This window comes from Pseudomonas sp. R3-57 (genome assembly GCF_051132065.1).
Classification (GTDB): Bacteria; Pseudomonadota; Gammaproteobacteria; order Pseudomonadales; family Pseudomonadaceae; genus Aquipseudomonas.
The window spans coordinates 683,382-739,004 of the sequence record NZ_CP071655.1; the positions used below are offsets into that span (position 1 = coordinate 683,382).

Annotated in this window: 61 protein-coding genes, 6 tRNA genes and 3 rRNA genes (2 of these 70 running past the window's edge); 60 read left to right on the top strand and 10 right to left on the bottom strand. The window is 55.5% G+C overall.

Features of this window, described 5'->3' with window-relative positions; genetic code table 11:
- A protein-coding gene (gene crp / locus J3P93_RS03095) for a cAMP-activated global transcriptional regulator CRP (RefSeq protein WP_093097824.1) crosses the window boundary here: on the bottom strand, positions 1-564 show its 5' portion. Its footprint begins 81 nt before the window's first position; 564 of the gene's 645 nt are visible here — the first part of the coding sequence; its start codon is at positions 562-564; the stop codon falls past the left edge of the window.
- Positions 565-812: 248 nt separating this feature from the next.
- Here crp and J3P93_RS03100 point away from each other — a divergent pair, with 248 nt between their 5' ends.
- Both J3P93_RS03100 and speD read left to right on the top strand, forming a co-directional pair.
- The gene (locus J3P93_RS03100; RefSeq protein WP_186620984.1) at positions 813-1,235 is read left to right on the top strand and encodes an OsmC family protein; all 423 of its coding nucleotides are present in this window, start codon (positions 813-815) and stop codon (positions 1,233-1,235) included.
- A gap of 237 nt (positions 1,236-1,472) precedes the next feature.
- Complete coding sequence (gene speD / locus J3P93_RS03105) at positions 1,473-2,267, top strand: adenosylmethionine decarboxylase (protein WP_090286802.1); 795 nt, start codon at positions 1,473-1,475, stop codon at positions 2,265-2,267.
- Positions 2,268-2,384: 117 nt separating this feature from the next.
- On the opposite strand, the gene coq7 is transcribed toward speD, so the two are convergent.
- From coq7 to hemJ, 6 genes are all read right to left on the bottom strand, one after another.
- Positions 2,385-3,032: a 2-polyprenyl-3-methyl-6-methoxy-1,4-benzoquinone monooxygenase gene (coq7, locus tag J3P93_RS03110; RefSeq protein WP_434595050.1), complete on the bottom strand. Its 648-nt coding sequence runs from the start codon at positions 3,030-3,032 to the stop codon at positions 2,385-2,387.
- Between the two features lie 179 nt (positions 3,033-3,211).
- Complete coding sequence (locus J3P93_RS03115) at positions 3,212-3,550, bottom strand: histidine triad nucleotide-binding protein (RefSeq protein ID WP_017128660.1); 339 nt, start codon at positions 3,548-3,550, stop codon at positions 3,212-3,214.
- Positions 3,551-3,606: 56 nt separating this feature from the next.
- Entirely contained in the window at positions 3,607-4,395 is a 789-nt protein-coding gene (locus tag J3P93_RS03120) for an SDR family NAD(P)-dependent oxidoreductase (RefSeq protein ID WP_434595051.1), read from the bottom strand.
- Positions 4,396-4,456: 61 nt separating this feature from the next.
- Positions 4,457-5,407, bottom strand: a complete 951-nt coding sequence (locus tag J3P93_RS03125; protein ID WP_434595053.1) for a DUF805 domain-containing protein — start codon at positions 5,405-5,407, stop codon at positions 4,457-4,459.
- 79 nt (positions 5,408-5,486) lie between these two features.
- On the bottom strand, positions 5,487-6,455 hold the full coding sequence (locus J3P93_RS03130) for an NAD(P)H-dependent flavin oxidoreductase (RefSeq protein ID WP_434595054.1): 969 nt from the start codon (positions 6,453-6,455) through the stop codon (positions 5,487-5,489).
- A gap of 32 nt (positions 6,456-6,487) precedes the next feature.
- Positions 6,488-6,916: a protoporphyrinogen oxidase HemJ gene (gene hemJ / locus J3P93_RS03135; protein ID WP_434595056.1), complete on the bottom strand. Its 429-nt coding sequence runs from the start codon at positions 6,914-6,916 to the stop codon at positions 6,488-6,490.
- 134 nt (positions 6,917-7,050) lie between these two features.
- On the opposite strand from hemJ, the gene argC reads away from it, so the two are divergent.
- Positions 7,051-8,085, top strand: coding sequence for an N-acetyl-gamma-glutamyl-phosphate reductase (gene argC / locus J3P93_RS03140; protein WP_434595058.1), 1,035 nt, complete (start codon positions 7,051-7,053; stop codon positions 8,083-8,085).
- Positions 8,086-8,254: 169 nt separating this feature from the next.
- The gene (erpA, locus tag J3P93_RS03145; RefSeq protein ID WP_007918905.1) at positions 8,255-8,605 is read left to right on the top strand and encodes an iron-sulfur cluster insertion protein ErpA; all 351 of its coding nucleotides are present in this window, start codon (positions 8,255-8,257) and stop codon (positions 8,603-8,605) included.
- A 91-nt stretch (positions 8,606-8,696) separates the two neighbouring features.
- Here erpA and J3P93_RS03150 read toward each other — a convergent pair whose 3' ends face one another.
- Positions 8,697-9,788, bottom strand: coding sequence for an anhydro-N-acetylmuramic acid kinase (locus J3P93_RS03150; protein ID WP_434595061.1), 1,092 nt, complete (start codon positions 9,786-9,788; stop codon positions 8,697-8,699).
- Between the two features lie 3 nt (positions 9,789-9,791).
- A complete protein-coding gene (locus J3P93_RS03155) occupies positions 9,792-11,219 on the bottom strand; it encodes a peptidoglycan DD-metalloendopeptidase family protein (protein ID WP_434595063.1) in 1,428 nt (475 codons plus the stop codon).
- Between the two features lie 213 nt (positions 11,220-11,432).
- Between J3P93_RS03155 and tyrS the strand changes: the two genes are divergently transcribed.
- The 56 genes from tyrS (at position 11,433) to bfr (ending at position 55,049) form a co-directional block, all read left to right on the top strand.
- The gene (gene tyrS / locus J3P93_RS03160) at positions 11,433-12,632 is read left to right on the top strand and encodes a tyrosine--tRNA ligase (RefSeq protein WP_434595065.1); all 1,200 of its coding nucleotides are present in this window, start codon (positions 11,433-11,435) and stop codon (positions 12,630-12,632) included.
- A gap of 496 nt (positions 12,633-13,128) precedes the next feature.
- A 16S ribosomal RNA gene (locus J3P93_RS03165) occupies positions 13,129-14,665 on the top strand.
- Positions 14,666-14,788: 123 nt separating this feature from the next.
- Positions 14,789-14,865 (top strand) — tRNA-Ile (locus J3P93_RS03170).
- Between the two features lie 10 nt (positions 14,866-14,875).
- A tRNA-Ala gene (locus tag J3P93_RS03175) sits at positions 14,876-14,951 on the top strand.
- Positions 14,952-15,185: 234 nt separating this feature from the next.
- A 23S ribosomal RNA gene (locus J3P93_RS03180) occupies positions 15,186-18,079 on the top strand.
- Positions 18,080-18,234: 155 nt separating this feature from the next.
- Positions 18,235-18,350, top strand: a 5S ribosomal RNA gene (rrf, locus tag J3P93_RS03185).
- The 16S, 23S and 5S rRNA genes sit together here with 2 tRNA genes alongside, the layout of an rRNA operon.
- A gap of 132 nt (positions 18,351-18,482) precedes the next feature.
- Entirely contained in the window at positions 18,483-19,436 is a 954-nt protein-coding gene (gene birA / locus J3P93_RS03190; protein ID WP_434595067.1) for a bifunctional biotin--[acetyl-CoA-carboxylase] ligase/biotin operon repressor BirA, read from the top strand.
- A complete protein-coding gene (locus J3P93_RS03195) occupies positions 19,426-20,178 on the top strand; it encodes a pantothenate kinase (protein ID WP_434595069.1) in 753 nt (250 codons plus the stop codon). The genes birA and J3P93_RS03195 overlap by 11 nt, the downstream gene beginning before the upstream one ends.
- 7 nt (positions 20,179-20,185) lie before the next feature.
- Positions 20,186-20,617 (top strand): hypothetical protein, encoded by a 432-nt coding sequence (locus J3P93_RS03200; RefSeq protein WP_434595071.1) that lies wholly within the window; start codon positions 20,186-20,188, stop codon positions 20,615-20,617.
- Positions 20,618-20,760: 143 nt separating this feature from the next.
- Positions 20,761-20,845: transfer RNA gene (locus J3P93_RS03205), tRNA-Tyr, on the top strand.
- Positions 20,846-20,870: 25 nt separating this feature from the next.
- Positions 20,871-20,944 (top strand) — tRNA-Gly (locus J3P93_RS03210).
- Positions 20,945-20,970: 26 nt separating this feature from the next.
- Positions 20,971-21,046 (top strand) — tRNA-Thr (locus J3P93_RS03215).
- A gap of 85 nt (positions 21,047-21,131) precedes the next feature.
- Complete coding sequence (gene tuf / locus J3P93_RS03220; protein WP_103303766.1) at positions 21,132-22,325, top strand: elongation factor Tu; 1,194 nt, start codon at positions 21,132-21,134, stop codon at positions 22,323-22,325.
- A 53-nt stretch (positions 22,326-22,378) separates the two neighbouring features.
- Positions 22,379-22,454, top strand: a tRNA-Trp gene (locus tag J3P93_RS03225).
- Positions 22,455-22,499: 45 nt separating this feature from the next.
- On the top strand, positions 22,500-22,868 hold the full coding sequence (secE, locus tag J3P93_RS03230) for a preprotein translocase subunit SecE (RefSeq protein WP_007916493.1): 369 nt from the start codon (positions 22,500-22,502) through the stop codon (positions 22,866-22,868).
- Positions 22,869-22,877: 9 nt separating this feature from the next.
- Positions 22,878-23,411 carry a transcription termination/antitermination protein NusG gene (nusG, locus tag J3P93_RS03235; RefSeq protein WP_007957598.1) on the top strand — a complete coding sequence of 178 codons (534 nt, stop codon included), beginning with the start codon at positions 22,878-22,880 and terminating at the stop codon, positions 23,409-23,411.
- 118 nt (positions 23,412-23,529) lie between these two features.
- Positions 23,530-23,961, top strand: a complete 432-nt coding sequence (gene rplK, locus J3P93_RS03240; RefSeq protein WP_003176435.1) for a 50S ribosomal protein L11 — start codon at positions 23,530-23,532, stop codon at positions 23,959-23,961.
- On the top strand, positions 23,961-24,656 hold the full coding sequence (gene rplA, locus J3P93_RS03245) for a 50S ribosomal protein L1 (RefSeq protein WP_003228754.1): 696 nt from the start codon (positions 23,961-23,963) through the stop codon (positions 24,654-24,656). Before rplK ends, rplA begins: the two co-directional genes overlap by 1 nt.
- Positions 24,657-24,852: 196 nt before the next feature.
- Entirely contained in the window at positions 24,853-25,353 is a 501-nt protein-coding gene (gene rplJ, locus J3P93_RS03250) for a 50S ribosomal protein L10 (protein WP_008081912.1), read from the top strand.
- A gap of 74 nt (positions 25,354-25,427) precedes the next feature.
- Positions 25,428-25,793, top strand: coding sequence for a 50S ribosomal protein L7/L12 (gene rplL / locus J3P93_RS03255; protein WP_003228750.1), 366 nt, complete (start codon positions 25,428-25,430; stop codon positions 25,791-25,793).
- Between the two features lie 221 nt (positions 25,794-26,014).
- Positions 26,015-30,088: a DNA-directed RNA polymerase subunit beta gene (gene rpoB / locus J3P93_RS03260; protein WP_090286776.1), complete on the top strand. Its 4,074-nt coding sequence runs from the start codon at positions 26,015-26,017 to the stop codon at positions 30,086-30,088.
- Positions 30,089-30,152: 64 nt separating this feature from the next.
- Positions 30,153-34,352: a DNA-directed RNA polymerase subunit beta' gene (rpoC, locus tag J3P93_RS03265; protein ID WP_203419692.1), complete on the top strand. Its 4,200-nt coding sequence runs from the start codon at positions 30,153-30,155 to the stop codon at positions 34,350-34,352.
- A 216-nt stretch (positions 34,353-34,568) separates the two neighbouring features.
- On the top strand, positions 34,569-34,940 hold the full coding sequence (gene rpsL, locus J3P93_RS03270; protein ID WP_003186084.1) for a 30S ribosomal protein S12: 372 nt from the start codon (positions 34,569-34,571) through the stop codon (positions 34,938-34,940).
- 108 nt (positions 34,941-35,048) lie between these two features.
- Entirely contained in the window at positions 35,049-35,522 is a 474-nt protein-coding gene (gene rpsG / locus J3P93_RS03275; RefSeq protein ID WP_016772941.1) for a 30S ribosomal protein S7, read from the top strand.
- A gap of 30 nt (positions 35,523-35,552) precedes the next feature.
- Complete coding sequence (gene fusA / locus J3P93_RS03280; RefSeq protein ID WP_064589462.1) at positions 35,553-37,658, top strand: elongation factor G; 2,106 nt, start codon at positions 35,553-35,555, stop codon at positions 37,656-37,658.
- A 31-nt stretch (positions 37,659-37,689) separates the two neighbouring features.
- A complete protein-coding gene (tuf, locus tag J3P93_RS03285; RefSeq protein ID WP_103303766.1) occupies positions 37,690-38,883 on the top strand; it encodes an elongation factor Tu in 1,194 nt (397 codons plus the stop codon).
- A 156-nt stretch (positions 38,884-39,039) separates the two neighbouring features.
- Positions 39,040-39,351: a 30S ribosomal protein S10 gene (gene rpsJ, locus J3P93_RS03290; RefSeq protein WP_003186070.1), complete on the top strand. Its 312-nt coding sequence runs from the start codon at positions 39,040-39,042 to the stop codon at positions 39,349-39,351.
- A gap of 80 nt (positions 39,352-39,431) precedes the next feature.
- Positions 39,432-40,067: a 50S ribosomal protein L3 gene (rplC, locus tag J3P93_RS03295; RefSeq protein WP_003228738.1), complete on the top strand. Its 636-nt coding sequence runs from the start codon at positions 39,432-39,434 to the stop codon at positions 40,065-40,067.
- Positions 40,068-40,079: 12 nt separating this feature from the next.
- Positions 40,080-40,682 carry a 50S ribosomal protein L4 gene (rplD, locus tag J3P93_RS03300; protein WP_003228735.1) on the top strand — a complete coding sequence of 201 codons (603 nt, stop codon included), beginning with the start codon at positions 40,080-40,082 and terminating at the stop codon, positions 40,680-40,682.
- Entirely contained in the window at positions 40,679-40,978 is a 300-nt protein-coding gene (gene rplW / locus J3P93_RS03305; RefSeq protein WP_002555488.1) for a 50S ribosomal protein L23, read from the top strand. Before rplD ends, rplW begins: the two co-directional genes overlap by 4 nt.
- Positions 40,979-40,992: 14 nt before the next feature.
- Entirely contained in the window at positions 40,993-41,817 is an 825-nt protein-coding gene (gene rplB / locus J3P93_RS03310) for a 50S ribosomal protein L2 (RefSeq protein ID WP_003228734.1), read from the top strand.
- A gap of 16 nt (positions 41,818-41,833) precedes the next feature.
- A complete protein-coding gene (gene rpsS / locus J3P93_RS03315) occupies positions 41,834-42,109 on the top strand; it encodes a 30S ribosomal protein S19 (RefSeq protein WP_011336172.1) in 276 nt (91 codons plus the stop codon).
- A gap of 11 nt (positions 42,110-42,120) precedes the next feature.
- The gene (gene rplV, locus J3P93_RS03320) at positions 42,121-42,453 is read left to right on the top strand and encodes a 50S ribosomal protein L22 (RefSeq protein WP_003103908.1); all 333 of its coding nucleotides are present in this window, start codon (positions 42,121-42,123) and stop codon (positions 42,451-42,453) included.
- A gap of 13 nt (positions 42,454-42,466) precedes the next feature.
- The gene (gene rpsC, locus J3P93_RS03325) at positions 42,467-43,153 is read left to right on the top strand and encodes a 30S ribosomal protein S3 (protein ID WP_003176422.1); all 687 of its coding nucleotides are present in this window, start codon (positions 42,467-42,469) and stop codon (positions 43,151-43,153) included.
- 12 nt (positions 43,154-43,165) lie between these two features.
- Positions 43,166-43,579, top strand: a complete 414-nt coding sequence (gene rplP / locus J3P93_RS03330) for a 50S ribosomal protein L16 (RefSeq protein ID WP_003228729.1) — start codon at positions 43,166-43,168, stop codon at positions 43,577-43,579.
- The gene (gene rpmC / locus J3P93_RS03335) at positions 43,579-43,770 is read left to right on the top strand and encodes a 50S ribosomal protein L29 (RefSeq protein WP_002555481.1); all 192 of its coding nucleotides are present in this window, start codon (positions 43,579-43,581) and stop codon (positions 43,768-43,770) included. The genes rplP and rpmC overlap by 1 nt, the downstream gene beginning before the upstream one ends.
- 2 nt (positions 43,771-43,772) lie before the next feature.
- Positions 43,773-44,039, top strand: a complete 267-nt coding sequence (gene rpsQ / locus J3P93_RS03340) for a 30S ribosomal protein S17 (protein WP_003194644.1) — start codon at positions 43,773-43,775, stop codon at positions 44,037-44,039.
- Positions 44,040-44,062: 23 nt separating this feature from the next.
- Complete coding sequence (rplN, locus tag J3P93_RS03345; protein ID WP_002555479.1) at positions 44,063-44,431, top strand: 50S ribosomal protein L14; 369 nt, start codon at positions 44,063-44,065, stop codon at positions 44,429-44,431.
- An 11-nt stretch (positions 44,432-44,442) separates the two neighbouring features.
- On the top strand, positions 44,443-44,757 hold the full coding sequence (rplX, locus tag J3P93_RS03350; protein ID WP_003186046.1) for a 50S ribosomal protein L24: 315 nt from the start codon (positions 44,443-44,445) through the stop codon (positions 44,755-44,757).
- Between the two features lie 20 nt (positions 44,758-44,777).
- Positions 44,778-45,317, top strand: a complete 540-nt coding sequence (gene rplE, locus J3P93_RS03355) for a 50S ribosomal protein L5 (protein ID WP_003210069.1) — start codon at positions 44,778-44,780, stop codon at positions 45,315-45,317.
- 13 nt (positions 45,318-45,330) lie between these two features.
- Positions 45,331-45,636 carry a 30S ribosomal protein S14 gene (rpsN, locus tag J3P93_RS03360; protein WP_003228726.1) on the top strand — a complete coding sequence of 102 codons (306 nt, stop codon included), beginning with the start codon at positions 45,331-45,333 and terminating at the stop codon, positions 45,634-45,636.
- Positions 45,637-45,845: 209 nt separating this feature from the next.
- The gene (gene rpsH / locus J3P93_RS03365) at positions 45,846-46,238 is read left to right on the top strand and encodes a 30S ribosomal protein S8 (RefSeq protein ID WP_016772944.1); all 393 of its coding nucleotides are present in this window, start codon (positions 45,846-45,848) and stop codon (positions 46,236-46,238) included.
- Positions 46,239-46,250: 12 nt separating this feature from the next.
- Entirely contained in the window at positions 46,251-46,784 is a 534-nt protein-coding gene (gene rplF, locus J3P93_RS03370) for a 50S ribosomal protein L6 (RefSeq protein WP_007966176.1), read from the top strand.
- A gap of 10 nt (positions 46,785-46,794) precedes the next feature.
- Entirely contained in the window at positions 46,795-47,145 is a 351-nt protein-coding gene (gene rplR, locus J3P93_RS03375) for a 50S ribosomal protein L18 (protein ID WP_003186037.1), read from the top strand.
- Between the two features lie 3 nt (positions 47,146-47,148).
- Entirely contained in the window at positions 47,149-47,649 is a 501-nt protein-coding gene (rpsE, locus tag J3P93_RS03380) for a 30S ribosomal protein S5 (protein WP_007955637.1), read from the top strand.
- 2 nt (positions 47,650-47,651) lie between these two features.
- A complete protein-coding gene (gene rpmD, locus J3P93_RS03385; RefSeq protein ID WP_003176408.1) occupies positions 47,652-47,828 on the top strand; it encodes a 50S ribosomal protein L30 in 177 nt (58 codons plus the stop codon).
- Positions 47,829-47,831: 3 nt separating this feature from the next.
- Complete coding sequence (gene rplO, locus J3P93_RS03390; protein WP_003228720.1) at positions 47,832-48,269, top strand: 50S ribosomal protein L15; 438 nt, start codon at positions 47,832-47,834, stop codon at positions 48,267-48,269.
- Positions 48,270-49,598, top strand: a complete 1,329-nt coding sequence (gene secY, locus J3P93_RS03395; RefSeq protein ID WP_090286770.1) for a preprotein translocase subunit SecY — start codon at positions 48,270-48,272, stop codon at positions 49,596-49,598. It begins immediately after the preceding gene.
- A gap of 27 nt (positions 49,599-49,625) precedes the next feature.
- Positions 49,626-49,742, top strand: coding sequence for a 50S ribosomal protein L36 (gene rpmJ / locus J3P93_RS03400; protein ID WP_002555468.1), 117 nt, complete (start codon positions 49,626-49,628; stop codon positions 49,740-49,742).
- Positions 49,743-49,872: 130 nt separating this feature from the next.
- On the top strand, positions 49,873-50,229 hold the full coding sequence (gene rpsM, locus J3P93_RS03405) for a 30S ribosomal protein S13 (protein ID WP_003186020.1): 357 nt from the start codon (positions 49,873-49,875) through the stop codon (positions 50,227-50,229).
- A gap of 30 nt (positions 50,230-50,259) precedes the next feature.
- A complete protein-coding gene (gene rpsK / locus J3P93_RS03410) occupies positions 50,260-50,649 on the top strand; it encodes a 30S ribosomal protein S11 (RefSeq protein ID WP_002555466.1) in 390 nt (129 codons plus the stop codon).
- A gap of 18 nt (positions 50,650-50,667) precedes the next feature.
- Positions 50,668-51,288, top strand: coding sequence for a 30S ribosomal protein S4 (gene rpsD / locus J3P93_RS03415; protein ID WP_003176404.1), 621 nt, complete (start codon positions 50,668-50,670; stop codon positions 51,286-51,288).
- A 22-nt stretch (positions 51,289-51,310) separates the two neighbouring features.
- Positions 51,311-52,312, top strand: a complete 1,002-nt coding sequence (locus tag J3P93_RS03420) for a DNA-directed RNA polymerase subunit alpha (RefSeq protein WP_003186012.1) — start codon at positions 51,311-51,313, stop codon at positions 52,310-52,312.
- 42 nt (positions 52,313-52,354) lie between these two features.
- On the top strand, positions 52,355-52,741 hold the full coding sequence (rplQ, locus tag J3P93_RS03425; RefSeq protein ID WP_003176402.1) for a 50S ribosomal protein L17: 387 nt from the start codon (positions 52,355-52,357) through the stop codon (positions 52,739-52,741).
- A gap of 236 nt (positions 52,742-52,977) precedes the next feature.
- A complete protein-coding gene (locus J3P93_RS03430; protein ID WP_434595085.1) occupies positions 52,978-54,432 on the top strand; it encodes a catalase in 1,455 nt (484 codons plus the stop codon).
- A gap of 149 nt (positions 54,433-54,581) precedes the next feature.
- Positions 54,582-55,049 carry a bacterioferritin gene (gene bfr, locus J3P93_RS03435; RefSeq protein ID WP_203419690.1) on the top strand — a complete coding sequence of 156 codons (468 nt, stop codon included), beginning with the start codon at positions 54,582-54,584 and terminating at the stop codon, positions 55,047-55,049.
- Between the two features lie 65 nt (positions 55,050-55,114).
- Here the strand turns inward: bfr and uvrA are convergent, their stop codons facing one another.
- Positions 55,115-55,623 carry the final stretch of an excinuclease ABC subunit UvrA gene (uvrA, locus tag J3P93_RS03440; protein ID WP_203419689.1) on the bottom strand. The gene runs 2,326 nt beyond the window's last position, so only the last 509 of its 2,835 coding nucleotides appear in the window; the start codon falls outside the window, past its right edge; the stop codon is at positions 55,115-55,117.

Consider the following 55,623-nt stretch of genomic DNA (forward strand, 5'->3'; position numbering starts at 1 on the left):
GACCATCTCCCGCGAACAACCGACAATCCGCCCGATTTCCTGACGCGTCACCTTGATCTGCATGCCGTCCGGGTGGGTCATGGCGTCCGGTTGCTTGCACAGCTCGAGCAGGCAGCGGGCCACGCGACCGGTGACGTCGAAGAACGCCAGATCGCCGACCTTGCGCGTGGTATTGCGCAGGCGTTGTGCGATTTGTCCGCTGAGTACGTAAAGAATGTCCGGGTCCTGCTGGGACAACTCGCGAAACTTGGCGTAGCTGATTTCCGCTGTTTCGCATTCGACCTTGGCCCGTACCCAGGCGCTGCGCTCCTGCTCCTGGCCGGCCTGTTCGAACAGACCCAGCTCACCAAAGAAATCCCCGGCGTTGAGGTACGCGATGATCATTTCGCGGCCGTCATCATCCTCGATCAGAATCGTCACCGAGCCCTTGATGATGAAATACAGCGTGTCCGAGCGGTCGCCGGCACAGATGATATTGCTCTTGGCTGCATGGCGACGGCGCTGACAATGCATCAACAACTTGTCGAGATTCTTGATTCTGGATGTGGGGGTAATAGCAACCATGGTTGTATCCCGAAAAGACTGCACGGTGATGTTTGGTTTTTTTATGAGGCGCTGAAGAGGGTCGCTGCAACAGCTGACGACACGGGCTGACATGGGCGCCAGCGAATTGGCGCCAGCTTAACAGACACTTCGTCGCAAATTCGAGAAATTACCTACAGTCCCGAGGTACACGTCCTAGGACGTCGTTCCTGTCGGGGTAAATCGCTGTGCTAAGCTGGCGACCCTTTTTTTACAGTGGAGTCTGGGCGATGAAGGCACGCATCCAATGGGCTGGCGAAGCCATGTTCCTCGGTGAATCCGGCAGCGGTCATGTCGTGGTGATGGACGGTCCGCCGGACGCCGGTGGCCGTAATCTGGGTGTTCGGCCAATGGAAATGCTCCTGCTGGGCGTCGGCGGTTGCAGCAACTTCGACGTGGTCAGCATCCTCAAGAAATCGCGGCAGGCGGTTGAAAGCTGCGAAGCGTTCCTGGAAGCCGAGCGCGCCACCGAAGATCCCAAGGTCTTCACCAGGATCCACATGCATTTCGTCGTCAAGGGACGTGGCCTGAAAGAAGCCCAGGTCAAACGTGCCATCGAGCTGTCCGCCGAGAAGTATTGCTCGGCCTCGATCATGCTCGGCGCGGCTGGCGTGGCGATTACCCACGATTACGAAATCGTCGAACTCGGCTGAACCGACATTCAACTATCATAAAAGCAGTGCAGACTCTGGCGATCCCCCGCTGACGTCTGCATAATGCGCCACTTTTTTCAGGGCAGTGATCGGTCAGCCGACGGATCATCCGCCTGAACAGACAACCAAAATCGCCATCGCGAAGAGGTGTTAACCGTCCTACGCAGGTGCGTCGTTCGCACTTGACGGGCATGCTTGATCACGCGGCCGGGCCGCATACATAGAGAGTTTTTAACGGTGAAAAGCAAACTCAAGCTCCACGGGTTCAATAACCTGACAAAGACCTTGAGCTTCAACATCTATGACATCTGCTACGCGGAGACCCCGCAAGACCAGCAGGCGTACGTCGAGTACATCAATCAAGAGTACAACGCGAAACGCCTGACGCAGATTCTCACAGAAGTTGTCGAGATCATTGGTGCCAACATCCTGAACATTGCCAGTCAGGACTACGAACCTCAGGGCGCCAGCGTCACGATTCTGATTTCTGAAGAGCCGGTGACCCCGACTGACAGTCAGATCGAAGAATCGCCGGGCCCGTTGCCCGAAATTATCCTGGCCCACCTCGACAAGAGTCACATCACGGTGCACACCTATCCGGAGATTCATCCGGACGACGGTATTGCAACTTTCCGTGTGGACATCGACGTGTCGACCTGTGGTGTCATTTCACCGCTTAAAGCGCTCAATTTCCTCATTCACCAGTTCGATTCGGACATCGTGACCGTGGATTACCGTGTGCGCGGTTTCACCCGTGACGTTGAAGGCAACAAGCACTTCATCGATCACGAGATCAACTCGATCCAGAACTACTTGTCCGAAGACACTCGCGACGCGTACCAGATGACCGACGTGAACGTGTATCAGGAAAACCTGTTCCACACCAAGATGCTGCTGAAGAACTTCGAACTGGACAACTACCTGTTCGGCGACGCCACCAGCAATCTGTCCCCCGAGCAGCGTGCTCAAGTGACCGACCGGGTGAAACACGAAATGCTCGAGATCTTCTACGCACGCAACATGCCTGCGTAAGATTCCGGGCACAAAAAAGGCGACTCCCTCACGGCAGTCGCCTTTTTTATTGCCGGGATGCAGAACCCTGTGGGAGCTGGCTCGCCAGCGATGAGGACCTTCCAGTCACCACAACGATCAAATCCGATAAGTACTCTTGGTCATCACCTTGGCCAAAATACTCATCCCGAACTTCACCGGCGCCGGAAAGCGAAAACCACCTGCATCCAGTGCACTCTCCGCATGATGTTCTTCGTCGATGCGCATCTGCTCCAGAATCGCCCGGGATTTCTCATCCTCGGCCGGCAGTTGCTCGAGGTGTTCATTCAGATGCTTGCACACCTGATGCTCGGTCGCCGCGACAAAACCGAGGCTGACCTTGTCGCTGATCAGCCCGGCCACTGCACCGATCCCGAACGACATGCCATAGAACAACGGATTCAGCACGCTGGTATGGCTGCCCAACTGATGAATGCGCTGTTCGCACCAGACCAGATGATCGATCTCTTCTTCGGCCGCATGCTCCATGGCCTCGCGCACCTGTGGCAGTTTGGCGGTGAGCGCCTGCCCTTGGTACAACGCCTGAGCGCAGACTTCGCCGGTATGGTTGATGCGCATCAGGCCGGCGACGTGGCGGGTGTCTTCGTCGCTCATTTGCGTGTCCGGCTGCAGGATGGCGGGTGACGGACGGTATGGCTGACCGCTGAAGGGCAGCAAAGTCCGCATCGCGGCATCGGCTTGCAGCAGAAGACGGTCAATCGGCGAGTAGTGACGTTGGGTAGTCATGCTGACCTCCGGGAAAAATCTCGACGGCCAGTTTAACCGAATCAGCCGGCGAAGGTTTGCGTTGGGTCATTGGTCGCGCGAGCAGGCTTATGTGGGAGCGAGCCTGCTTGCGAATGTGTTGGGTCAGGCACTGTTGTGCTGGATATGCCGACGTCTTCGCGAGCAGGTTTTGCCGTGGATCAGCCCGGCGGCCAGTTCATCTGGCGCTGACCGAGTACATGCATATGAATGTGATAGACAGTCTGCCCACCGAGTTCATTGCAGTTCATCACTACGCGGAAACCTTCCTCGCAGCCCAGCTCCAGCGCCAGGCGTTGCGCGGTGAACAGAATGTGCCCGGCCAGTGCCTTGTCGTCTTCGGTCAGGTCGTTGAGGGTGCGCACCGGTTTCTTCGGGATCACCAGGAAATGCACAGGTGCCTGCGGGGCGATGTCGTGGAACGCCAGAACCTGGTCGTCCTCGTAAATGATCTTCGCCGGAATCTCCCGGTTGATGATCTTGGTGAACAGAGTATCCACTGCTGTTTCTCCGTTATAGGGGCTGAGTCGAGTGTACCGCGTTGAATTCGGAATTTTCAGCGCGGGCAATAGGCTTTGTTGACCATGCCGACGATGGTCCGGTTGAGCCAGCGCGAGCCGAACCTGGGCAAAAAGGCCAGCCAGCGGTTACGCCGTCCCGGAATGATGATCGCGCGGTTCTTTTCCAGGGCGCGCACGGTGTACAGCGCAACTTCCTCGGGGCTCATCAGCTTTGCGCGTTCATCGAGTTTTTCGCTGTTGAGCTGTGCCGTCCGGAAAAATGCCGTGCGTGTCGGGCCAGGGCAGAGCACCGAAACCTTCACCGCGCTTTGTTTGAGTTCAACGCGCAAGGCTTCGGAGAAGTTCAGGACGTAAGCCTTGCTTGCGTAGTAAGTGCTCATCCACGGACCGGGGCTGAAAGCCGCCACCGAGGCTACATTGAGGATCTGCCCGCCACCCTGCAGCGCCATGCTGTTGCCGATGGCGTGGCAGAGGCGGGTGAGGGCGAGGATGTTCACCTCGATCAGATCCTGCTCAGTCATCCAGTCCTGCGCGAGAAACGGGCCGCAGGTGCCGATGCCGGCGCAGTTCACCAGCAAATCGATCTGTCGGTCGCCTTCTTCCAGTTCCAGCAGGAAACCGGACAGGCGCAGCGGTTCGCCCAGGTCGCAGGCGCGAAACAGCACTTCGACGCCGAAGCGTTGGGTCAGTTCCAGGGCAATACTTTCCAGCTGATCACGCTGTCGAGCCACCAGAATCAGGCTGCGGCCGCGGCGGGCCAGTGCTTCGGCCATGGCCAGGCCGATGCCGCTGGACGCGCCAGTGATCAGAGCGTAACGGGTCATGCAATTCTCCATCGCAACAGCTCCGCGCCAGCGACGCGGGTGTCACGGCGGGGAGCGCTGTTCATTCTTGCGCAGAGTCTACAGGGGGCTGCGCCGCTTCGGCTGCATCGTCGCTGGAAATCACGGGCGGTTCGACCTCCACGTCTATTTCATCGGTGGTCACCGAACCACTGTCATAACTGCTTTCGACGTTGCTTTCGTATTCCTGCTGAATGGCCGAAATGCCACCCAGCATCCCGCCGACGAAAATCAGTGCGAAGAACACGATCCACAGCGAACACAGGACTTTGACGGCGGTGCTGTTGGGCGGCGGCGGTGGACCGTAACGGTTGGCACCGGCGTTGCCCGGCACGACCATGATCACCAGCGGAAAGAAGCTGCCCACGAACGGAACGAGATTCAGCAGCCAGAGCCAGCCCGACCAGCCGATGTCATGCAGACGCTGGACGCTGAACAGGATACTGACGATCAGGAATGCGACGAACAGGAAGAAAGCGAGGATCCCGCCAATGATCAGGCCGGTGGTGGAGTCGCCAGTGACCAGCCCCAGAGCCATCAGGGCAAACACGCCGACAATCGGCAGCGTCACCAGGCTCAGGACCATCGTCCAGGCCAGAAAACGCAGGCGGCCTATTCGTCCTTCGACGCTGAACGGCTTGAGCGTGGCGAACGCCGGCATATTTTCGCCGACGCTGGCGCGCGGCGGTGCGTAAGGGGAGTCGGGTTCCGCCATGGCTGCGGATTGCTCGTGGACATCAGAAAGGTTCAGGTCGATGACGGTTTCGCTTTCGATTCGCGCATCGATGCCGGTCTTGTTCAGCGGCTGCAGATAGGTCTGCGCATCACTGTGCGACAGATCCCGCTTGAGGGTGACGGTGCGGCCATTGAACAGACGCTCAATGCCGGCAACATCGCTTTTGAACAGGTCCGCCAGATTGAGTTTGGCGGTGGTGAGATCGACACCGGGCTGCAGAGCGCCGTCGAAGACGATCTTGTAACGGGGTTCGCTCATGGTCGAGGCATCCTTGTCGCGAGTTGTTGGAAAGGTCAGCAGTGTAAGGCCAGTCCATCGGCGCTGGCCGGTTTTTTCCTCAACGTGGCCAGCGGCTCGGTAGCTGTGCTGCGCGAATTTGCGCCTGGCGGTACTCGGCGTCCAGTCGTGCGATCAATTGATCGACTGTCGGCAAGTCATCGATTTGTCCCACACCCTGACCGGCCGACCACACGGTTTTCCAGGCTTTGGCTTCGTCGCTGATCGGCTTGAGCTTGTCGCCGAAATTCACCTCGCCTTTACCTTGCAGGGCGGCCATATCGAAACCGGCGGCTTCCAGGCTTTGGCGTATGAAACTGGCCGGTACTCCTGACACCGCTGGAGTATGGATGATGTCCGCGGCCTTGGCTGTCAGCAGCATCTGCTTGTATGCGTCAGGCGCATGACTTTCGCTGGTGCCGATAAATCGCGTACCGAAGTAGGCCAAATCCGCACCGAGCAACTGAGCAGCGAGAATCTCATGGCCGTGGTTCAAACATCCTGCAAGCAGCAGCGTCTTGTCGAAGAACTGGCGGATCTCGGCGATCAGCGCAAACGGGCTCCAGGTCCCGGCATGCCCGCCAGCGCCAGCTGCGACCGCAATCAAACCATCGACCCCGGCTTCGGCGGCTTTCTCGGCATGCCGGCGTGTCGTCACGTCGTGGAATACCAGGCCGCCATAGCTATGCACTGCGTCGACCAACTCCTTCACCGCACCGAGGCTGGTGATCACGATCGGCACTTTGTGCTCGACGCAGATCTCCAGGTCAGCCTGCAAGCGTGGGTTGCTGTTGTGCACGATCAGGTTCACCGCATACGGCGCGGGGTTTTCCAGTGCGGCCAGTCCTGCCTCGATCTCTTCCAGCCAGGCCTTGAAACCACTGCTTTCGCGCTGGTTCAACGCGGGAAAGCTACCCACAACGCCATTGCGACAGCAGGCGAGTACCAGTTGCGGGTTGGATATCAGGAACATCGGCGCAGCCACCACAGGCAGACGCAGACGTTGTTCGAGCAAAACGGGCAGCGACATTGGAGTACCCCGAAATGATGTAGTTATCGAAACTAGAACGGCCGGACCACGACCAGAATGACGATAGCCAGCAATAACAGAACCGGCACTTCATTGAACCAGCGATAAAAGACATGACTGCGGGTGTTTTCGCCACGGGCGAAGCGTTTGACCTGCGCGCCACACATGTGGTGGTAACCGATCAGCAACACGACCAGGGTCAGCTTGGCGTGGATCCAGCCGCCCTGAGTGAAGATCGTCGGGTTGAGGTAAATCAGCCAGCCGCCAAAGATCAGGGTGGCGATCATCGCCGGGCCCATGATGCCGCGATACAACTTGCGCTCCATGACGCTGAAGCGCTCCTTGCTGATCGTGTCTTCGCTTTGCGCGTGATAAACGAACAATCGCGGCAGGTAGAACAGCCCGGCGAACCAGCAGACGACACTGACGATATGCAACGCTTTGATCCACAGATAGAGCATTTTGGTTATTCCCTCATTCACGGTAAGCCAGATAGTAGAGGCTTGAGCGTCCGCACGTCACCTTGACGGTTGTCGCAGGGGCGTGCGGCCCCTATCATCGACGGCTTTCCAGTGGTTTCGTTGAGGGCAGGTTTATGGTCAAGGTCGGTATCGTCGGCGGCACGGGTTACACCGGTGTCGAACTGCTGCGTCTGTTGGCACAGCATCCGCAGGCAGAAGTGGTCGTCATCACTTCCCGATCCGAGGCCGGTCTGGCCGTGGCTGACATGTACCCGAACCTGCGCGGTCATTACGATGGCCTGGCGTTCAGCGTGCCGGACGTGAAAACCCTCGGTGCTTGCGATGTGGTGTTCTTCGCCACCCCGCACGGTGTTGCGCACGCGTTGGCAGGTGAGTTGCTGGCAGCGGGCACCAAAGTCATCGACCTGTCGGCGGACTTCCGCCTGCAGGACGCCGACGAATGGGCGAAGTGGTACGGCCATCCTCACGGCGCACCGGAACTGCTGGATGAAGCGGTCTACGGTCTGCCGGAAGTCAATCGCGAGCAGATCAAAAAGGCACGTCTGATTGCAGTGCCGGGTTGCTATCCAACCGCGACGCAACTGGGTTTCCTGCCATTGCTGGAGGCCGGGCTGGCTGATGCTTCCCGCCTGATCGCCGACTGCAAATCCGGTGTCAGCGGTGCCGGCCGGGGTGCAGCTGTAGGCTCGCTGTACTCCGAAACGTCGGAAAGCATGAAGGCGTATGCGGTGAAAGGTCACCGCCACCTGCCGGAAATTCGCCAGGGCCTGCGTCGTGCGGCGGGCAAGGACGTCGGTCTGACATTCGTCCCGCACCTGACTCCGATGATCCGTGGCATTCACTCCACGCTTTACGCGACCGTGGTCGATCGTTCAGTGGATCTGCAAGCGCTGTTTGAAAAACGCTATGCCAGCGAACCGTTCGTCGACGTGATGCCGGCCGGCAGCCATCCCGAAACCCGTAGCGTGCGTGGCGCCAACGTCTGCCGCATCGCGGTGCACCGTCCTCAGGATGGCGACCTGGTGGTAGTGCTGTCGGTCATCGACAACCTGGTCAAAGGCGCGTCGGGGCAGGCAGTGCAGAACATGAACATCCTGTTTGGCCTGGACGAACGCTTCGGTTTGTCTCACGCCGGCATGCTGCCTTAAAAAGCAGCTGCGAGCTTCAAGCGTCAAGCTACAAGTCGTCAGCCGCAAGCTTGAAGCTCAGTGCTTGAAGCTTGCCGCTGCTCCTCTAATAGTTGACCAATTTTCTAGGACAAGCGGATAATGCGCGTCATCACGCATTATGGCGGCGTAACGCCGGGAGATAGTCAGCATGAGCGTCGAATCCTTCACCCCCACGGCTTTGCAATTCACTCAAGGTGCTGCGCACAAGGTGAAGAGCCTGGTCGATGAAGAGGGGAATGATCGCTTGAAGCTGCGCGTATTCGTTACGGGCGGCGGTTGTTCAGGGTTTCAATACGGTTTCACCTTCGATGAAGATGTGGCCGATGATGACACCATTGTCGAGCGCGAAGGCGTGAGTCTGGTGGTCGATCCGATGAGCTTCCAGTACCTGGCCGGTGCGGAAGTGGATTATCAGGAAGGTCTGGAAGGTTCGCGGTTCGTGATCAAGAACCCGAACGCCACCACCACGTGTGGTTGCGGGTCGTCGTTCTCGATCTGATAGCAGCGTCTTTACAGCGTTTTCGCTTCGCATACAGAAACGCCGCAGAGCCTCACGGTTTTGCGGCGTTTTTTGTTGTCTCGCGATTCACTCAGGCCGGATAGATCGCGCCAAGCACTCGGAGGCCGCGGGCACCGGTGACGCTCGGACGATTGGCGGCGATACCTTCGAGGCAGCAATGAGCCAGCCAGGCGAAGGCCATCGCTTCGACCCAGTCAGGATCAACGCCGTGGCTGGCGGTACTGGCGACGGTGGTGTCGGGTAGCAGCGCTGCCAATCGTGTCATTAAAGCCGAGTTATGTGCACCGCCGCCGCAGACCAGCAATTGTCGAGTGTCGGTTTGCGCGCTTTGCAGCGCAGTGACGATGGTCAGTGCGGTCAGTTCGAGCAATGTGGCTTGCACGTTCTCCGCAGCAAGCGCGGGAAAACGCGAAAGATGTTGTTCCAGCCAGGGCAGGTTGAACACTTCGCGCCCGGTACTTTTCGGCCCTTGCGTGATGAAGAACGGATCGCTGAGCAGTGTTTCGAGCAGATCAGGCTCAACAGTGCCGGTCTTCGCCCAATCGCCATTACGGTCGTAGTTCTCGCCGCGTTGCTGCTGAATCCAGGCGTCCATCAGAACATTCCCCGGGCCGCAGTCGAAACCGGCTACAGGCTTTGTCGGCTCGATCAGACTTAAATTGCTGAAGCCGCCGACATTCAAGACTGCCTGGTTGCCAGTTCGCTCTTCGAACAAAGCCTCATGGAAGGCCGGCACCAGCGGTGCACCCTGGCCGCCGGCCGCGACGTCGCGGCTACGGAAGTCACTGACGACCGTAATGCCGGTCAGTTCGGTGAGCAGGGCCGGGTTGCCGATCTGCACGGTAAAACCGCGCGCCGGTTCATGGCGAATGGTCTGGCCGTGACTGCCGATCGCACGAATAGCTTCAGGTTTGAGGTGCTGGTTGCTCAGTAGCGCGTGTACACCCTGCGCGGCGAGCTTCACCCAGTGTTGCTGGGCGATGGCCGAGCGGGCAATTTCGTCAGGGCCGCTGGCGCACAAGCCAAGCAGCTCGGCGCGCAGGGAATCAGGCATGGGAATGTAATGGGTGGCGACCAGTCTGATCGCCGAGGTCTGCTCGATCAGGGCAATGTCCAGCCCGTCGAGGCTGGTTCCGGACATTACCCCGATATACAAGGCCATGACTTAACGCTTGCTCGAGGCCAGCATGGTGGCCTTTTCCTGGTCCATACGCGCCATCAATGGCTGACTCTGAGCCAGGAAGCGCGCTCGTTCCGACTTGGCAATCGGGTCCGCCATTGGCAGTTTCTGGCCCAGTGGATCGACGTGCACTCCGTTGACCTGGAACTCGTAGTGCAAGTGCGGGCCGGTCGACAGGCCTGTGGTGCCGATGTAGCCAATCACCTGGCCTTGCTTGACGGTACCGCCGGTTTTCACGCCCTTGGCAAAACCTTGCATGTGACCGTACAGCGTACGGTAGGTGTTGCCGTGCTGAATGATCACGGTGTTGCCGTAACCGCCGCGGCGGCCGGCGAGCAGCACTTTACCGTCACCGGCAGCCTTGATTGGCGTACCGCGTGGTGCAGCGTAGTCAACGCCTTTGTGGGCGCGGATCTTGTTGAGGATCGGGTGCTTGCGGCCCATCGAAAACTTCGAGCTGATACGAGCGAAGTCCACCGGCGTGCGGATAAAGGCCTTGCGCATGCTGTTGCCATCGGCGGTGTAATAGCTGCTGTTGCCTTGCTTGTTCGTATAACGCACGGCGGTGTAGGTCTTGCCGCGGTTAGTGAAGCGCGCCGAGAGAATCGGACCGTTTCCGACTGCTTTGCCGTTGACCACTTTCTGCTCGTAGATCACATCGAATTCGTCGCCCTGACGGATGTCCTGGGCGAAGTCGACGTCATAGCCGAAAACACTGGCCATATCCATGGTCAGGCTGTGCGACAGGCCCGCGCGAGCTGCGGATTGCGACAGCGAGCTGTTGATCACGCCGTGAACATAAGCGGTGCGAACGGTCGGCTTTGCGGTGACGCGATTGAACGCATAGCCCTTGTCATTGCGGGTCAGGGTAATGGTTTCGACGTCGCTGACCTTGCTGTGCAGGCTGGTCAACTGGCCTTCCGGGCTCAATTCGAATTCAAGCTTCTGGCCGCGCTTGAGCTGGGTGAATTGTTTGGCTTGTTTGTCGCTGGCCAATACTTCATGTACAGAAGTGCCTGGCAAACCGACCTTTTCGAACAGTGTGGACAGCGTGTCGCCCTTGGCTACAACGACTTCGCGATGGCCTGGGGCCTTGGTTTTTTCTTCAACTGGAGGTGCAGGAGCAGGGGCGACATCCGCGGTTTGTGCGGTGCTGTCGTCGGTGTTTTCGATTTGCGCAAACGGCGATGCGACGGGTTCATTTGTGGCTTGAGCCGCGTCAGCAGCGTCTTGATCTTGTGTCAGTTGTTCAGCAGGACTTTCCAGTTCAAGGCTCAGGGTCGTCTTTTTGGCTTCTACATCACTGGAAGGGAATACCAGGAGCGCCAGGCTGAGAAGGGCGGCGATTCCACTTGCGGCAAGCAGGTGGGTCTTCGGGTAAAGCGGGGGCGCTTTAGACGGTTCTGTGGTCATAGGTAATTTTGACTTTGAAAAAATGATGAATTGGAAAAGATGAATGACATGATGAAGATGAAATAACTGTATAAAATATAACCAAATCATCTCTGAAGCAAGTCTACAGACAGTGAGTCTGTGGATTGGTGTTCGTGCGCCGGGCAAAACTTGTAATTGGTGCGCGATATTGTATGGTTGGTTCCCTTTGAATCTGAGCCTTGCGGGTCTGTTATGAAGTCGGTTGAAGAGCAGCTAGCGCTGATAAAACGTGGTGCGGAAGAACTACTGGTCGAGTCCGAGCTGATCGAGAAGCTCAAGCGCGGCCAGCCGCTGCGTATCAAGGCTGGTTTCGATCCGACCGCGCCGGATCTGCATCTGGGCCACACCGTGCTTATTAATAAGCTGCGCCAGTTCCAGGAGCTGGGGCATCAGGTGATCTTCCTTATCGGTGATTTCACCGGGATGATCGGTGATCCGAGTGGCAAGAGCGCTACGCGCCCACCGTTGACTCGCGAGCAGGTTCTGGAAAATGCCGAGACTTACAAGACTCAGGTGTTCAAGATTCTCGATCCGGCGAAAACCGAAGTCGCGTTCAACTCCACCTGGATGGATCAGATGGGGCCGGCGGACTTCATTCGTCTGACTTCGCAGTACACGGTAGCTCGCATGCTCGAGCGCGACGACTTCGACAAGCGCTACACCACCAATCAGCCCATCGCCATTCACGAATTCCTTTATCCGCTGGTTCAAGGGTACGACTCGGTGGCTCTGCGTGCGGATGTCGAGTTGGGCGGTACCGATCAGAAATTCAATCTGCTGATGGGGCGCGAGCTGCAACGTGGTTATGGTCAGGAAGCCCAGTGCATTCTGACTATGCCGTTGCTCGAAGGTCTGGATGGCGTGAAGAAGATGTCCAAATCGTTGGGCAACTATGTCGGTATCCAGGAAGCGCCGGGTGTCATGTACGGCAAGCTGGTTTCGATTCCGGATGCGCTGATGTGGCGCTACTTCGAGCTGCTCAGCTTCCGTTCGATGGATGAAATCAATGCATTGCGAGCTGATGTCGAGGCGGGTGCCAATCCGCGTGACGTCAAAATCAAGCTGGCTGAAGAAATCGTCGCGCGTTTCCATGGTGAAGAGGCTGCGGCCAATGCTCACCGTGCAGCAGGTAACCGCATGAAGGATGGCGAGCTGCCGGATGATCTGCCGGAGATCGAATTGGCTTCCGCTGAGGATATGCCGATTGCCGCTGTCCTTAATAAGGCAGGGCTGGTGAAGAACTCGGCGGCTGCGCGTGACCTGCTGGCGTCTGGCGGTGTTCGTGTTGATGGTGAAGTGGTTGATCGCTCCTTTATATATGTACTGGGTGCGACCCACGTTTGCCAGGCCGGAAAAAAGGCATTTGCCCGGATCACATTGAAATCCGAGTAATCTTTCAAATAAGTGTTGACGGCGAATTTCAGATGTCTATAATTCGCCCACTTCCGGCGCAGTCGAAACGGAAAACTCCTTGAGATTCAACGAGTTAAGTAGGTTTCGGCGGCAAGCGGCTTCAGTTAATCGAAGCCCGAAAGGAAGTTGAAAAAGAGGTGTTGACAGCAGCGTGTAACGCTGTAGAATTCGCCTCCCGCTGACGAGAGATCGGAAGCGCAAGTGGTTGAAGTTGTTGAAGAAATCTTCGAAAGCTTCTGAAAATAATCACTTGACAGTAAATGAGGCTGCTGTAGAATGCGCGCCTCGGTTGAGACGAAAGATCTTAACCAATCGCTCTTTAACAACTGAATCAAGCAATTCGTGTGGGTGCTTGTGGAGTCAGACTGATAGTCAACAAGATTATCAGCATCACAAGTTACTCCGCGAGAAATCAAAGATGTAACCAACGATTGCTGAGCCAAGTTTAGGGTTTCTTAAAAACCCAAAGATGTTTGAACTGAAGAGTTTGATCATGGCTCAGATTGAACGCTGGCGGCAGGCCTAACACATGCAAGTCAAGCGGATGAAAGGAGCTTGCTCCTGGATTCAGCGGCGGACGGGTGAGTAATGCCTAGGAATCTGCCTGGTAGTGGGGGACAACGTTTCGAAAGGAACGCTAATACCGCATACGTCCTACGGGAGAAAGCAGGGGACCTTCGGGCCTTGCGCTATCAGATGAGCCTAGGTCGGATTAGCTAGTTGGTGAGGTAATGGCTCACCAAGGCGACGATCCGTAACTGGTCTGAGAGGATGATCAGTCACACTGGAACTGAGACACGGTCCAGACTCCTACGGGAGGCAGCAGTGGGGAATATTGGACAATGGGCGAAAGCCTGATCCAGCCATGCCGCGTGTGTGAAGAAGGTCTTCGGATTGTAAAGCACTTTAAGTTGGGAGGAAGGGTTGTAGATTAATACTCTGCAATTTTGACGTTACCGACAGAATAAGCACCGGCTAACTCTGTGCCAGCAGCCGCGGTAATACAGAGGGTGCAAGCGTTAATCGGAATTACTGGGCGTAAAGCGCGCGTAGGTGGTTCGTTAAGTTGGATGTGAAATCCCCGGGCTCAACCTGGGAACTGCATTCAAAACTGTCGAGCTAGAGTATGGTAGAGGGTGGTGGAATTTCCTGTGTAGCGGTGAAATGCGTAGATATAGGAAGGAACACCAGTGGCGAAGGCGACCACCTGGACTGATACTGACACTGAGGTGCGAAAGCGTGGGGAGCAAACAGGATTAGATACCCTGGTAGTCCACGCCGTAAACGATGTCAACTAGCCGTTGGGAGCCTTGAGCTCTTAGTGGCGCAGCTAACGCATTAAGTTGACCGCCTGGGGAGTACGGCCGCAAGGTTAAAACTCAAATGAATTGACGGGGGCCCGCACAAGCGGTGGAGCATGTGGTTTAATTCGAAGCAACGCGAAGAACCTTACCAGGCCTTGACATCCAATGAACTTTCCAGAGATGGATGGGTGCCTTCGGGAACATTGAGACAGGTGCTGCATGGCTGTCGTCAGCTCGTGTCGTGAGATGTTGGGTTAAGTCCCGTAACGAGCGCAACCCTTGTCCTTAGTTACCAGCACGTTATGGTGGGCACTCTAAGGAGACTGCCGGTGACAAACCGGAGGAAGGTGGGGATGACGTCAAGTCATCATGGCCCTTACGGCCTGGGCTACACACGTGCTACAATGGTCGGTACAAAGGGTTGCCAAGCCGCGAGGTGGAGCTAATCCCATAAAACCGATCGTAGTCCGGATCGCAGTCTGCAACTCGACTGCGTGAAGTCGGAATCGCTAGTAATCGTGAATCAGAATGTCACGGTGAATACGTTCCCGGGCCTTGTACACACCGCCCGTCACACCATGGGAGTGGGTTGCACCAGAAGTAGCTAGTCTAACCTTCGGGAGGACGGTTACCACGGTGTGATTCATGACTGGGGTGAAGTCGTAACAAGGTAGCCGTAGGGGAACCTGCGGCTGGATCACCTCCTTAATCGACGACATCAGCTGCTCCATGAGCTCCCACACGAATTGCTTGATTCATTGAAGAAGACGATAGAAGCAGCTTTAAGCTCCAAGCTGATAGCTCCAGGCTAACAGTTACGCGCTCGAAATTGGGTCTGTAGCTCAGTTGGTTAGAGCGCACCCCTGATAAGGGTGAGGTCGGCAGTTCGAATCTGCCCAGACCCACCAATTTTGTTATGGGGCCATAGCTCAGCTGGGAGAGCGCCTGCCTTGCACGCAGGAGGTCAGCGGTTCGATCCCGCTTGGCTCCACCATATAAACTGCTTCTGAAAGCTTAGAAATGAATATTCGGTGCGAATATTGATTTCTAGTCTTTTGATTAGATCGTTCTTTAAAAATTTGGGTATGTGATAGAAAGATAGGCTGGACGTTACTTTCACTGGTAACGGATCAGGCTAAGGTAAAATTTGTGAGTTCTCTTAGTTGAGAAATTCGAATTTTCGGCGAATGTCGTCTTCACAGTATAACCAGATTGCTTGGGGTTATATGGTCAAGTGAAGAAGCGCATACGGTGGATGCCTTGGCAGTCAGAGGCGATGAAAGACGTGGTAGCCTGCGAAAAGCTTCGGGGAGTCGGCAAACAGACTTTGATCCGGAGATGTCTGAATGGGGGAACCCAGCCATCACAAGATGGTTATCTTGTACTGAATACATAGGTGCAAGAGGCGAACCAGGGGAACTGAAACATCTAAGTACCCTGAGGAAAAGAAATCAACCGAGATTCCCTTAGTAGTGGCGAGCGAACGGGGACTAGCCCTTAAGTGGCTTTGAGATTAGCGGAACGCTCTGGAAAGTGCGGCCATAGTGGGTGATAGCCCTGTACGCGAAAATCTCTTGGTCATGAAATCGAGTAGGACGGAGCACGAGAAACTTTGTCTGAATATGGGGGGACCATCCTCCAAGGCTAAATACTACTGACTGACCGATAGTGAACTAGTACCGTGAGGGAAAGGCGAAAAGAACCCCGGAGAGGGGAGTGAAATAGATCCTGAAACCGTATGCGTACAAGCAGTGGGAGCCCACTTTGTTGGGTGACTGCGTACCTTTTGTATAATGGGTCAGCGACTTATTTTCAGTGGCGAGCTTAACCGAATAGGGGAGGCGTAGCGAAAGCGAGTCTTAATAGGGCGTCTAGTCGCTGGGAATAGACCCGAAACCGGGCGATCTATCCATGGGCAGGTTGAAGGTTAGGTAACACTGACTGGAGGACCGAACCGACTACCGTTGAAAAGTTAGCGGATGACCTGTGGATCGGAGTGAAAGGCTAATCAAGCTCGGAGATAGCTGGTTCTCCTCGAAAGCTATTTAGGTAGCGCCTCATGTATCACTGTAGGGGGTAGAGCACTGTTTCGGCTAGGGGGTCATCCCGACTTACCAAACCGATGCAAACTCCGAATACCTACAAGTGCCGAGCATGGGAGACACACGGCGGGTGCTAACGTCCGTCGTGAAAAGGGAAACAACCCAGACCGTCAGCTAAGGTCCCAAAGTTATGGTTAAGTGGGAAACGATGTGGGAAGGCTTAGACAGCTAGGAGGTTGGCTTAGAAGCAGCCACCCTTTAAAGAAAGCGTAATAGCTCACTAGTCGAGTCGGCCTGCGCGGAAGATGTAACGGGGCTCAAACCATACACCGAAGCTACGGGTATCACCTTCGGGTGATGCGGTAGAGGAGCGTTCTGTAAGCCTGTGAAGGTGAGTTGAGAAGCTTGCTGGAGGTATCAGAAGTGCGAATGCTGACATGAGTAACGACAATGGGTGTGAAAAACACCCACGCCGAAAGACCAAGGTTTCCTGCGCAACGTTAATCGACGCAGGGTTAGTCGGTCCCTAAGGCGAGGCTGAAAAGCGTAGTCGATGGAAAACAGGTTAATATTCCTGTACTTCTGGTTATTGCGATGGAGGGACGGAGAAGGCTAGGCCAGCTTGGCGTTGGTTGTCCAAGTTTAAGGTGGTAGGCTGAGATCTTAGGTAAATCCGGGATCTCAAGGCCGAGAGCTGATGACGAGTTACCCTTTGGGTGACAAAGTGGTTGATGCCATGCTTCCAAGAAAAGCTTCTAAGCTTCAGGTAACCAGGAACCGTACCCCAAACCGACACAGGTGGTTGGGTAGAGAATACCAAGGCGCTTGAGAGAACTCGGGTGAAGGAACTAGGCAAAATGGCACCGTAACTTCGGGAGAAGGTGCGCCGGTGAGGGTGAAGGACTTGCTCCGTAAGCTCATGCCGGTCGAAGATACCAGGCCGCTGCGACTGTTTATTAAAAACACAGCACTCTGCAAACACGAAAGTGGACGTATAGGGTGTGACGCCTGCCCGGTGCCGGAAGGTTAATTGATGGGGTTAGCTAACGCGAAGCTCTTGATCGAAGCCCCGGTAAACGGCGGCCGTAACTATAACGGTCCTAAGGTAGCGAAATTCCTTGTCGGGTAAGTTCCGACCTGCACGAATGGCGTAACGATGGCGGCGCTGTCTCCACCCGAGACTCAGTGAAATTGAAATCGCTGTGAAGATGCAGTGTATCCGCGGCTAGACGGAAAGACCCCGTGAACCTTTACTATAGCTTTGCACTGGACTTTGAATTTGCTTGTGTAGGATAGGTGGGAGGCTTTGAAGCGTGGACGCCAGTTCGCGTGGAGCCATCCTTGAAATACCACCCTGGCAACTTTGAGGTTCTAACTCAGGTCCGTTATCCGGATCGAGGACAGTGTATGGTGGGTAGTTTGACTGGGGCGGTCTCCTCCTAAAGAGTAACGGAGGAGTACGAAGGTGCGCTCAGACCGGTCGGAAATCGGTCGTAGAGTATAAAGGCAAAAGCGCGCTTGACTGCGAGACAGACACGTCGAGCAGGTACGAAAGTAGGTCTTAGTGATCCGGTGGTTCTGTATGGAAGGGCCATCGCTCAACGGATAAAAGGTACTCCGGGGATAACAGGCTGATACCGCCCAAGAGTTCATATCGACGGCGGTGTTTGGCACCTCGATGTCGGCTCATCACATCCTGGGGCTGAAGCCGGTCCCAAGGGTATGGCTGTTCGCCATTTAAAGTGGTACGCGAGCTGGGTTTAGAACGTCGTGAGACAGTTCGGTCCCTATCTGCCGTGGACGTTTGAGATTTGAGAGGGGCTGCTCCTAGTACGAGAGGACCGGAGTGGACGAACCTCTGGTGTTCCGGTTGTCACGCCAGTGGCATTGCCGGGTAGCTATGTTCGGGAAAGATAACCGCTGAAAGCATCTAAGCGGGAAACTTGCCTCAAGATGAGATCTCACTGGAACCTTGAGTTCCCTGAAGGGCCGTCGAAGACTACGACGTTGATAGGTTGGGTGTGTAAGCGCTGTGAGGCGTTGAGCTAACCAATACTAATTGCCCGTGAGGCTTGACCATATAACACCCAAGCAATTTGCGAACTCGAAAGAGACCAGATTGCGGTGTGTGAAGACGAAACGAACCGAAAGTTCGAAACGCACAAACACCGACAGCTGTCACATACCCGATTTGCTGAAGCGAGGCCATCTGGTCACGACTCAGTACCCGAATTTCTTGACGACCATAGAGCGTTGGAACCACCTGATCCCATCCCGAACTCAGCAGTGAAACGATGCATCGCCGATGGTAGTGTGGGGTTTCCCCATGTGAGAGTAGGTCATCGTCAAGATTAAATTCCGAAACCCCAATTGCGAAAGCAGTTGGGGTTTTGTTTTGCCTGCGAGAAATCTATGCGCTTGATTTCTATGCAATGGCCCGGTGCATGGCTATTATTCGGGCCTCATTGTGAGGCGAGACCTGCATGCTGACGTTGTTAAATCTCTTGAAGGATGGTCGATTCCATTCTGGTCAGGATCTGGGCGCTGCTCTGGGAATAAGTCGGAGCGCAGTATGGAAGCAGCTTCAGCACCTTGAGGCTGAACTTGGATTGTCCATCCATAAGGTTCGAGGGCGGGGCTATCAATTGGCTGCGCCATTGACTCTGCTCGATGCGGTGGAAATCTCGGCAACAGTGCCGAAGTGGCCGGTGACTGTGCTGGACTCAGTCGACTCGACAAACGCTGAAGCGTTGCGCGCCATTGGCCAAGGTGCTTCTGCACCGTTTTTGGTTCTCGCTGAGCGGCAGGTCTCTGGCCGTGGGCGTAGAGGTCGTAAATGGGTCAGTCCGTTTGCAGAAAATCTTTATTACAGCCTCGTCCTGCGTATAGATGGTGGGATGCGCCAGCTTGAGGGCTTGAGTCTCGTCGTGGGTTTGGCTGTTATGCAGGCTCTGCGAAATTTCGGTGTCTCGTCTGCCGGGTTGAAGTGGCCCAACGATGTTCTGGTCGCAAACAAGAAAGTCGCGGGCATCCTCCTTGAGCTCGTCGGCGATCCAGCGGATGTTTGTCATGTTGTGTTGGGCATTGGCATCAACGTGAACATGCAAAAGGCTGACGAAGTCGACCAGCAATGGACTTCGATACGGCTCGAATCCGGCAATAGTATTGATCGTAATGCTTTGGTGGGTGAGTTGAGCGCACAGTTGAATTCCTATATCCAGCGCCATCAGTTGAAAGGCTTTTCTACGCTTCGGGTGGAATGGGAAGCCAATCATTTGTGGCAGGATCGTTCGGTATCATTGATTGCAGGTTCAAGCCAGATAGACGGCGTGGTAGTTGGAATCGATAGCCAGGGTGCGCTGCGGCTGAAGGTGGATGGGGTGGAAAAAGTCTTTAGTGGTGGTGAGCTCAGCCTGAGGTTGCGTGATGATTCTTGAGCTCGATTGTGGAAACAGTTTCATCAAGTGGCGAGTATTGAAATCTGCGTCGGGAGTCTTGTTTGCCGAGGGTGTTGTCGACTCTGATCTGGCATTGCTGGAGAGTTTGAAGGCTCTGGATGGGCTTGCCCTGCGCAGATGTCGCGTGGTCAGTGTCAGGACAGCAGAGGAAACAGATTCTCTGGTTGATGTTCTTGAGCGCGCGTTCGCTATTTCGGTAGTGCGCGCCACGTCCGCTCGGCAAATGTCCGGCGTCAGGAACGGTTACGAAGATTATCAGCGCCTGGGGCTCGATCGCTGGCTGGCCATGCTGGGCGGTTTTCACTTGGCATCGGGCAAGGCGTGCCTGGTACTCGATTTTGGTACAGCGGTAACGGCTGATTTCGTAGCTGCTGACGGGGAGCATCTGGGAGGCTTCATTTGTCCTGGAATGCCATTGATGCGAGATCAGTTGCGCACGCATACCCGAAAGATCCGCTATGGAGACTTGGCGGCTGAGCGCGCGCTGTCCAGTACAGCTCCAGGGCGGACAACCGTAGAGGCGGTGGAGCGCGGGTGTTCTTTGATGTTGCGAGGATTTGTGTTGACCCAGCTAGAAATGGCGCGCGCGTATTGGGGTGAGAATTTCGCAGTTTTCATCACTGGCGGTGACGCTCAACTGGTAGCAGATGTTGCGCCTGAAGCTCGGGTCGTCCCGGATTTGGTGTTTGTAGGATTGGCTATGGCGTGTCCTTTTTCCTGAGGTTTGTATGCGTTGGTTGTTTCTCCTGCTTGTCGTTCTGAACGTTTTTTACTATGTCTGGCATCAGCAGGAGGCGCCTTTGCGCGCGAAGGATGTTACGCCTCTGAGTTTGTATCGCGGTTCCCAGCAAGACATTCGTTTGCTTAGTGAAACGAATGGTGATCGGCGGGGCGGGCAGGACGGGGGGAGGCACGACTGCCTGTTCCTCGGCGGCCTTGCCCGGCAGGAGTCGATTGCACGCCTTCAACAACGTTTAGCAGGAATGGGTGTGGAGGTACGGTCTTCGTCAAAAGATGTTTCGGAAGAGGGGTATTGGTTGTCTGTCGCGCCTCAGAGCCAGCGTTTGCTGGGCGATGTCCAGCTGCAAAACCTTTCCAATGAATTCAATGAGTTAAAACATAAAATAATGCTGTGCGAGGGGGTTGCACCTGCTCAATAGTTTGCATAGAATGGCGCCCGCTCCACAGCGAAGACCTGAAGAGGTAGTTGAAGTGGGGTGATGTCAATGCAGCTAACCTCAGGTTTTTAAATGAGAAAATGCTTGACAGGGGTTTGGCATAGTATAGAATGCCGGCCTGATTAGGAGGGGTTCCCGAGCGGCCAAAGGGATCAGACTGTAAATCTGACGTCTACGACTTCGAAGGTTCGAATCCTTCTCCCTCCACCAGATTTAAGCGTGAGCTGCAGGCTCCGCGGGTATAGTTTAGTGGTAGAACCTCAGCCTTCCAAGCTGATGATGCGGGTTCGATTCCCGCTACCCGCTCCAAGTTTGCAGGTTGTGCAAAGTGTTTCGCTCTTGTAGCTCAGTTGGTAGAGCACACCCTTGGTAAGGGTGAGGTCAGCGGTTCAAATCCGCTCAAGAGCTCCATCTAACAAGGCAGATATGAAAATATCTGCCTTTGTTTTAATGGTTGATATTGTTTTTCTAATTCTTCTGTTTGAGGGTGATATCGATGGCTAAGGAAAAATTTGATCGTTCCCTGCCCCACGTCAACGTTGGGACCATTGGTCACGTTGACCACGGTAAAACCACTCTGACCGCTGCTCTGACTCGCGTCTGCTCCGAAGTTTTCGGTTCGGCCGTCGTTGAGTTCGACAAGATCGACAGCGCTCCAGAAGAAAAAGCTCGCGGTATCACCATCAACACCGCTCACGTTGAGTACAACTCGACTATTCGTCACTACGCTCACGTTGACTGCCCAGGTCACGCTGACTACGTGAAGAACATGATCACTGGTGCTGCCCAGATGGACGGCGCGATCCTGGTTTGCTCGGCCGCTGATGGTCCGATGCCACAAACCCGTGAGCACATCCTGTTGTCCCGTCAGGTAGGCGTTCCGTACATCGTGGTTTTCCTGAACAAGGCTGACCTGGTAGACGACGCTGAGCTGCTGGAACTGGTTGAGATGGAAGTTCGTGACCTGCTGTCGACCTACGACTTCCCAGGCGACGACACTCCGATCATCATCGGTTCTGCTCGTATGGCGCTGGAAGGCAAAGACGACAACGAAATGGGCACCACTGCCGTTCGTAAGCTGGTTGAGACTCTGGATACTTACATCCCAGAACCAGTTCGTATGATCGACAAGCCATTCCTGATGCCAATCGAAGACGTATTCTCGATCTCGGGTCGCGGTACTGTTGTGACTGGTCGTATCGAGCGCGGTATCGTTCGCGTTCAGGATCCACTGGAAATCGTTGGTCTGCGTGACACCACCGTTACTACTTGCACCGGTGTTGAAATGTTCCGCAAACTGCTCGATGAAGGTCGTGCTGGCGAGAACTGCGGCGTTCTGCTGCGTGGTACCAAGCGTGACGACGTTGAGCGTGGCCAGGTTCTGGTCAAGCCAGGTTCGGTCAAGCCGCACACCAAGTTCACCGCAGAAGTTTACGTTCTGAGCAAGGAAGAAGGCGGTCGTCACACTCCGTTCTTCAAAGGCTACCGTCCACAGTTCTACTTCCGTACTACTGACGTGACTGGTAACTGCGAGCTGCCAGAAGGCGTTGAAATGGTAATGCCAGGTGACAACATTCAGATGACTGTTACCCTGATCAAAACCATCGCGATGGAAGACGGTCTGCGTTTCGCTATCCGTGAAGGCGGTCGTACCGTCGGCGCCGGCGTCGTAGCCAAAATCATCGAGTAAGTGGTTGTAATGTATTTTTCGGGCCGGCATAATGGTCGGCCTGATTTTGTTTTAGGTCAGTAGCTCAATTGGCAGAGCGACGGTCTCCAAAACCGTAGGTTGGGGGTTCGATTCCCTCCTGACCTGCCAGATTCACTCAGTGTGTCTGGCTTTCTTTTCACAGGATCTTGATAGATGACTCCTAAAGCTGAAGCTCAAGGCTCTCGCTTCGATCTGCTCAAGTGGCTTGTAGTTGTCGCTTTGGTGGTTGTTGGCGTTGTTGGCAATCAGTATTACTCTGCTTCGCCGATCCTGTACCGTGTACTCGCTTTGCTTGTCATTGCTGCTGTAGCTGCCTTTGTAGGCCTGCAGACTGCGAAGGGCAAGTCTTTCTTTGTACTGGTTAAGGAAGCTCGCACTGAGATTCGTAAAGTCGTGTGGCCAACTCGCCAAGAAACCACGCAGACCACCCTCATTGTGGTGGCTGTTGTTCTGGTTATGGCGTTGCTGTTGTGGGGTCTTGATTCCCTGCTCGGCTGGCTTGTTTCCTTGATTGTCGGCTAAGGGTGTCCCGTGGCTAAGCGTTGGTATGTTGTGCATGCTTACTCGGGTTACGAGAAGCATGTGATGCGCTCGCTGATCGAGCGCGTAAAGCTGGCTGGCATGGAAGATGGCTTCGGCGAGATTCTGGTTCCCACTGAAGAAGTGGTTGAAATGCGTAATGGCCAGAAGCGCAAAAGCGAACGCAAGTTCTTCCCTGGCTATGTGCTGGTCCAGATGGATATGAACGAGGGGACTTGGCACTTGGTCAAGGATACTCCTCGAGTGATGGGTTTTATCGGCGGTACTGCTGACAAGCCTGCACCAATCACCGATAAAGAGGCGGAAGCAATTCTGCGTCGTGTCGCTGATGGTAGCGACAAGCCGAAGCCGAAGACTCTGTTTGAGCCGGGTGAGACGGTACGCGTCAATGACGGTCCATTTGCTGATTTCAATGGCGTCGTCGAAGAAGTTAACTACGAAAAGAGCCGGATCCAGGTCGCGGTACTCATTTTCGGTCGCTCTACTCCGGTGGAGCTCGAGTTCAGTCAGGTCGAAAAGGTCTAACTGGACAAGCAATCCCAACCCCGCAGCCCTAGGCTGTGGGGTTTTGTCGTCACTGGGATAAACGCGCAAGTAACCGGGGAGCCTTTCGAGGCGTTCGAACCCGTAATTGGAGTGCCTCATGGCCAAGAAGATTACCGCTTACATCAAGCTGCAAGTGAAGGCCGCTCAGGCTAACCCAAGCCCACCTGTTGGTCCTGCTCTGGGTCAGCACGGCGTGAACATCATGGAATTCTGCAAGGCCTTCAACGCCCGTACTCAGGGTCTTGAGCCAGGTCTGCCGACTCCAGTGATCATCACTGTCTACAGCGACCGTAGCTTCACTTTCGAAACCAAATCCACCCCTGCTTCGGTTCTGCTGAAGAAGGCGGCCGGTCTGACCAGCGGTTCCGCTCGTCCGAACACCGTTAAGGTTGGCACTGTTACCCGTGCTCAGCTGGAAGAAATCGCGAAAACCAAAAACGCGGATCTGACTGCAGCTGATATGGATGCAGCCGTGCGTACTATCGCCGGTTCTGCTCGTAGCATGGGCCTTAATGTGGAGGGTGTGTAATGGCTAAGCTGACCAAGCGTCAAAAGGCTATCGCCGGCAAAATCGAAGCAGGCAAGGCCTACAACATTGTAGACGCCGCTGCTCTGCTGGCTGAGCTGTCGACTGTCAAGTTCAGCGAGTCGTTCGACGTTGCTGTAAACCTGGGTGTAGACCCGCGTAAATCCGACCAGGTTGTTCGTAGCGCTACCGTGCTGCCACACGGCACTGGCAAGACTGTTCGCGTTGCTGTGTTCACCCAGGGTCCAGCTGCTGAGGCCGCTCTGGCTGCCGGCGCTGACCGTGTAGGTATGGACGACCTGGCTGCCGAAATGAAAGGCGGCGACCTGAACTACGACGTAGTGATCGCATCCCCGGATGCCATGCGCGTCGTTGGTCAGTTGGGTCAGATCCTCGGTCCACGTGGTCTGATGCCTAACCCTAAGGTTGGTACCGTGACTCCGGACGTAGCTACTGCGGTTAAAAACGCCAAGGCTGGTCAGGTTCGTTATCGCACCGACAAAAACGGCATCATCCACACCTCCGTTGGCAAGATCGGTTTCGACGCCGTCAAGCTGAAGGAAAACGTTGAAGCCCTGATCGCTGATCTGAAGCGTATCAAGCCAGCTTCTTCGAAAGGTATCTACGTCAAGCGCGTTACCCTGAGCACCACTATGGGCCCAGGTCTGGTTATCGACCAGAGCTCGCTGGACGCGTAAGACACAGATTGGCGAGAGATCGCGTCAATTGAAAAATTGGGGTCCCTGCCTGGCGGGGGCTATCCAAGACCGTAGGCGACGCAAGTCTTAAACCATCAGCCTACGCAGATGGTGCTCCCGGTTCCTTACCGAATCAGACACCAAAACGACATTCGGTTTCGATCGAATGAAACGGTAACAAGCAGGAGTTAAACCCGTGGCAATTAATCTCGAAGACAAGAAGGCCATCGTCGCTGAAGTCAACGAGGCTGCCAAAGTCGCTCTGTCCGCTGTCGTGGTTGATGCACGTGGCGTAACAGTAGGCGCAATGACCGGACTCCGTAAAGAGGCTCGTGAAGCTGGCGTTTACGTACGTGTTGTACGTAACACCCTGCTCAAGCGCGCAGTTGCTGACACTCAATACAGTGTCCTCAACGACGTGTTCACCGGCCCGACCCTGATTGCATTCTCCAACGAACATCCGGGCGCTGCTGCCCGTATCTTCAAAGAGTTTGCCAAGGGTCAGGACAAGTTCGAGATCAAGGCAGCTGCGTTCGAGGGCAAGTTCCTCGCAGCTAATCAGATCGACGTACTGGCAACTCTGCCGACCCGTGACGAAGCAATTTCTCAGCTGATGAGCGTGATTCAAGGCGCTACCAGCAAATTGGCTCGTACTCTGGCGGCAATTCGCGACCAGAAAGAAGCTGCCGCAGCCTAAGGCTCGTCAACTTCTCGCGTTTTTTGTTTATTTCGATGGTCGCGTAGGCCGTCCCCCAATTCAGGAATTGAGTCATGTCTCTGACTAACGAACAAATCATCGAAGCAATCGGCCAGAAATCCGTAGTGGAAATCGTTGAGCTGATCAAAGCGATGGAAGAAACCTTCGGTGTTACCGCTGCTGCCGCTTCGGCTGGCCCAGCTGCTGCTGCCGCTGTTGTTGAAGAGCAAACCGAGTTCAACGTTGTTCTGCTGGAAGCTGGCGAGAAGAAGGTTAACGTGATCAAGGCAGTTCGTGAACTGACTGGTCTGGGCCTGAAAGAAGCCAAAGAGAAAGTAGACGGCGCTCCTCAGGTTGTAGCTGAAGGCGTTTCGAAAGAAGCGGCTGAAGACGCCAAGAAGAAGCTGGAAGAAGCAGGCGCTAAAGTCGAGCTGAAGTAAGCATCGACTTTGCTCCTCCAGCCCGAGCGTCAAGCGACAGGCTGATGGCTGGTGGCTCTTGCCACCGGCCTTTTTCCGTTATTGGCAGCCGACTGGGTCGGTGCTGATAAAGGCGCTGTAACCACCCGATGCGGTGGCGCAAACCATGGGGTTTGCACGATTTTCTGGCTGCTCCCGTCGGGAGGGGCCAAACAAGCAGGTGACCAAGCTGGGGAACGCTGATGGCTTACTCATATACTGAGAAAAAACGTATCCGCAAGGACTTTAGCAAGTTGCCGGACGTCATGGATGTGCCTTACCTCCTGGCCATCCAGCTGGATTCGTATCGTGAATTCTTGCAAGCGGGAGCGACTAAAGATCAGTTCCGCGACGTGGGCCTGCATGCGGCCTTCAAATCCGTTTTCCCGATCATCAGCTACTCCGGCAATGCTGCGCTGGAGTACGTCGGTTATCGTCTGGGCGAACCGGCATTTGATGTCAAAGAATGCGTATTGCGCGGTGTAACTTTCGCCGTACCTTTGCGGGTAAAAGTGCGCCTGATCATTTTCGACAAAGAATCGTCGAACAAAGCGATCAAGGACATCAAAGAGCAAGAAGTCTACATGGGTGAAATCCCCCTGATGACTGAGAACGGTACCTTCGTAATCAACGGTACCGAGCGTGTAATCGTTTCCCAGCTGCACCGTTCCCCGGGCGTGTTCTTCGACCACGACCGCGGCAAGACGCATAGCTCCGGCAAACTGCTGTACTCCGCGCGCATCATTCCTTACCGCGGTTCGTGGCTGGACTTCGAGTTCGACCCGAAAGACTGCGTGTTCGTGCGTATCGACCGTCGTCGCAAACTGCCGGCATCCGTGCTGCTGCGCGCGCTCGGCTATACCACTGAAGAAGTGCTCGACGCGTTCTACACCACCAACGTTTTCCACCTGAGCGGCGAAACCCTCAGCCTGGAACTGGTGCCGTCGCGCCTGCGTGGCGAGATCGCAGTTCTGGACATCCAGGACGAAAAGGGCAAGGTCATCGTTGAAGCAGGCCGCCGTATTACCGCGCGCCACATCAACCAGATCGAAAAAGCCGGCATCAAGACACTGGAAGTGCCTCTGGACTACGTCCTGGGTCGCACCACCGCCAAGGTCATCGTGCACCCGGCTACCGGCGAAATCCTGGCTGAGTGCAACACCGAGCTGAACACCGAAGTCCTGGCAAAAATTGCCAAGGCCGGCGTTGTACGCATCGAGACTCTGTACACCAACGATATCGACTGCGGTCCGTTCGTCTCCGACACGCTTAAGATCGACTCCACCAGCAACCAATTGGAAGCGCTGGTCGAGATCTATCGCATGATGCGTCCAGGCGAGCCGCCAACCAAAGACGCTGCCGAGACCCTGTTCAACAACCTGTTCTTCAGCCCTGAGCGCTATGACCTGTCTGCGGTCGGCCGGATGAAGTTCAACCGTCGTATCGGTCGTACCGAGATCGAAGGTTCGGGCGTGCTGTGCAAGGAAGACATCGTCGCGGTACTGAAGACTCTGGTCGACATCCGTAACGGTAAAGGCATCGTCGATGACATCGACCACCTGGGTAACCGTCGTGTTCGCTGCGTAGGCGAAATGGCCGAGAACCAGTTCCGCGTTGGCCTGGTGCGTGTTGAGCGTGCGGTCAAAGAGCGTCTGTCGATGGCTGAAAGCGAAGGCCTGATGCCGCAAGACCTGATCAATGCCAAGCCAGTGGCTGCGGCGGTGAAAGAGTTCTTCGGTTCCAGCCAGCTCTCGCAGTTCATGGACCAGAACAACCCGCTGTCCGAGATCACCCACAAGCGTCGTGTCTCTGCACTCGGCCCTGGCGGTCTGACTCGTGAGCGCGCTGGCTTTGAAGTCCGTGACGTACACCCGACTCACTACGGTCGTGTCTGCCCGATTGAAACACCGGAAGGTCCGAACATCGGTCTGATCAACTCCCTGGCTGCGTACGCTCGCACCAACCAGTACGGCTTCCTGGAAAGCCCGTACCGCGTGGTGAAAGAGGGTGTGGTCACCGACGAGATCGTGTTCCTGTCCGCCATTGAAGAAGCCGATCACGTGATCGCGCAGGCTTCGGCGACCATGAACGAGCAGAAAGTCCTGATCGACGAACTGGTTGCCGTACGTCACCTGAACGAATTCACCGTCAAGGCGCCTGAAGAAGTCACCCTGATGGACGTTTCGCCGAAACAGGTAGTTTCGGTTGCAGCGTCGCTGATTCCGTTCCTCGAGCACGACGACGCCAACCGTGCGTTGATGGGTTCGAACATGCAGCGTCAAGCTGTACCAACCCTGCGCGCCGACAAGCCGCTGGTAGGTACCGGCATGGAGCGTAACGTAGCTCGTGACTCCGGCGTTTGCGTCGTGGCTCGTCGTGGCGGCGTGATCGATTCCGTTGATGCCAGCCGTATCGTGGTTCGTGTTGCTGATGACGAAGTTGAAACCGGCGAAGCGGGTGTCGACATCTACAACCTGACCAAATACACCCGCTCGAACCAGAACACCTGCATCAATCAGCGTCCGCTGGTGAGCAAGGGCGATCGCGTTCAGCGTAGCGACATCATGGCCGACGGCCCGTCCACCGACATGGGTGAACTGGCTCTGGGTCAGAACATGCGCATCGCGTTCATGGCATGGAACGGCTTCAACTTCGAAGACTCCATCTGCCTGTCCGAGCGTGTGGTTCAGGAAGACCGCTTCACCACGATCCACATTCAGGAACTGACCTGTGTGGCCCGTGACACCAAGCTTGGCCCAGAGGAAATCACTGCGGACATCCCGAACGTGGGTGAAGCTGCACTGAACAAGCTGGACGAAGCCGGTATCGTTTACGTAGGTGCTGAAGTAGGCGCAGGCGACATCCTGGTTGGTAAGGTCACTCCGAAAGGCGAGACCCAGCTGACTCCGGAAGAAAAACTGCTGCGTGCAATCTTTGGTGAAAAAGCCAGTGACGTTAAAGACACCTCCCTGCGCGTGCCAACCGGCACCAAAGGTACTGTCATTGACGTACAGGTCTTCACCCGCGACGGCGTTGAGCGTGATGCTCGTGCACTGTCGATCGAGAAGTCCCAGCTGGACGAGATTCGCAAGGATCTGAACGAAGAGTTCCGCATCGTTGAAGGCGCGACTTTCGAACGTCTGCGTTCCGCTCTGGTAGGCCACAAGGCTGAAGGCGGCGCCGGTCTGAAGAAAGGTCAGGACATCACCGACGAAGTACTCGACGGTCTTGAGCACGGCCAGTGGTTCAAACTGCGCATGGCTGAAGATGCTCTGAACGAGCAGCTCGAGAAGGCTCAGGCCTACATCGTTGATCGTCGCCGTCTGCTGGACGACAAGTTCGAAGACAAGAAGCGCAAACTGCAGCAGGGCGATGACCTGGCTCCAGGCGTGCTGAAAATCGTCAAGGTTTACCTGGCAATCCGTCGTCGCATCCAGCCGGGCGACAAGATGGCCGGTCGTCACGGTAACAAGGGTGTGGTCTCCGTGATCATGCCGGTTGAAGACATGCCGCACGATGCCAATGGCACCCCGGTCGACGTGGTCCTCAACCCGCTGGGCGTACCTTCGCGTATGAACGTTGGTCAGATCCTTGAAACCCACCTGGGCCTCGCGGCCAAAGGTCTGGGCGAGAAGATCAACCGGATGGTCGAAGAGCAGCGTAAAGTCGCTGAACTGCGTACCTTCCTGGACGAGATCTACAACCAGATCGGCGGTCGTAACGAAGATCTGGACAGCTTCTCCGATCAGGAAATCCTGGATCTGGCGAAGAACCTGCGTGGCGGCGTTCCAATGGCCACTCCAGTGTTCGACGGCGCCAAGGAAAGCGAAATCAAGGCCATGCTGAAACTGGCAGACCTGCCGGAAAGCGGCCAGATGCAGCTGACCGACGGCCGTACCGGCAACAAGTTCGAGCGTCCAGTTACCGTTGGCTACATGTACATGCTGAAGCTGAACCACTTGGTAGACGACAAGATGCACGCGCGTTCTACCGGTTCGTACAGCCTGGTTACCCAGCAGCCGCTGGGTGGTAAGGCGCAGTTCGGTGGTCAGCGTTTCGGGGAGATGGAGGTCTGGGCACTGGAAGCATACGGTGCTGCATACACTCTGCAAGAAATGCTCACAGTGAAGTCGGACGATGTGAACGGCCGTACCAAGATGTACAAAAACATCGTGGATGGCGATCACCGTATGGAGCCGGGCATGCCCGAGTCCTTCAACGTGTTGATCAAGGAAATTCGTTCCCTCGGCATCGATATCGATCTGGAAACCGAATAACACGTGACGCGAATCGAGAGCGGGGCAGGATTGCCCGCTCTCTGCTCCGCCAGGAGGAAAGGCCTTGAAAGACCTACTGAATTTGCTGAAAAACCAGGGTCAAGTCGAAGAGTTCGACGCCATCCGTATCGGATTGGCATCGCCTGAGATGATCCGTTCGTGGTCGTTCGGTGAAGTTAAAAAGCCGGAAACCATCAACTACCGTACGTTCAAACCTGAGCGTGACGGCCTGTTCTGCGCCAAGATCTTTGGCCCGGTAAAGGATTACGAGTGCCTGTGCGGTAAGTACAAGCGCTTGAAGCACCGTGGTGTGATCTGCGAGAAGTGCGGCGTTGAAGTTGCGCTGGCCAAGGTTCGTCGTGAGCGCATGGCGCACATCGAACTGGCTTCGCCGGTTGCCCACATCTGGTTCCTGAAATCGCTGCCGTCGCGTATCGGCTTGCTGATGGACATGACCCTGCGTGATATCGAACGCGTTCTCTACTTCGAGAGCTATGTCGTTATCGATCCAGGCATGACCACTCTTGAAAAAGGTCAGCTGCTGAACGACGAGCAGTACTTCGAAGCGCTGGAAGAGTTCGGTGACGACTTCGACGCCCGCATGGGTGCTGAAGCTGTCCGCGAACTGCTGCACGCTATCGACCTGGAACACGAGATTGGCCGTCTGCGCGAAGAAATTCCGCAAACCAACTCCGAAACCAAGATCAAAAAGCTGTCCAAGCGTCTGAAGTTGATGGAAGCCTTCCAGGGTTCCGGCAACCTGCCAGAGTGGATGGTGCTGACCGTTCTGCCGGTACTGCCGCCAGATCTGCGTCCACTGGTCCCGCTGGATGGCGGTCGTTTCGCCACTTCCGACCTCAACGATCTGTATCGTCGAGTGATCAACCGTAACAACCGTTTGAAGCGCCTGCTGGATCTGTCCGCTCCGGACATCATCGTGCGCAACGAAAAGCGTATGTTGCAGGAAGCTGTCGATGCACTGCTCGACAACGGTCGTCGTGGCCGCGCTATCACCGGTTCGAACAAGCGTCCTCTGAAATCCCTGGCTGACATGATCAAGGGTAAGCAGGGTCGTTTCCGTCAGAACCTGCTCGGTAAGCGTGTTGACTACTCTGGTCGTTCGGTAATTACCGTAGGCCCGACCCTGCGTCTGCACCAGTGCGGTCTGCCGAAGAAAATGGCTCTCGAGCTGTTCAAACCGTTCATTTTCGGCAAGCTGGAAATGCGCGGTCTCGCGACCACCATCAAAGCGGCCAAGAAAATGGTCGAGCGCGAGCTGCCAGAGGTTTGGGACGTTCTCGCTGAAGTGATTCGCGAACACCCGGTCCTGCTCAACCGTGCACCGACCCTTCACCGTCTGGGTATCCAGGCGTTTGAACCGGTACTGATCGAAGGTAAGGCTATCCAGCTGCACCCGCTGGTCTGCGCCGCGTACAACGCCGACTTCGACGGCGACCAAATGGCCGTGCACGTACCGCTGACGCTGGAAGCCCAGCTCGAAGCGCGCGCGTTGATGATGTCGACCAACAACATTCTGTCGCCAGCCAACGGTGAGCCAATCATCGTTCCGTCGCAGGACGTTGTATTGGGTCTCTACTACATGACCCGTGAAGCGATCAACGCCAAGGGCGAAGGTCGTGTGTTCGCGGATCTGCAGGAAGTTGACCGTGTGTTCCGTGCCGGCGAAGCCGCACTGCACGCCAAGGTCAAGGTTCGTATCAACGAAACCGTCAACGACCGTGACGGCAACAGCGTGAGCGGTACCCGTATCGTCGACACCACTGTCGGCCGTGCGCTGCTGTTCCAGGTTGTGCCAAAAGGTCTGTCGTACGACGTCGTCAACCTGCCGATGAAGAAAAAGGCGATCTCCAAGCTGATCAACCAGTGCTACCGCGTGGTTGGTTTGAAAGAGACCGTGATCTTCGCTGACCAGTTGATGTACACCGGTTTCGCTTACTCGACCATTTCCGGCGTTTCCATCGGTGTTAACGACTTCGTTATCCCGGATGAAAAAGCCCGCATCATCGGTGCAGCCACCGACGAAGTGAAAGAGATCGAGAGCCAGTACGCCTCCGGCCTGGTAACCCAGGGCGAGAAGTACAACAAAGTGATCGACCTTTGGTCGAAGGCGAACGACGAAGTTTCCAAGGCGATGATGGCCAACCTCTCGAAAGAGAAGGTTATCGACCGTCACGGCGAAGAAGTCGACCAAGAGTCCTTCAACTCGATGTACATGATGGCCGACTCGGGTGCGCGGGGTTCCGCAGCACAGATTCGTCAGCTGGCCGGTATGCGTGGTCTGATGGCCAAGCCGGACGGTTCCATCATCGAAACGCCGATTACCGCGAACTTCCGTGAAGGTCTGAGCGTACTTCAGTACTTCATCTCCACTCACGGTGCTCGTAAAGGTCTGGCGGACACCGCGTTGAAAACTGCGAACTCCGGTTACCTGACTCGTCGTCTGGTAGACGTGGCGCAGGATCTGGTTGTAACCGAGATCGATTGCGGCACCGAACACGGTCTGCTGATGACTCCGCACATTGAAGGCGGTGACGTTGTAGAGCCGTTGGGTGAGCGCGTATTGGGTCGTGTTATTGCCCGTGACGTATTCAAGCCAGGTACCGAGGACGTTATCGTTCCTGCCGGCACCCTGGTAGATGAGAAGTGGGTCGAGTTCATCGAGCTGAACAGCATCGACGAAGTGATCGTGCGTTCGCCGATCAGCTGCGAAACCCGCTATGGCATTTGCGCCAAGTGCTACGGCCGTGATCTGGCGCGTGGTCACCAGGTGAACATCGGTGAAGCGGTCGGCGTTATCGCTGCCCAGTCCATCGGTGAGCCGGGTACCCAGCTGACCATGCGTACGTTCCACATCGGTGGTGCGGCAAGCCGTACTTCCGCAGCCGACAGCGTTCAGGTGAAGAATGGCGGTACCGTCCGTCTGCACAACCTGAAGCACGTTGAGCGTGTTGACGGTCACCTGGTAGCTGTGTCCCGTTCCGGTGAGCTGGCGATCGCTGACGACTTCGGTCGTGAGCGCGAGCGTTACAAGCTGCCGTACGGTGCCGTGATTTCGGTTAAAGAAGGTGACAAGGTCGACGCTGGCGCAATCGTGGCCAAGTGGGATCCGCACACTCACCCGATCGTTACCGAAATGAAAGGTACCGTGACCTACGTGGGCATGGAAGAAGGCATCACGATCAAGCGTCAGACTGACGAATTGACCGGTATGACCAACATTGAAGTACTCGACGCGAAAGATCGTCCAGCTGCCGGTAAGGAAATCCGTCCTGCAGTGAAGATGGTCGACGACAACGGCAAGGATCTGTTGCTGCCAGGCACTGACGTTATCGCTCAGTACTTCCTGCCAGCCAACGCCCTGGTCGGTGTAGCGGACGGTGCGAAGATTGCGATCGGTGATGTTATCGCTCGTATTCCGCAGGAAACTTCGAAGACCCGTGACATCACCGGTGGTCTGCCGCGTGTTGCCGACTTGTTCGAAGCTCGTCGCCCGAAAGAAGCGTCGATCCTGGCTGAAGTCAGCGGCACCATCGCGTTCGGTAAAGAGACCAAGGGCAAGCGCCGTCTGGTCATCACCCCGAACGACGGTAGCGATCCGTACGAAGAGCTGATTCCGAAGTGGCGTCACCTGAACGTGTTCGAAGGCGAACAGGTCAACCGCGGCGAAGTTATCTCCGACGGCCCGAGCGATCCACACGACATTCTGCGTCTGCTGGGTGTAAGTGCGCTGGCCAAGTACATCGTCAACGAGATCCAGGACGTTTACCGTCTGCAGGGCGTGAAGATCAACGACAAGCACATCGAGACCATCCTGCGTCAGATGCTGCGTAAAGTTGAGATCTCCGAGTCCGGCGACTCCAGCTTCATCAAGGGTGACCAGATGGAACTGACTCACGTTCTGGTAGAGAACGAGCGTCTGAGCACGGAAGACAAGTTTGTCTCCAAGTTCACTCGCGTTCTGCTGGGTATCACCAAGGCGTCGTTGTCCACCGAATCGTTCATCTCGGCGGCTTCCTTCCAGGAAACCACCCGCGTGCTGACCGAAGCGGCAGTCACCGGCAAGCGCGATTACCTGCGCGGCCTGAAAGAAAACGTTGTCGTGGGTCGTCTGATCCCGGCGGGTACCGGTCTGGCTTATCACAGCGAGCGTAAGCGTCGCCGTGATGCAGACAAGCCGTTGCGCGTTAGCGCCAGTGAAGTGGAAGCTGCACTGACCGAAGCGCTGAACTCGAGCGGTAACTGAGTTCTGCGGTAAATGAGCGTAAGGCCCTGATCGCTCCGTTCGTCGAATCGAGACATTTAGTCGAGGTTCGAAGGGCGGGGAGGTCGGGGCCTTGCCTTGACTGGGGCCAAGATCCTCTTTAGACTCTTGATCCCCTAAATTTGGCGGGAATTCGTTCCTGCCATTTTGCTTTTCTTGCAAGACAATAGCGTCGCAAGACAACAGTGGAGCTAGTAGATGGCAACTATCAACCAGCTGGTACGTCAGCCGCGTAAGCGTATCGTCGAGAAATCCGACGTACCTGCGCTGCAGAACTGCCCGCAACGTCGTGGCGTGTGCACCCGTGTGTACACCACCACGCCGAAAAAACCTAACTCGGCACTGCGTAAAGTATGCCGTGTGCGCCTGACCAACGGTTTCGAGGTTTCCTCGTACATCGGTGGTGAAGGTCACAACCTGCAAGAGCACAGCGTGGTACTGATCCGCGGCGGTCGTGTAAAAGACTTGCCGGGTGTTCGTTACCACACCGTTCGCGGCTCCTTGGATACTTCCGGCGTTAAAGGCCGTAACCAGGGTCGTTCGAAGTACGGTACCAAGCGTCCGAAGTAATCGGCCGTTTTGCAGTTTTTCAATTTTATTGAGTCGATAAGAGTAAGGTCGGGCACGCATCCTCTGGATCTGTCCCGAGCTAACCTGAAGACCGCTTGAGGGCTTATCATGCCAAGACGTCGCGTAGCAGCAAAGCGTGAGATTCTGGACGATCCGAAATACGGAAGCCAGATCCTCGCCAAATTCATGAACCACGTTATGGAAAGCGGCAAGAAAGCCGTTGCCGAGCGTATCGTTTATGGTGCCCTGGAAACCGTTGCGGCCCGTAAGGCTGGCACCGATCCCCTGGAACTCTTCGAAAAAGCACTCGACGCCATCGCTCCGCTGGTCGAAGTGAAGTCGCGCCGCGTTGGTGGTGCTACTTACCAGGTTCCGGTCGAGGTTCGTCCTTCCCGTCGTAACGCTCTGGCAATGCGCTGGTTGGTAGACTTCGCCCGTAAGCGTGGCGAGAAGTCTATGGCTCTGCGTTTGGCTGGCGAACTGCTGGATGCTGCTGAAGGTAAAGGTGCTGCTGTTAAGAAGCGTGAAGACGTGCACCGTATGGCCGAAGCCAACAAAGCTTTCTCGCACTACCGCTTCTAATTTTAGCTTCACTAATTTTGCGAGGGCTTTATGGCTCGTACTACTCCGATTAGCCGCTACCGTAACATCGGTATCGTCGCTCACGTGGATGCTGGTAAAACCACCACCACCGAGCGCGTACTGTTTTACACCGGCAAAAGTCACAAAATGGGCGAGGTGCATGATGGCGCCGCGACCACAGACTGGATGGTTCAGGAGCAGGAGCGTGGTATTACCATTACTTCTGCTGCCATTACCGCCTTCTGGAAAGGTTCCGAGAAGCAGTACCCGCACGAACACCGCTTCAACGTAATCGATACCCCGGGCCACGTAGACTTCACCATTGAAGTTGAACGTTCCCTGCGCGTACTCGACGGCGCTGTCGTTGTATTCTGCGGTACTTCGGGTGTTGAGCCGCAGTCGGAAACCGTATGGCGTCAAGCCAACAAATACGGCGTTCCACGTCTTGTTTACGTAAACAAGATGGACCGTGCCGGTGCCAACTTCCTGCGCGTGATCGGTCAGATCAAGCAGCGTCTGGGTCACACTCCGGTGCCGATTCAGCTGGCTATCGGTTCCGAAGACAACTTCCAGGGTCAGATCGATCTGATCAACATGCAAGCTGTCTACTGGAACGACTCTGACAAAGGTATGGTTCCTGTTCGCAAGGACATTCCTGCCGAGCTCCAAGAGCTGGCTGAAGAGTGGCGCAACAACATGGTTGAAGCTGCCGCCGAAGCCAACGAAGAGCTGATGAACAAGTACCTGGAAGGCGAAGAGCTGTCGATCGAAGAGATCAAGGCTGCTTTGCGTCAGCGTACTATCGCCGGCGAAATCGTTCTGGCCGTTTGCGGTTCTTCGTTCAAGAACAAGGGTGTTCCCCTGGTTCTCGACGCCGTTATCGACTTCCTGCCTGCTCCTACCGACATTCCTGCGATCAAGGGTTCCAACCCTGATAACGAGGAAGAGGAAATGGAGCGTCACGCAAGCGACGACGAGCCGTTTGCTGCTCTGGCGTTCAAGATTGCTACCGACCCATTCGTGGGTACTCTGACCTTCGTCCGCGTTTACTCGGGCGTGTTGAACTCCGGCGACGGCGTGATCAACTCGGTCAAGGGCAAGAAAGAGCGCGTGGGTCGTATGGTGCAAATGCACGCAAACGCCCGCGAAGAGATCAAGGAAGTGCGCGCTGGCGACATCGCGGCCCTGATCGGCATGAAGGACGTCACCACTGGTGAAACCCTCTGCAACGCTGACAAGCCAATCATCCTGGTTCGCATGGACTTCCCGGAGCCGGTTATTTCGGTTGCCGTAGAGCCTAAGACCAAGGACGACCAGGAAAAAATGGGTATTGCTCTGGGCAAACTTGCTCAGGAAGACCCGTCTTTCCGCGTTAAAACTGATGAAGAGACTGGTCAGACGATCATCTCCGGCATGGGCGAGCTGCACCTGGACATCCTGGTTGACCGGATGCGCCGTGAGTTCAACGTCGAAGCCAACATCGGCAAGCCTCAGGTTTCGTATCGTGAGCGCATCACGAAGAACTGTGAAATCGAAGGCAAGTTCGTTCGTCAGTCCGGTGGTCGCGGCCAGTTCGGTCACTGCTGGATCCGTTTTGCTCCTGCTGACGAAGGTCAGGAAGGTCTGCAATTCGTGAACGAAGTTGTAGGTGGTGTGGTTCCTAAGGAATACATCCCGGCTATCCAGAAGGGTATCGAAGAGCAGATGAAGAACGGCGTAGTTGCCGGCTATCCGCTGATCGGCCTGAAGGCTACCGTGTTCGATGGTTCTTACCACGACGTCGACTCGAACGAGATGGCGTTTAAAGTGGCTGCTTCCATGGCGACCAAGCAACTGGCCCAGAAGGGCGGTGGTGAGTTGCTCGAGCCGATCATGGCTGTAGAAGTTGTTACGCCTGAAGACTATATGGGTGATGTGATGGGCGACCTCAACCGTCGTCGCGGCATGATCCAGGGTATGGAAGACACAGTGTCCGGCAAGGTTATCCGTGCTGAGGTTCCACTGGGTGAGATGTTCGGTTATGCGACCGACGTTCGTTCCATGTCCCAGGGTCGCGCAAGCTACTCTATGGAATTCAAAAAATACGATACGGCTCCGTCGCACATCGTCGAATCCGTAACCAAAAAACAAGGCTGATTCAGCCCCTTTAGGCTAGGAGTTAATTGTCGTGGCTAAAGAAAAATTTGATCGTTCCCTACCGCACGTCAACGTTGGCACCATCGGTCACGTTGACCACGGTAAAACCACTCTGACCGCTGCTCTGACTCGCGTCTGCTCCGAAGTTTTCGGTTCGGCCGTCGTTGAATTCGACAAGATCGACAGCGCTCCAGAAGAAAAAGCTCGCGGTATCACCATCAACACCGCTCACGTTGAGTACAACTCGACTATTCGTCACTACGCTCACGTTGACTGCCCAGGTCACGCTGACTACGTGAAGAACATGATCACCGGTGCTGCCCAGATGGACGGCGCGATCCTGGTTTGCTCGGCCGCTGATGGTCCGATGCCACAAACCCGTGAGCACATCCTGCTGTCCCGTCAGGTAGGCGTTCCGTACATCGTGGTTTTCCTGAACAAGGCTGACCTGGTAGACGACGCTGAGCTGCTGGAACTGGTTGAGATGGAAGTTCGTGACCTGCTGTCGACCTACGACTTCCCGGGCGACGACACTCCGATCATCATCGGTTCGGCTCGTATGGCGCTGGAAGGCAAAGACGACAACGAAATGGGCACCACTGCCGTTCGTAAGCTGGTTGAGACTCTGGATACTTACATCCCAGAACCAGTTCGTATGATCGACAAGCCATTCCTGATGCCAATCGAAGACGTATTCTCGATCTCGGGTCGCGGTACTGTTGTGACTGGTCGTATCGAGCGCGGTATCGTTCGCGTTCAGGATCCACTGGAAATCGTTGGTCTGCGTGACACCACCGTTACTACTTGCACTGGTGTTGAAATGTTCCGCAAACTGCTCGACGAAGGTCGTGCTGGCGAGAACTGCGGCGTTCTGCTGCGTGGTACCAAGCGTGACGACGTTGAGCGTGGCCAGGTTCTGGTCAAGCCAGGTTCGGTCAAGCCGCACACCAAGTTCACCGCAGAAGTTTACGTTCTGAGCAAGGAAGAGGGCGGTCGTCACACTCCGTTCTTCAAAGGCTACCGTCCACAGTTCTACTTCCGTACTACTGACGTGACTGGTAACTGCGAGCTGCCAGAAGGCGTTGAAATGGTAATGCCAGGTGATAACATTCAGATGACTGTTACCCTGATCAAAACCATCGCGATGGAAGACGGTCTGCGTTTCGCTATCCGTGAAGGCGGTCGTACCGTCGGCGCTGGCGTCGTAGCCAAAATCATCGAGTAAGACTTTTTTAAAGTCAGCTTGATGGATTGAAAAAGCCCCCGCTCAGCGGGGGCTTTTTTATTGGGTTGACACCTATCGGGGGCGTCTATAGAATTGCGCCTCCTTTTAACGGGCGTATTGCGCCCGGTGGGAATAGCAGCCGGAGTCTGAAATCCAATGCAAAATCAGCAAATCCGTATCAGGTTGAAGGCTTTTGACCATCGCCTGATCGACCAATCAACCCAGGAAATCGTGGAAACCGCGAAACGTACTGGTGCTCAAGTGCGTGGTCCAATTCCACTGCCTACCCGTAAAGAGCGGTTCACCGTTCTGGTTTCCCCGCACGTCAACAAAGACGCGCGTGACCAGTACGAGATCCGCACTCATAAGCGCGTTCTGGACATCGTCCAGCCAACGGATAAAACCGTTGATGCTCTTATGAAGCTTGATCTTGCGGCCGGTGTGGAAGTGCAGATCAGCCTCGGCTAAGACTCGGTCTTAGTCGTGTAACGCTCTGAAATGGGCGGCCATAGCGGGTGAAAGCCCCGTACACTCATGAGGTTTACAACATGACTATTGGTGTAGTCGGTCGTAAATGCGGTATGACCCGTATTTTCACCGAAGAAGGTGTCTCCATTCCGGTCACGGTCATTGAGATCGAGCCGAATCGCGTCACCCAGTTCAAAACTGAAGAGACCGATGGCTATCGTGCAGTGCAAGTCACTGTCGGCGAGCGTCGTGCTTCGCGTGTAACAGCAGCTCAGGCTGGCCACTTCGCTAAGGCGAACGTTGCCGCTGGTCGCACCACCATGGAATTCCGTCTTGAAGAAGGCGAGTACCAGGCAGGCGATCTGATCAACGCTGAAATCTTCGCCGCTGGTCAACTGGTTGATGTAACCGGTCAGTCCAAGGGTAAAGGCTTCCAGGGTACGATCAAGCGTTGGAATTTCCGCGGGCAAGATAACACCCACGGTAACTCCGTATCCCACCGCGTCCCAGGCTCTATCGGCCAGTGCCAGACTCCTGGTCGTGTATTCAAGGGCAAAAAAATGTCCGGTCATATGGGCGCTGAGCGCGTGACCGTGCAGTCCCTGGAAGTAGTGCGCGTGGACGCTGAACGCAATCTGTTGTTGGTCAAGGGTGCTGTTCCTGGCGCTACTGGCGGCAACCTGGTTGTACGTCCAGCAGCCAAGGCTCGCGGTTAAGGGGAAGCTGACATGCAATTAAATGTAAATGACGCTCAAGCGATCGAAGTTTCCGAACTGACATTTGGCGGCGAATTCAACGAGACGCTGGTTCACCAAGCAGTCGTGGCCTACATGGCCGGCGGCCGTCAAGGTAGCAAGCAGCAGAAGACCCGTTCCGACGTTCGTGGTGGCGGCAAGCGCCCATGGCGTCAGAAAGGTACTGGCCGTGCTCGTGCCGGTACTATCCGTAGCCCAATCTGGCGTGGCGGCGGTACCACTTTCGCAGCTCGTCCACAGGATCACTCCCAGAAGCTGAACAAGAAGATGTATCGCGCAGCAATGCGTTCCATCCTTGCTGAGCTGGTGCGTACTGATCGTCTGGTCGTGGTTCAGGATTTCGCTGTTGAAACTCCGAAAACCAAAGATCTGCTGGGCAAGCTGAACAACATGAGCCTGACTGATGTTCTCATCGTGTCGGACGCTGTTGATCAGAACCTGTACCTGGCTGCTCGCAACCTGCCTCACGTCGATGTACGTGACGTGCAAGGTTCCGATCCAGTTAGTCTGATCGCATACGACAAGGTGTTGATCACCGTGTCGGCCGTGAAGAAATTCGAGGAGCTGCTGGGATGAACCAGGAACGCGTATTTAAAGTTCTGCTTGGCCCGCACGTTTCCGAGAAGGCTACGGTTCTGGCAGACAAGAAAGGCCAGTTCGTTTTCAAGGTTGCTACTGACGCAACCAAGCTGGAAATCAAGAAGGCCGTCGAAAGCCTGTTCAGCGTGAAAGTAGAGCGCGTCACTACCCTGAATGTTCTGGGTAAGAGCAAGCGCACTGCTCGCGGTCTGGGCAAGCGTAATGACTGGAAGAAGGCAGTTATCTCCCTTCAGCCAGGCCAAGATCTCGATTTCAGCAGCAGTGCTGAGTAAGGAAGGGGTGCATCATGGCAATCGTTAAATGCAAACCGACTTCCCCTGGCCGCCGTTTTGTGGTCAAGGTGGTCAACCAGGAGCTGCATAAAGGCGCTCCTCACGCACCGCTGCTCGAGAAAAAATCGAAGACTGGTGGTCGTAACAACAATGGCCGTATTACCACTCGTCACATCGGTGGTGGTCATAAGCAGCATTACCGTATGGTCGATTTCCGTCGCAACGACAAAGATGGCATCGTCGCCACTGTCGAGCGTATCGAATACGATCCAAACCGTACTGCTCACATCGCACTGCTGTGCTACGCAGACGGCGAGCGCCGCTACATCATTGCCCCTAAAGGCGTGAGTGCTGGCGACCAGCTGATCGCAGGCGCTCTGGCTCCAATCAAGCCAGGCAACGCTCTGCAACTGCGCAACATTCCAGTCGGTTCTACCGTACACGGCATCGAATTGAAGCCAGGTAAAGGCGCGCAGATCGCTCGTTCCGCTGGTGCTTCGGCTCAGCTGATCGCTCGTGAAGGTGTGTACGTTACCCTGCGTCTGCGTTCCGGTGAGATGCGTAAAGTCCTGGCTGAATGCCGTGCGACCCTGGGCGAAGTCTCGAACTCCGAGCACAGCCTGCGTTCGCTGGGTAAAGCCGGTGCCAAACGCTGGCGTGGCGTTCGCCCAACCGTTCGTGGTGTTGCCATGAACCCGGTTGACCACCCACATGGTGGTGGTGAAGGTCGTACCTCTGGTGGTCGTCATCCGGTATCGCCATGGGGCTTCCCGACTAAGGGCGCGAAGACTCGTGGTAATAAGCGTACCGACAAAATGATCGTCCGTCGTCGCAAGTAAATAGAGGGATACGACAGTGCCACGTTCTCTGAAAAAAGGTCCTTTTATTGATCTTCACCTACTGAAGAAGATCGAAGTGGCGGCGGAAAAGAACGATCGCAAACCAATTAAAACCTGGTCGCGTCGTTCCATGATCCTGCCACAAATGGTCGGTCTGACCATCGCAGTACACAACGGTCGTCAGCACGTCCCGGTTCTCGTTAACGAAGACATGGTCGGCCACAAACTGGGCGAGTTCGCCGGTACCCGCAACTATCGCGGGCACGTGGCTGACAAGAAAGCCAAGCGTTAAGGGGTAAGGAAATGGAAGTAGCCGCTAAGTTGTCGGGCGCTCGAATCTCCGCCCAGAAAGCCCGCTTGGTCGCCGACCAGATCCGCGGGAAGAAGGTGGGCGAAGCGCTCAACCTGTTGGCTTTCAGCAGTAAGAAAGCCGCCGAGATCATGAAAAAAGTGCTGGAGTCGGCCGTAGCCAACGCCGAGCATAACGAAGGCGCAGACGTTGATGACCTGAAAGTCAGCACCGTTTTCGTCAACGAAGGGCGTTCGCTGAAGCGCATCATGCCACGTGCCAAAGGCCGTGCTGATCGCATCGTCAAGCGGTCTTGCCATATCACTGTCAAGGTTGCTGACAAGTAACGGAGTCGAAGAGATGGGTCAGAAAGTACATCCCATTGGCATTCGCCTGGGAATCGTCAAGGAGCACACCTCCGTCTGGTACGCAGACGGTCGGACTTATGCGGACTACTTGTTCGCAGATCTGAAAGTGCGTGAGTATCTCCAAGACAAACTAAAAAGCGCGTCCGTAAGCCGTATCGATATCCATCGTCCGGCCCAAACTGCACGCATCACCATCCACACCGCTCGTCCAGGTATTGTTATCGGGAAGAAAGGTGAAGATGTTGAGAAACTGCGTCAGGACCTGACCAAGCAAATGGGTGTGCCTGTGCACATCAATATCGAAGAGATCCGTAAGCCGGAGCTCGACGGTATGCTGGTTGCGCAGAGCGTAGCTCAGCAGCTGGAGCGTCGCGTAATGTTCCGTCGCGCTATGAAGCGCGCCGTACAGAACGCCATGCGCATTGGTGCCAAAGGCATCAAAATCCAAGTGAGCGGTCGTCTCGGCGGTGCTGAAATCGCACGTACTGAATGGTATCGCGAAGGTCGTGTGCCATTGCACACCCTGCGTGCCGACATCGACTATGCCAACTACGAAGCTCACACCACTTACGGTGTGATCGGTGTAAAGGTTTGGATCTTCAAAGGCGAAGTTATTGGTGGTCGCCAAGAAGAACTGAAACCACAAGCACCAGCGCCTCGTAAAAAAGCTGCTAAGTAAGGGGTACGCCAAATGTTGCAACCAAAGCGTACGAAGTTCCGCAAGCAGATGACCGGCCACAACCGTGGTCTGGCACTGCGCGGTAGCAAAGTCAGCTTCGGCGAGTTCGCGCTGAAGTCTGTTGCTCGTGGTCGTCTCACCGCTCGTCAGATCGAGTCAGCGCGTCGTGCTCTGACCCGTCACGTAAAACGTGGCGGCAAGATCTGGATCCGTGTATTCCCGGACAAGCCGATCTCCAAAAAACCTCTCGAGGTTCGTATGGGTAAAGGTAAGGGTAACGTGGAGTACTGGGTTGCCCAGATTCAGCCAGGCAAAGTCCTGTATGAAATCGAGGGTGTTTCTGAAGAGCTGGCGCGTGAGGCTTTCGCCCTGGCTGCTGCAAAGCTGCCGCTCGCCACCTCCTTTGTTAAACGGACGGTGATGTGATGAAAGCGAATGAACTTCGTGAAAAATCCGCACAGCAGCTGAACGAGCAACTGCTCGGCCTGCTGCGCGACCAGTTCAATCTGCGCATGCAGAAAGCAACTGGCCAGTTGGGGCAGTCTCATCTGCTCTCGCAAGTTAAGCGTGACATCGCTCGCGTGAAGACTGTGCTCAACCAGCAGGCAGGTAAGTGATCATGGCTGAAGCCGAAAAAACTGTCCGTACGCTGACTGGCCGTGTTGTCAGCGACAAGATGGACAAAACCATCACCGTTCTGATCGAGCGTCGCGTTAAGCACCCGATCTACGGTAAATACGTTAAGCGTTCGACTAAGCTGCACGCGCACGACGAAACCAATCAGTGCCACATCGGCGACAAAGTCACTATTCGTGAAACTCGTCCGATGGCCAAGACCAAGTCTTGGGCGCTGGTTGATGTTCTCGAACGCGCTGTGGAAGTCTAAGGGCTAGGGGTCGGAGAAATTATATGATTCAGACTCAATCCATGCTCGATGTGGCCGATAACAGCGGCGCTCGCCGTGTTATGTGCATCAAGGTGCTGGGTGGCTCCCATCGTCGTTACGCTGGTATCGGTGATATCATCAAAGTTACCGTGAAGGAAGCAATTCCTCGCGGTAAAGTGAAAAAAGGCCAAGTGATGACTGCTGTTGTAGTCCGCACTCGTCACGGCGTACGTCGTGCTGATGGCTCCATTATCCGCTTTGATGGCAACGCTGCTGTTCTTCTGAACAACAAGCAAGAGCCGATCGGCACCCGTATCTTTGGGCCAGTGACCCGTGAACTTCGTACTGAGAAGTTCATGAAGATCGTCTCGCTCGCCCCAGAAGTGCTGTAAGGAGATCCGACATGCAAAAGATTCGTCGTGACGACGAGATCATCGTGATCGCCGGCAAAGACAAAGGTAAGCGCGGTAAGGTGCTGAAGGTTCTTGCTGACAACCGTCTGGTTGTTGGTGGTCTGAACCTGGTCAAGCGTCATACCAAGCCTAACCCGATGTCGGGCGTACAGGGCGGTATCGTCGAGAAAGAAGCGCCACTGCACGCTTCCAACGTCGCCATCTTCAACGGCGAAACCAACAAGGCTGACCGCGTTGGTTTCAAAGTAGAAGACGGTAAGAAAATTCGTGTCTTCAAGTCGACCCAAAAAGCGGTTGATGCTTGAACACTGCTAGGTAGAAGACCATGGCACGACTAAAAGAGATTTACCGGAAGGAAATCGCTCCGAAACTTAAGGAAGAACTTAAGCTTTCGAACGTGATGGAAGTTCCGCGCGTTACCAAAATCACCCTGAACATGGGTCTGGGCGAAGCGATCGGCGACAAGAAAGTCATCGAGCACGCTGTTGCTGACCTGGAAAAGATCACCGGCCAGAAAGTCGTTGTGACCTACGCTCGTAAATCCATCGCTGGCTTCAAAGTCCGCGAAGGATGGCCGATCGGCGTCAAAGTGACCCTGCGCCGTGAGCGTATGTACGAGTTCCTGGATCGTCTGCTGTCGATCTCCCTGCCTCGGGTTCGCGACTTCCGCGGCCTGAATGCCAAGTCCTTCGATGGTCGTGGCAACTACAGCATGGGCGTGAAAGAGCAGATCATTTTCCCGGAAATCGACTACGACAAGATCGATGCTCTCCGCGGTCTGGACATTACCCTGACCACCACTGCCAAGAACGATGATGAAGGCCGCGCTCTGCTGCGTGCTTTCAAATTCCCGTTCCGCAACTGATTGGAGTAGGAAAATGGCCAAGAAGAGCATGAAGAACCGTGAGCTGAAGCGTCAGCTCACCGTTGCCAAGTACGCCACCAAGCGTGCAGCGCTGAAAGCTATCATCGTCGATCTGAACGCAAGTCCAGAAGCGCGTTGGGAAGCTACCGTAGCTCTGCAGAAGCAACCACGTGACGCAAGCGCTTCGCGCATGCGTAACCGTTGCCGCCTGACTGGTCGTCCGCACGGCGTTTACCGCAAGTTCGGCCTCGGCCGTAACAAGCTGCGTGAAGCTGCAATGCGTGGTGACGTTCCAGGTCTGGTTAAAGCCAGCTGGTAATAGTCGTCAAAGCCTCGATGGCCGGGTTTGCAAAAACCTGACCATCGGTGCCTTGAATGTGAATCAAGCCCCTTTTGGGGCTTGATTCATTTCTGGGGTGTGTCTAGAATGACCGGCTCGCCTGAGCCCGTGTTTTTTCATGCCCGGAAGTTCTCGGCGACAAGTAGTAGCCGCAAGGCTAATTTTTCTGTATTAGGAGCGTCTAGCCCATGAGTATGCAGGACCCGTTAGCGGACATGCTAACTCGAATCCGTAATGCCCAGATGGCTGAAAAGTCTGTCGTAAGCATGCCGTCTTCCACGTTGAAGGCTGCTGTAGCAAAAGTCCTGAAGGACGAAGGTTACATCGCGGATTTTCAGATCACCACCGACGCCAAGCCGTCGTTGTCCATCTCGCTGAAGTACTTCGAAGGCCGTCCGGTTATCGAAGAAGTTAAGCGCGTTAGTCGTCCAGGCCTGCGTCAGTACAAGTCCGTTGAAGATCTGCCGAAAGTTCGTGGCGGTCTTGGCGTGTCTATCGTCTCCACCAACAAAGGTGTGATGACGGATCGTGCTGCGCGCGCTGCCGGTGTCGGCGGCGAAGTTCTTTGCACTGTGTTCTAAGGGGGGATAAGCATGTCTCGCGTCGCTAAGAACCCCGTTAAGCTGCCAGCCGGTGTCGAAGTCAAATTCGCAGGCCAACAGCTTTCGGTGAAGGGTGCCAAGGGTACTCTTGAACTGAACATCCATTCGTCCGTTGAGATCGTTGAAGAGGCCGGTGAGCTGCGTTTTGCTGCTCGCAATGGCGATCAACAGACTCGCGCAATGGCCGGTACCACGCGTGCGTTGGTAAACAACATGGTCCAGGGCGTAAGCCAAGGCTTCGAGCGCAAGCTCCAGCTGGTCGGTGTTGGTTACAAAGCGCAAGCAAAAGGTCAGGTTCTGAACCTGGCTCTTGGCTTCTCGCACCCAGTGGATTACGAACTGCCGCAAGGCATCACCGCTGAGACTCCTAGCCAGACCGATATCCTGATCAAGGGCATCGACAAGCAGCTGGTAGGTCAAGTGGCCGCTGAGATCCGCGACTTCCGTCCACCAGAGCCGTACAAAGGCAAAGGTGTGCGCTACGCGGACGAAGTCGTCCGTCGTAAAGAAGCCAAGAAGAAGTAGGGCATAGCAAATGACCGACAAAAAAGTTACTCGACTGCGTCGCGCTCGCAAAGCACGCCTGAAAATGCACGAACTCGAAGTCGTGCGTCTCTGCGTGTTCCGCTCGTCGCAGCACATCTACGCCCAGGTCATCTCGGCCGACGGCAACAAAGTCCTGGCAAGTGCCTCGACTTTGGATAAAGAACTGCGTGATGGTGCCACTGGCAACATCGACGCGGCCACAAAGGTTGGCCAGCTGGTCGCTACGCGTGCTAAGGCCGCTGGCGTATCGCAAGTGGCTTTCGACCGCTCTGGCTTCAAGTATCACGGCCGCGTTAAAGCGCTGGCTGATGCTGCTCGTGAAGCTGGGCTGGAGTTCTAAGTTATGTCAAATAACGACCAAAAGCGCGACGAAGGCTACATCGAGAAGCTGGTTCAAGTTAACCGCGTAGCCAAAACCGTTAAAGGCGGCCGTATCTTCACTTTCACCGCGTTGACCGTGGTTGGTGATGGTAAAGGGCGCGTTGGCTTCGGCCGTGGCAAGTCGCGTGAAGTGCCTGCTGCGATCCAGAAGGCAATGGAAGCTGCTCGCCGCAACATGATTCAAGTTGACCTGAACGGCACCACTCTGCAGTACGCAATGAAGTCCGCTCACGGCGCTTCGAAGGTGTACATGCAGCCTGCTTCTGAAGGTACCGGTATCATCGCTGGCGGCGCTATGCGTGCTGTCCTCGAAGTTGCTGGCGTTCAGAACGTTCTGGCCAAGTGCTACGGCTCGACCAACCCGGTAAACGTGGTTCACGCCACTTTCAAGGGTCTGAAGGCTATGCAATCTCCTGAGTCCATCGCTGCCAAGCGTGGCCTGCGTGTTGAGGAGATCAAGTAATCATGGCTACCGTTAAAGTAACGCTGATCAAAAGCATGACCGGCCGCATCCCTAACCACAAACTGTGCGTTAAGGGTCTGGGTCTGCGTCGCATCGGTCACACTGTAGAAGTCCAGGATACTCCCGAGAATCGCGGGATGATCAACAAGGCTTACTACATGCTGCGTGTCGAGGGTTAATCGATGAAACTCAATGATCTGAGTCCAGCGCCGGGTTCCCGTCGCGAAAAGCATCGTCCGGGCCGTGGTATCGGTAGTGGTTTGGGCAAGACTGGTGGCCGTGGTCACAAAGGTCAGACTTCCCGCTCCGGTGGCACTATCGCTCCAGGCTTTGAAGGCGGTCAACAGCCGCTGCATCGTCGCCTGCCTAAGTTCGGTTTCGTTTCCCTGAAAGCCATGGATCGCGCAGAAGTGCGTCTTTCCGAGCTGGCCAAAGTGGAAGGCGACATCGTTACTGTGCAGTCCCTGAAAGATGCCAACGTGATCAACGTCAACGTACAGCGTGTGAAAATCATGCTGTCCGGTGAAGTGACTCGCGCTGTCACTATCGGCAAGGGAATCGGCGCCACCAAAGGTGCGCGTGCGGCTATCGAAGCAGCTGGCGGCAAGTTCGAGGAATAAATGGCTAAGCAAGGTGCTCTCTCTGCGCTCGGCAAAGGCGGTATGTCTGAACTCTGGGCTCGTCTGCGTTTTCTGTTCCTGGCGATTATCGTCTACCGAATAGGCGCACACATCCCGGTTCCAGGTATCAACCCGGACCGACTCGCAGACCTGTTTCGACAGAATGAGGGGACCATTCTTAGCTTGTTCAACATGTTCTCCGGCGGTGCGCTGGAACGGATGAGCATCTTTGCACTGGGGATCATGCCGTACATTTCGGCATCGATCATCATGCAGTTGATGACCGCCGTCAGCCCACAGCTGGAGCAGTTGAAGAAGGAAGGTGAAGCTGGCCGTCGCAAGATCAGCCAGTACACCCGCTACCTCACCGTCGCTCTCGCTCTCGTTCAGGCCATTGGCATGTCCATTGGTCTGGCGGGGCAGGGCGTGGCGTTCACTGGTGACCTGGGCTTCCATTTCGTCGCGGTAACCACATTTGTGGCTGGTGCGATGTTCATGATGTGGCTGGGTGAGCAGATTACTGAGCGTGGTGTTGGCAACGGTATCTCGATGTTGATTTTTTCGGGTATCGTCGCCGGTCTTCCGAGAGCAATCGGGCAGTCTTTCGAGTCTGCGCGTCAGGGTGATATCAACATCTTCGCCCTGGTTGCCATCGGTTTGCTGGCAGTAGCGATTATCGGTTTCGTGGTGTTCATTGAGCGTGGTCAGCGTCGTATTGCTGTTCACTACGCCAAGCGTCAGCAGGGCCGCAAGGTTTTTGCTGCGCAGACCAGCCACTTGCCGCTGAAGGTGAACATGGCCGGTGTTATTCCGGCTATTTTCGCGAGCAGCATTTTGCTGTTCCCGGCTTCGCTGGGTGCCTGGTTCGGTCAGTCTGAAGGTATGGGCTGGTTGCAGGACATCTCGCAGTCGATCGCTCCTGGTCAGCCGTTGAATATTCTGCTGTTTAGTGCAGGGATTATTTTCTTCTGCTTCTTCTATACGGCGTTGATGTTCAATCCGAAAGACGTAGCGGAAAACCTGAAGAAGTCCGGTGCCTTTATTCCGGGTATCCGTCCAGGTGAGCAGTCTGCGCGCTACATTGATGGCGTTCTGACTCGTTTGACCCTGTTCGGTGCTCTTTACATGACGGCCGTGTGTCTGTTGCCCCAGTTCCTGGTGGTTGCGGCAAACGTACCGTTCTACCTTGGCGGGACCTCGTTGCTGATCGTGGTCGTGGTTGTGATGGACTTCATGTCCCAAGTACAATCGCACCTCGTTTCGCACCAGTACGAATCCCTGATGAAGAAAGCCAACCTGAAGGGTTACGGCAGCGGCATGTTGCGCTGAGTACCCATAAGGTTCGAGGAGTTGGTGATGAAAGTTCGTGCATCGGTGAAAAAGCTGTGCCGTAACTGCAAGATTATTCGCCGCGAAGGTGTTGTTCGAGTAATTTGCAGCGCGGAACCGCGTCACAAACAGCGCCAAGGCTGAGTGTGATTGTGCTTCAAGCCCGGTAGCTAGTGCGCTACCGGGTTGATTATTTGTTATTACAGCGATATTATCTCGCGCCCTATTTCTTGGCTTCCGGGGCGTAGGTAGCTGTCAATTGGAGTCCCACTGAATGGCCCGTATTGCAGGCGTTAACATTCCAGATAACAAGCATACTGTTATCTCGCTGACCTACATCTATGGTGTTGGTCGCACTACTGCGCAGAAGATCTGTGCAGTGACTGGGGTAAACCCAGCAGCAAAGATCAAAGATCTGAGCGACGAGCAAATTGAACAGCTGCGTGGCGAAGTGGCGAAGTTCACCACTGAAGGTGACCTGCGTCGCGAAATCAACATGAAAATCAAGCGCTTGATGGACCTCGGTTGCTATCGCGGTCTGCGTCATCGTCGTGGTCTGCCAGTACGCGGTCAGCGTACCAAGACCAACGCGCGTACCCGTAAAGGTCCGCGTAAGCCGATCCGCAAGTAATCGCCCCAGCGAATCGACAGGAATTTAATCATGGCAAAACCTGCTGCTCGTCCTCGTAAAAAAGTTAAAAAGACAGTGGTTGATGGCATCGCCCACATCCATGCATCTTTTAACAACACCATCGTGACCATTACCGACCGTCAAGGTAACGCTCTTTCCTGGGCTACCTCCGGTGGTTCGGGTTTCCGCGGTTCCCGCAAGTCCACCCCGTTCGCTGCTCAGGTAGCTGCTGAACGTGCTGGTCAAGCTGCGCTGGAATACGGCCTGAAAAACCTCGACGTCAACGTCAAGGGTCCAGGTCCAGGTCGTGAATCCGCAGTCCGCGCTTTGAACGGCTGTGGCTACAAGATCGCCAGCATCACCGACGTGACGCCAATCCCGCACAACGGGTGCCGTCCGCCGAAGAAGCGCCGCGTGTAATCCAGGAGATTGTAAAGAATGGCTCGTTACATTGGTCCAAAATGCAAACTCGCTCGTCGCGAAGGCACCGATCTCTTCCTGAAGAGCGGCGTGCGCGCGATCGAATCGAAGTGCAACATTGAAGCAGCACCTGGTATCCACGGCCAGCGCCGCGGTCGCCAGTCCGATTACGGCACCCAACTGCGTGAAAAGCAGAAGGTCCGTCGTATCTACGGCGTTCTCGAGCGTCAGTTCAGCGGCTACTACAAAGAAGCTGCTGGCAAGAAAGGTGCAACCGGTGAAAACCTGCTGCAACTGCTCGAATGCCGTCTGGACAACGTCGTATACCGTATGGGCTTTGGTTCGACTCGTGCCGAATCCCGTCAGCTGGTATCGCACAAGTCGATCAGCGTTAACGGTCAGACCGTAAACGTTCCGTCGTATCAGGTTCGTGCTGGTGACGTGGTTGCAGTTCGCGAGAAAGCAAAAAACCAGCTTCGCATTGTCCAAGCTCTCGATCTGTGTGCCCAACGTGGCCGCGTAGAATGGGTAGAAGTAGACACTGAGAAGAAGTCGGGCGTTTTCAAGAACGTTCCTGCTCGCAGTGATCTGTCCGCCGACATCAACGAAAGCCTGATTGTCGAGCTCTACTCCAAGTAAGGGCTAGAAAATAGGTGCATCCATGCAGATTTCGGTAAATGAGTTCCTGACACCCCGCCACATTGATGTGCAGGTTGTCAGTCCAACCCGCGCCAAGATCACTCTCGAGCCTCTCGAGCGTGGTTTTGGCCACACCCTGGGCAACGCGCTGCGCCGCATCCTGTTGTCCTCAATGCCCGGCTGCGCAGTAGTCGAGGCCGAGATTGACGGTGTGCTCCACGAGTACAGCGCCATCGAAGGTGTACAGGAAGACGTAATTGAAATCCTGTTGAACCTTAAAGGTCTGGCCATCAAGCTGCACGGTCGTGACGAAGTTACGCTGACCTTGTCGAAGAAGGGTTCGGGGGTGGTTACCGCTGCCGATATTCAGCTGGATCATGATGTCGAGATCGTTAATCCCGATCACGTAATCGCTAACCTGGCGTCTAACGGCGCCCTGAACATGAAGCTCACCGTAGCTCGTGGTCGTGGTTATGAACCAGCCGACTCGCGTCAGAGCGATGAAGACGAAAGCCGCAGCATCGGTCGCTTGCAGCTCGATTCTTCGTTCAGCCCGGTTCGCCGTATCGCTTACGTGGTGGAAAACGCCCGTGTCGAGCAGCGTACCAACCTGGACAAGCTGGTTATTGATCTGGAAACCAACGGTACTCTGGACCCTGAAGAGGCTATCCGCCGCGCTGCAACCATTCTGCAACAGCAGTTGGCTGCGTTCGTCGACCTCAAAGGTGACAGTGAGCCAGTGGTTGTCGAGCAGGAAGACGAGATCGATCCGATCCTGCTTCGCCCGGTTGACGATCTGGAACTGACTGTACGTTCGGCTAACTGCCTTAAGGCGGAAAACATCTACTACATCGGTGACCTGATTCAGCGTACCGAAGTAGAGCTGTTGAAGACTCCGAACCTGGGCAAGAAATCCTTGACTGAAATCAAGGACGTTCTGGCCTCCCGCGGTCTGTCCCTCGGCATGCGCCTCGACAACTGGCCGCCTGCAAGTCTTAAGAAGGACGACAAGGCGACTGCCTGATCGTCGTAATCACCGAACGTAGTGTTTGGTAAGGAATGAACCATGCGTCATCGTAAAAGTGGTCGTCACCTGAGCCGCACCAGCTCGCACCGCAAGGCCATGTTCCAAAACATGGCGGTGTCGCTGTTCGAGCACGAGCTGATCAAAACTACTCTGCCAAAAGCCAAAGAACTGCGCCGGGTTGCCGAGCCGCTGATCACTCTGGCCAAGACAGACAGCCTGGCTAACCGCCGTCTGGCTTTCGACCGTACCCGTTCGAAAGCTATCGTTGGTAAGCTCTTCAACGACCTGGGCAAGCGTTACGCTACCCGTGAGGGTGGCTACCTGCGCATCCTCAAGTGCGGTTTCCGCGCTGGCGACAACGCGCCTATGGCGTACGTCGAGTTGGTTGATCGTGCTACTGCTGGCGAAGCTGTATCCGCCGAGTAAGACGTCAGTCTGAAACAAAGAACCGGGCCTAGTGCCCGGTTTTTTGTGCCTCCAGGAAATGCGCGGTTCGTACAAGTATCTGACACAGTCGTAATGCCACTATGTGGTGGGAACATGATTAGTAATTATCTATCGACTTCTGCAAGTTAATGAATTTGTGGCTGTCGCTTCGATGATCAATACTTCCCACCAAGCCATTAGCCGGCAGTTCAAGACTGACAGAGGAAGAAGACCGCATGAGCCAGACCAAAACGCTTACAACCGCCAGTGGCGCACCTGTCGCCGATAACCAGAATTCTCGCTCCGCCGGCCCGCGCGGTCCGTTGCTGCTCGACGACTTTCATCTGATCGAGAAGCTCGCCCACTTCAATCGCGAAAACATCCCTGAGCGCCGCGTACATGCGAAAGGCTCGGGGGCTTACGGCACTTTTACCGTCACCCGCGATATCACCGAATACACCAGCGCCAAATTGTTCGAAGCGATCGGCAAGCAAACCCCGACGTTCCTGCGCTTCTCCACTGTGGGTGGCGAACGCGGCTCAGCCGACACCGAGCGCGACCCACGCGGTTTCGCGTTGAAGTTCTACACTGAGGAAGGCAACTGGGATATCGTCGGCAACAATACGCCGGTGTTCTTCATTCGTGATCCGCTGAAATTCCCTGACTTTATCCACACGCAAAAGCGTCTGCCGCAAAGCAATCTGAAAAGCGCGCAGATGATGTGGGATTTCTGGTCGCATTCGCCCGAGGCGCTGCACCAGGTGACGATTCTGTTCTCGGATCGCGGCATTCCTGACGGCTACCGCCACATGCACGGCTTTGGCAGCCACACCTACAGCCTGATCAGCGCCAAAGGCGAGCGTCACTGGGTGAAGTGGCATTACAAGACGCTGCAAGGCATCAAGAACCTTGCGCCAGCCGATGCTGCGCGTCTGGCCGGTACTGATCCTGACTACGCTCAGCGCGACCTGTTCGAAGCGATCGAGCGAGGTGATTTCCCTAAATGGCGCGTGTGCATCCAGATCATGACTGAAGCGCAAGCGGCGGCGCATTACGAGAACCCGTTCGACGTGACCAAAACCTGGTCGCAGAAGGAATTCCCGTTGATTGAAGTCGGTGAGCTGGAGCTGAACCGCAACCCGCTCAACTACTTCGCAGAAGTCGAGCAGGCCGCGTTTGGCCCGAGCAACATGGTCCCTGGTGTTGGTCTGTCGCCAGATCGCATGCTGCAAGGTCGTGTCTTCGCTTACGCCGACGCACACCGCTACCGCGTCGGCACCAATCACCAGCAACTGCCGGTGAATGCCCCGCGCAGCCCCGTCAACACCTATCAGCGTGACGGCTCGATGGCGTTTGGCAGCAACGGTGGCGCAGCGCCTAACTACGAGCCGAACAGCTACATCGAATCGCCAAAGCAAGCTCCGCACTATGCCGAGCCTGCGCTGGCCTTGAGCGGTGCGGCCGATCGCTACGATCACCGCGAAGACACCGATTACTACAGCCACGCCGGTGCGTTGTACCGTTTGATGAGCGAAGAGCAGAAGGCGCTGTTGGTCAGCAACATTGCCGGTGCGATGGCCGGGGTTTCGCCTGATGTCGTAGACCGCCAACTGCAGCATTTCTACAAAGCCGATCCGGCGTATGGAGAAGCAATCGCAAAGCTGCTCAACGTACAGCTTAACGAAGTCTAAACGAGAAGCAGAACCGCCCTCATTTGGGCGGTTTTTGCGTTATTTAGCCTGCTTTTCTCGGATATTCTTCACTTTTATTGCGCTCGGCGGGTGACCTTCCGGTCAGGTTGGTTCAAACTACAGACTTTCAAGCAGGGAGATGTAGGGCGATGCAAGGCCACCCAGACGTTATCGATTACCTCAACACGTTGCTGACCGGCGAACTGGCCGCGCGTGACCAATATTTTGTTCATTCGCGGATGTATGAGGACTGGGGGTTCACCAAGCTCTACGAGCGAATCAACCACGAGATGGAAGAAGAAGCCGGCCACGCCGACGCGTTGATGCGGCGGATTCTGATGCTCGAAGGCACGCCGCGCATGCGTCCGGATGATCTGGATGTGGGCACCACGGTGCCGACCATGCTCGAAGCGGATCTGCGCCTTGAATACAAAGTTCGCGCTGCCCTGTGCAAAGGCATCGAGCTGTGCGAGCAACACAAGGATTACGTCACTCGCGAGATCCTGCGGGTTCAGCTCAACGACACCGAAGAAGATCACACCTACTGGCTGGAAAAGCAGTTGGGGCTGATCAAGCTCATCGGTCTCGAGAACTACCTGCAATCCCACGCGTCCTGATTGCTACCGATGTAAAAAAGCCCCTGTCGCTTCAACAGTGACAGGGGCTTTTTCATGCCTGGCGTTTACGCCCGGTCGCGGATCAACAACGGCTTGAGGTAATGGCCAGTGTGAGATTGCTTCATCTCTGCCACTTCCTCCGGCGTACCGGTGGCAATGATCTGCCCACCCTTGGAACCGCCTTCCGGCCCGAGGTCGACCAGCCAGTCGGCAGTCTTGATCACATCGAGGTTGTGCTCGATCACCACCACCGTGTTGCCGTGATCGCGCAGGCGGTGCAGCACGTCGAGCAATTGCTGGATATCCGCGAAGTGCAGACCGGTGGTCGGCTCGTCGAGGATATACAGGGTTTTGCCGGTATCACGCTTGGACAGCTCGCGAGACAACTTGACCCGCTGCGCTTCACCGCCCGATAGCGTGGTCGCCGACTGCCCGAGCTTGATGTAAGACAGGCCCACATCCATCAGCGTTTGCAGCTTGCGCGCCAGCGCCGGCACCGCGTCGAAGAATTCGCGGGCTTCCTCGATAGTCATCTCGAGGGTTTCGTGAATGCTCTTGCCCTTGTATTTGATCT

Excerpts from the sequence above, each read along its gene's own strand:
- hemJ (WP_434595056.1), bottom strand. The coding sequence starts at position 6,916 with ATGCTCTATCTGTGGATCAAAGCGTTGCATATCGTCAGTGTCGTCTGC.
- birA (WP_434595067.1), top strand. The coding sequence starts at position 18,483 with ATGCTGACGTTGTTAAATCTCTTGAAGGATGGTCGATTCCATTCTGGT.
- rplA (WP_003228754.1), top strand. The coding sequence starts at position 23,961 with ATGGCTAAGCTGACCAAGCGTCAAAAGGCTATCGCCGGCAAAATCGAA.
- fusA (WP_064589462.1), top strand. The coding sequence starts at position 35,553 with ATGGCTCGTACTACTCCGATTAGCCGCTACCGTAACATCGGTATCGTC.
- rplL (WP_003228750.1), top strand. The coding sequence starts at position 25,428 with ATGTCTCTGACTAACGAACAAATCATCGAAGCAATCGGCCAGAAATCC.
- argC (WP_434595058.1), top strand. The coding sequence starts at position 7,051 with ATGGTCAAGGTCGGTATCGTCGGCGGCACGGGTTACACCGGTGTCGAA.
- rpsG (WP_016772941.1), top strand. The coding sequence starts at position 35,049 with ATGCCAAGACGTCGCGTAGCAGCAAAGCGTGAGATTCTGGACGATCCG.
- J3P93_RS03430 (WP_434595085.1), top strand. The coding sequence starts at position 52,978 with ATGAGCCAGACCAAAACGCTTACAACCGCCAGTGGCGCACCTGTCGCC.
- rpsQ (WP_003194644.1), top strand. The coding sequence starts at position 43,773 with ATGGCTGAAGCCGAAAAAACTGTCCGTACGCTGACTGGCCGTGTTGTC.
- rplB (WP_003228734.1), top strand. The coding sequence starts at position 40,993 with ATGGCAATCGTTAAATGCAAACCGACTTCCCCTGGCCGCCGTTTTGTG.
- rpsJ (WP_003186070.1), top strand. The coding sequence starts at position 39,040 with ATGCAAAATCAGCAAATCCGTATCAGGTTGAAGGCTTTTGACCATCGC.
- rplO (WP_003228720.1), top strand. The coding sequence starts at position 47,832 with ATGAAACTCAATGATCTGAGTCCAGCGCCGGGTTCCCGTCGCGAAAAG.
- J3P93_RS03130 (WP_434595054.1), bottom strand. The coding sequence starts at position 6,455 with ATGTCGCTGCCCGTTTTGCTCGAACAACGTCTGCGTCTGCCTGTGGTG.
- tuf (WP_103303766.1), top strand. The coding sequence starts at position 21,132 with ATGGCTAAGGAAAAATTTGATCGTTCCCTGCCCCACGTCAACGTTGGG.
- rpsN (WP_003228726.1), top strand. The coding sequence starts at position 45,331 with ATGGCCAAGAAGAGCATGAAGAACCGTGAGCTGAAGCGTCAGCTCACC.
- J3P93_RS03100 (WP_186620984.1), top strand. The coding sequence starts at position 813 with ATGAAGGCACGCATCCAATGGGCTGGCGAAGCCATGTTCCTCGGTGAA.
- rpsK (WP_002555466.1), top strand. The coding sequence starts at position 50,260 with ATGGCAAAACCTGCTGCTCGTCCTCGTAAAAAAGTTAAAAAGACAGTG.
- coq7 (WP_434595050.1), bottom strand. The coding sequence starts at position 3,032 with ATGACTACCCAACGTCACTACTCGCCGATTGACCGTCTTCTGCTGCAA.
- rpmJ (WP_002555468.1), top strand. The coding sequence starts at position 49,626 with ATGAAAGTTCGTGCATCGGTGAAAAAGCTGTGCCGTAACTGCAAGATT.
- rplD (WP_003228735.1), top strand. The coding sequence starts at position 40,080 with ATGCAATTAAATGTAAATGACGCTCAAGCGATCGAAGTTTCCGAACTG.
- J3P93_RS03195 (WP_434595069.1), top strand. The coding sequence starts at position 19,426 with ATGATTCTTGAGCTCGATTGTGGAAACAGTTTCATCAAGTGGCGAGTA.
- tyrS (WP_434595065.1), top strand. The coding sequence starts at position 11,433 with ATGAAGTCGGTTGAAGAGCAGCTAGCGCTGATAAAACGTGGTGCGGAA.
- bfr (WP_203419690.1), top strand. The coding sequence starts at position 54,582 with ATGCAAGGCCACCCAGACGTTATCGATTACCTCAACACGTTGCTGACC.
- rpsE (WP_007955637.1), top strand. The coding sequence starts at position 47,149 with ATGTCAAATAACGACCAAAAGCGCGACGAAGGCTACATCGAGAAGCTG.
- rplK (WP_003176435.1), top strand. The coding sequence starts at position 23,530 with ATGGCCAAGAAGATTACCGCTTACATCAAGCTGCAAGTGAAGGCCGCT.
- J3P93_RS03150 (WP_434595061.1), bottom strand. The coding sequence starts at position 9,788 with ATGGCCTTGTATATCGGGGTAATGTCCGGAACCAGCCTCGACGGGCTG.
- secY (WP_090286770.1), top strand. The coding sequence starts at position 48,270 with ATGGCTAAGCAAGGTGCTCTCTCTGCGCTCGGCAAAGGCGGTATGTCT.
- rplW (WP_002555488.1), top strand. The coding sequence starts at position 40,679 with ATGAACCAGGAACGCGTATTTAAAGTTCTGCTTGGCCCGCACGTTTCC.
- rpsC (WP_003176422.1), top strand. The coding sequence starts at position 42,467 with ATGGGTCAGAAAGTACATCCCATTGGCATTCGCCTGGGAATCGTCAAG.
- rplC (WP_003228738.1), top strand. The coding sequence starts at position 39,432 with ATGACTATTGGTGTAGTCGGTCGTAAATGCGGTATGACCCGTATTTTC.
- rpmC (WP_002555481.1), top strand. The coding sequence starts at position 43,579 with ATGAAAGCGAATGAACTTCGTGAAAAATCCGCACAGCAGCTGAACGAG.
- rpsD (WP_003176404.1), top strand. The coding sequence starts at position 50,668 with ATGGCTCGTTACATTGGTCCAAAATGCAAACTCGCTCGTCGCGAAGGC.
- J3P93_RS03125 (WP_434595053.1), bottom strand. The coding sequence starts at position 5,407 with ATGAGCGAACCCCGTTACAAGATCGTCTTCGACGGCGCTCTGCAGCCC.
- rplR (WP_003186037.1), top strand. The coding sequence starts at position 46,795 with ATGACCGACAAAAAAGTTACTCGACTGCGTCGCGCTCGCAAAGCACGC.
- secE (WP_007916493.1), top strand. The coding sequence starts at position 22,500 with ATGACTCCTAAAGCTGAAGCTCAAGGCTCTCGCTTCGATCTGCTCAAG.
- rplE (WP_003210069.1), top strand. The coding sequence starts at position 44,778 with ATGGCACGACTAAAAGAGATTTACCGGAAGGAAATCGCTCCGAAACTT.
- rpsH (WP_016772944.1), top strand. The coding sequence starts at position 45,846 with ATGAGTATGCAGGACCCGTTAGCGGACATGCTAACTCGAATCCGTAAT.
- rplV (WP_003103908.1), top strand. The coding sequence starts at position 42,121 with ATGGAAGTAGCCGCTAAGTTGTCGGGCGCTCGAATCTCCGCCCAGAAA.
- rplP (WP_003228729.1), top strand. The coding sequence starts at position 43,166 with ATGTTGCAACCAAAGCGTACGAAGTTCCGCAAGCAGATGACCGGCCAC.
- J3P93_RS03420 (WP_003186012.1), top strand. The coding sequence starts at position 51,311 with ATGCAGATTTCGGTAAATGAGTTCCTGACACCCCGCCACATTGATGTG.
- rpsL (WP_003186084.1), top strand. The coding sequence starts at position 34,569 with ATGGCAACTATCAACCAGCTGGTACGTCAGCCGCGTAAGCGTATCGTC.
- rplN (WP_002555479.1), top strand. The coding sequence starts at position 44,063 with ATGATTCAGACTCAATCCATGCTCGATGTGGCCGATAACAGCGGCGCT.
- J3P93_RS03155 (WP_434595063.1), bottom strand. The coding sequence starts at position 11,219 with ATGACCACAGAACCGTCTAAAGCGCCCCCGCTTTACCCGAAGACCCAC.
- J3P93_RS03120 (WP_434595051.1), bottom strand. The coding sequence starts at position 4,395 with ATGACCCGTTACGCTCTGATCACTGGCGCGTCCAGCGGCATCGGCCTG.
- rpsM (WP_003186020.1), top strand. The coding sequence starts at position 49,873 with ATGGCCCGTATTGCAGGCGTTAACATTCCAGATAACAAGCATACTGTT.
- erpA (WP_007918905.1), top strand. The coding sequence starts at position 8,255 with ATGAGCGTCGAATCCTTCACCCCCACGGCTTTGCAATTCACTCAAGGT.
- rplX (WP_003186046.1), top strand. The coding sequence starts at position 44,443 with ATGCAAAAGATTCGTCGTGACGACGAGATCATCGTGATCGCCGGCAAA.
- rpoB (WP_090286776.1), top strand. The coding sequence starts at position 26,015 with ATGGCTTACTCATATACTGAGAAAAAACGTATCCGCAAGGACTTTAGC.
- J3P93_RS03200 (WP_434595071.1), top strand. The coding sequence starts at position 20,186 with ATGCGTTGGTTGTTTCTCCTGCTTGTCGTTCTGAACGTTTTTTACTAT.
- rplQ (WP_003176402.1), top strand. The coding sequence starts at position 52,355 with ATGCGTCATCGTAAAAGTGGTCGTCACCTGAGCCGCACCAGCTCGCAC.
- rplF (WP_007966176.1), top strand. The coding sequence starts at position 46,251 with ATGTCTCGCGTCGCTAAGAACCCCGTTAAGCTGCCAGCCGGTGTCGAA.
- rpmD (WP_003176408.1), top strand. The coding sequence starts at position 47,652 with ATGGCTACCGTTAAAGTAACGCTGATCAAAAGCATGACCGGCCGCATC.